The sequence below is a fragment of the Streptomyces sp. bgisy027 genome, from assembly GCF_057710365.1.
In genome coordinates this window covers 1-50,788 of the sequence record NZ_JBYIVZ010000069.1, presented here as the reverse complement: position 1 = coordinate 50,788, position 50,788 = coordinate 1, and the positions used below count along the sequence as shown (strand labels likewise).

The following is a 50,788-nucleotide window of genomic DNA, read 5'->3' as shown; positions in this document are numbered from 1 at the left end:
ACGAGTCGGAGTCGGCTCACAGGCCCGTGACGGGCTGCCCGGTGAGTGCTTGAGCGATCTGCCAGAGCTGGCCACCCCGTGATGCCTTCACAAGTACAACATCGCCGGGGCGAAGGATGGAGTCGAGGTAGGCGGCGGCAGTGGCCCTGTCACCAACCAACGCGATGTCCGGCACTCCGGCCGCGCCTGCCGCAAGGGCGAGTTGCTTGGCCATGTCCCCGCCGACCGCCACGACCAGGTCGACGCCGTTCTCGGCTGCCATGCGCCCGACCTCGCGGTGGGCCTCGACGGCAGCGTCGCCCAGTTCCAGCATTTCTCCGAGTACGGCGATCCGCCGGCCGCCTGCGGCCTCGGTCGTGTCGCCGACTGCCTCGGTCATCAAGACTCTCCGTTGGGGATGAGGGGCGCGAAGGTGATCGCGCGGCCGGTGTAGGAAGCAAATACGCGGCTGAGGGGGACTTGGTCGTGTGTCTGGCCCCAGGCCGACGGGTCCCGGAAGTGGATCGTCGGGTCGGGGCCGTCGTCGTAGCCGCGCAGGATGACGAGGTGGCCGCCGGTGCGGCCGTCGTCGGGGAACTGCTCTGTCACGGACACGATGAGCGGGGCGTCATTTAGCCGCCTTGTCAGGTCTTCTGCCGGGACGGGCTCTGCGGTCGAGGGGACTCCGAGGTCGGTCGCCAGGCTCGCGATCCCTGCGTGAAGTGCTCCACGCGGGGTCAGCACCTCCTGCTTGACCGCGAGTTTCAGGAGTTCCGTGACCGTGGGCGCTTCGCGGCCGTAGGCGAGCAGGATCATTCTCAGTGAGGCCAGGCCGCACGCCCGGTTGGACCATTCGATCCTGTCCCCGAGTGCCCATCCGCCGTACAGGTCCCATTCGGCGGGGTCGATGAGCTGACGGCGCAGGGGGACTTCGTGGACGCGCGGCACAGCGGCGGGCTCCTACGGCGAGACGGCAGCCTCCCGAGCCCGTGTGGTGCCGACGAACGCGGGAGTGGGCAGGGGGACATCGTATGGCGGACGGGCCAGGGCCTCGTGGAGCATCGCCAACACGACGTCCGTGTGCGTGAGTCCGACCATCGCGGCTCCCACCGCGAAGTTGCTGTCACGGGACATGCCCGGCGTGCTGTTGACCTCCAGCACGAACGGATCGCCGTCCGCAGTGAGGATGAAGTCGATGCGCGCTGAACCACGCAGCCCGAGCCCGTCCCACACCGTCCGGACGTACCCAGTGACCTGGTCCAGCACCTCGGGCTCCAACTCGGCAGCGCGCACGATGACGGCGCCCCTGGCGTCCACGTCGAGCTTCGTCTCGGCGTCGTAGAAGTCGGCTTCGGCCGCCTCGGTGGCCAGTGGCGGGCAGACGACGACCGACCCACCCGGCAGTTCCAGGAGACCCACCGTCAACGGAGTGCCCGCCACGTACTCCTCGACGAGCACGTCCGAGCCCTCGTCGCCGGCGGCATCTGTGAGAGCGGCGGGCAGGTCTGCCGGATTCCGTACGAGGCTCATGCCCACGCTGGATCCGCCGAAGGGCGGTTTGACCATCAGGGGGTGGCCGTTCCAGGTCACTGGGCCGCCGGACCAGACGTGCCAGCCGGGCGTGGGGACGCCGAGGGTCAGCATCACCCGCTTGCAGAGGATCTTGTCGGCGGCCACCGCGGATGCCCCGACTCCGCTGCCGCAGTAGGGCACGCGCAGGTAGTCGAGCAGCCCCTGCAACCGGCCGTCCTCGCCGTAAGGGCCGTGCAGATTGGAGAGGGCTACGTCGTACCCAGCCAGGTCGATGATGAAGTCGGGCTCGCACGGGTCCAGCACCTTCCACCGGACCCCAATCTCCTCCAGGGCCGCGCCCAGGGCAGTGACGGATCGCTGCTCGACCGGGCACTTCGAGTGGTAGAGCCTGTCCTCAGCGGACACGGGCCCGTAGATGAGGGCGACCCGGAGGTCCTGGTGACTCTGCCCCCACTCGCGAAGTTCCTTGGCGGCCCTTCGCAGCGCACCGTCCGAGTTGGGTATGAGGAAGAGTGTCATGCGAGTATCCCTTCGAAGGCATGGGTGACCGGGCCGCCGACCCAGTGGGTTCGGGTCGGCCGGGCGTCGTGCGGCCGGACGGTGAGCGGTTGGCCGGCGAGGTTGTGAACGGTGACAGCGCGGGCAGCGACCAGGCCGCGCATGGTGGCGACAACCACGGCTGCTACAGCCCCGCTTCCGCACGAGAGGGTTTCGTCCTCGACCCCGCGCTCGTAGGTACGAATCTTCAGTGCCTGATGGCCAGCGGACTGAACGAAGTTGACGTTTGTCCCCAACGGGGCGAGGTCGGCGTGGTGACGCACGAGGCGCCCGACCATCACCGTGTCGACGGCGTCTACGTCGTCCACGATGGCGACGACGTGCTCCGTGCCGGTGTGGGCACTGTCGAACCAGGTCGGTCTGCCGTTGATGACGGCTTGTAAGCGGCGTGGGTGGACCGCGCCGACCTCGGCCGTGACCCACACGGAGTCGTCGGAGACGACGGCCTCGTGTTCCACGCCGGCCATGTGGAGGCGCATCTGCTGGAGGCCGTGATCGCGGTGAGCGACCCAGGCGGAGCACCGCAGAGCGTTGCCGCACATGGTCGCGGTCGAGCCGTCCGCGTTGAAGCAGGCGACGTCGAGGACGGCGGGGCTGTGGCTGATCAGTCGGCTGATGACCAGGCCATCCGCACCCACGCCGGTACGCCGGGCACACAGGCGTTCCGCCTCCTTGGGCCACTCCTTGGCGTCGTCCGGTCCGAAATCGGAAAGCAGGACGAAGTCGTTTCCCGCGCCGTGGATCTTGCGGAAGCGCATGGCGAAGCTCCTCGCGTGTGAAGTGAGATGAGGGTGCGGTGCCCGAGCGGGGCGGGGTCAGAGGCGGTCGATGGGGCGGTAGGTGGTGCGGGCTTCTCGCATGACCCAGGGCTCTCGTCCAGCGAAGATCAGTACGCGGTGGGCTGCGGTGCCGGCGGACCTCATGTCCCGGACGCGCTGGTACTCGCCGTCGAGGTAGACGAAGTCACCGATGCGGACATCGCCCGGCGGTCGGGTGTGCCCGATCGTTCCGATCGGCGGAGGGGGCAGGGGCGGCGCTTCCTTGGTCCTGCGCTCGTACATCAGCCCCTCCAGATGCCGAGTAGGAGGGAGCCACCGAGTGCGATGAGGCTTGCCACGTAGGCGAGTTGTTGGTTGCGGGGACTCATTGGATTCCGATCAGGTGGTGCTCCACGCGGGCGCGGACCGACGGGATGCCTATGTCGGTCAGGGGCACCCAGGCCGCCACACCGCTCTCGATCATCGACGGGAACACGGCGCCCGAGTGGGCCCGGAAGAGGTAGCGGACGCCGACCCGGAGACGGGGCCCGTAGCGGTGATGGCCCGGTCTGGTCACGTCGACCAGGAAGGGGCCCTCGGCGCCGGGCTGTGTCCAGACGTCTCGGATGCCGACTTCCTCGGCCAGTAGGCGCAGGGCCGCCTCACTGAGGGAGTCGTCCCTCTCCTCCGGCTCCGCCTCGGCGAGGGCGTACTCTCCCTCGTGCCGCAGGCACAGGACGCGATCATGCTCGTCGACGACGACCGCGCCGGTGGTCACGAGGGGGCAGCGCTGGTCGTGGGTGCAGGCTCGCCGCTGTGAGTGGTCGCGGGCCGCGTCGTAGACCGGCATCAGCGCCATCCGGTCGGCGGGGTGCTCGTAGATGTAGTGGGAGAGCTCCCGCACGATCTGGTCGTCCTTGACGCTCACGGGGCACCCAGCCCGTTGCGCTGGGAGTAGATCCACAGCAGGCGCCGCGTCAGCAGGGCGAGATTGCGGAGGTAGAGGTAGGTCCCGAAGGTGGGTGTCTCGGGGGTGGGCCGGCTGGTGAGGTCGACCAGTTTGGTTCCCTCGCACAGGAGTTTGCGCACCTCGCCGTCGTCGTCGGCGCCCAGGTCCACGTGGAGCAGGCGGTTCAGGTGTCCGGCGATGACCGGTACCTGCTGGTCCATCGCCACGCGGGTCGTGGTGTCCATCCGCAGGCCGAGGACGGTGTTCGTCTGCGAGGAGATTGCCTCTACGTCGATGGGGGCGTCGTCACCCTCGATGTCCTCGGCCGTCTCGAACGTCTTGCCCGTACTTGCCACTGTCATCACTGGCCCCTCCGGAGCGCGTTGTCAGCCGTGGCTATAACGCTAGGAAAGGGAGAGGATGGGGTTCCACGAGTGTGCCGGAACTTGCCGGGCATTCACCCTAGAGATTCGATGGCAGTGGTGATGATTTCCCGCGCTGCAGCGCCGTAGACGGCAAGTTCTGCCAGTTCGCCGAACGTTTTGGCATACATGGCAAGTTCGTGTTTCTGGACGACGGTGAGATGAGCCGAAACCAGTTCGACGTTCACCATCTCGTCGTCGTACAAGAAGAATCCCTCGACCGGCCACAGACCCGATCGGTCGGCGTCCTGGGGGATGATGCCGATGCTCACCGACGGCAGCGCCATGACGCTGAGCAGATAGCCGAGCTGGCCGGCCATCACGTCGGTGCCGCCGATGCGGTATCGCAGCACGCTCTCCTCCAGCAGGATCGCGAACCTGTGGTTCCCGTAGACGACCTGCTGCTTCTCCACGCGCACCTTCACGGCCGCCGGCACATCGTCGATGAGCCCTCGGCGGTCACGAATGGAGGTCAGAAGCGCGGTGATGTACGAGGCCGTCTGCACAGGGCCAGGGATGAGCCAGGGCGAGTAAATCCGGAAGCGCTCGGTGCGCTCCCAGAGAGGAACCACGGATTCCTGCGCCCACTTGAGGCCATGGCGTTCCATCTTGCGCCACTCGACATACATGCCCTCAATTCCGCGGGCAGTCGAGATGAGGTCCTCCGCTTGGCCTTCCGCACCGCACGCGGAACACCACGCGCGAAGGTCGCGCTCCGAGGGCGCGCGTGTGCCGCTCTCGAAGCGCGAAGCCTTCGACTCATGCCAGCCCAGGCTCTGGGCCAATGCTCGCTTGGTGAGTCCGGCCGCTTTCCGGATGTCGGCGAGGCGTTGCCCGAGCGCCTTGCGGGCTTCCTGGACGCTCGACGAGGGCGATGTCATCTCAGTGCGGCCGTGCTGTTCGCGCTGTCAGGCCGGCTCGAACGCGGCGTGGGGCGTCGCGCGCTGCCACACGGCCTCGAAGGCCGACTCGCACAGCTTCGCCACCTCGGGGTCTTCTGTGAGCTCGACCTCCATGTTCTCGCCCTCGCCGTCGAAGTGGTTCACGAGGACGAGGTGGGAGTCGAACAGCCAGAAGTCGTTGCCCGGAAGCGCGATGTCGGTCGCGGAGCGCCGCGGGAGCCACCGCACACTCTCGCCGGCCGCGATGTTCAGCCCGTCCGTCACGTCGTACTCGAAACGGATGTACTCGCTGACCGGCATCGAGACGACGCGGGCGCGTCGCACCTCGACACCTCGCGAGGTCGCCTCCGTGACGATCGCGTGCCAGTCGGCCCAGCGCTCGGCGGGGTCAAGGACCACGCCGGCCTTCCAGTCGATGAAGGCCGGGTCCGACTTCATGTAGGCGTCGCGCATCTCCAGATGGACAGCCGTCCTCTGGCAGTCCCGGAACAGCTCCTCAAACGTCGGGGTCCTCGTCATCCCTCTTCACCTCCAGGAAGAACTGCACCATGCGCCGAGGGATCTCCACCACCGACTCATGGCCGGGGATGTCCATCTGCCCGAGACGCTCAGCGTCCTCCACCTTCCACCCCTGCACGAGGTAGCTCTCCTTCTCCTCGTCGAGGTAGATGGTGGGCGAGCCGCCACTCGGACTCTCCGGGTCCTTGCCGAGCTTGCGCAGGGCCATGATGTCCTCCTCGGATGCCGGTAAGGATCTCTGTGCCAGAGCTTGCCCGCGACTGGGGCTCCGAGCCAGGAACTTGCCCAAACTTGCCAGGAGTTAACAGGGCGCCCCTGGGCGGGCGCAGTTCTCCCGTACATGAGCAAGGTCCGAACGTGCTCCGGAAGCGGCCTACGGAGGCGGAGTCCTCAGCGCCTCGTGCCGCGAGGCGGCCGGGCTCACACGCACACCGACAAACGACAGGCCCCCGGGGCGGACACCATCCGGGGGCGTTCAACTCAATGTCGGATCAGGCTCAGACGTGCTCGACAACCGGCGGCTGCGCCGAGGACCCCTCAGCGTCCGGCCCTGCCCCCCGCAGCGCGACCTCCTTCACGAACACCGCCGCCACCAGCGCGACCGCCGCGACAACGGCCCCGAGCAGGAACGCCGAGTGCGTGCCGGCCGACACGGCGTGCTGGTACGCCTCCCGCGCCGCTTCCGGCAGCTTGGCCAGGCTCGCCGCGTCCAGCTGTGCGGACTGCTCGGTCACCTTCGACCCGATCGCCCCGGCCCGCTCGGCCATGACCTCCTGGACCCGGTTGTTGAACAGGGCGCCCATGATGGCGACACCGAACGAGGAACCAAGCGTGCGGAACAGGGTGCTGGACGAGGACGCCACGCCCATGTCCTCCATGTCGACGCTGTTCTGCGCGACCAGCATGGTCACCTGCATCAGACATCCCATGCCCAGACCGACGATGGCCATGAACACACCGGAGGTGACGCGCGAGGTCCCGGTGTCCATCGTGGACAGCAGGTAGAGCCCGACCACCATCAGGACACCACCGACGAGCGGGAAGACCTTGTACCTGCCGGTGTTCGTCGTGATACGCCCTGCCAGCATCGAGGTCACCAGCATCGCGAGGAGCATCGGCAGGAGCAGCAGCCCGGAGTTGGTCGCGGAGGCGCCCTGCACGGACTGCTGGTACAGCGGCAGGTACAGCGTCGCACCGAACATCACGAAGCCGGTGATGAAACCGATGACCGCCATCAGCGTGAAGTTGCGGCTGCGGAAGATGTGCAGCGGCAGCACCGGCTCGGCGGCCCTGGTCTGCCAGAACACGAACCCGATCAGCGAGGCCACGCCGACGCCGATGAGCTCCATGATCCGCGCGGAAGTCCAGGCGTACTGAGTGCCGCCCCACGTGGTGACCAGCACGATCGCGGTGATGCCGACGGTCAGCAGCACGACACCGAGGTAGTCGATCCCGGCCTTGGCCCGCTTCTTGGGCAGTTGCAGCACCACGGCGATCAGACCCAGCGCGACGACACCGAGCGGCAGGTTGATGTAGAACGTCCAGCGCCAGCCCCAGTTGTCGGTGATGGTGCCGCCGACCAGCGGTCCGCCAATCATCGCCAGCGCCATGACGCCGGCCATCATGCCTTGGTACCTTCCCCGCTCACGCGGCGGAATCAGGTCACCGATGATCGCCATGACACCGACCATCAGACCACCGGCGCCGAGACCCTGAACGGCCCGGAACCCGATGAGCTGCCCCATGTCCTGGGCCATGCCGCTGAGCGCGGAGCCCACCAAGAAGATCACGATCGAGGTCATGAAGACGCCCTTGCGGCCGTACATGTCGCCGAGCTTGCCCCAGACCGGGGTGGCCGCCGCCGTGGCCAGGGTGTACGCCGTCACCACCCAGGACAGATGCTCGGTGCCACCCAGCTCGCCGACGATCGTCGGCATCGCGGTGCCGATGATCATGTTGTCGAGCATCGCGAGCATCATCGCGATCATGAGCGCAAAGAGCACGAGCCGAGTACTCCGGGGCTGCTTCCCTGCCCGCGCGTCGACGGTGTCGACAGTCAGCGTGTCCGCCATGATTCCCTCTTCTCCAGGACTGCGGCCCTGACCAGCCACTTTCCTGCCGTATCGCCTTCAACCGACCACTTACTTGCCGCCCGGCAAGTTGGTTACACTGGAAAGGTAGACCCGGAACTAGCCGGGCGTCAAGTAAGTTATCTAGTCGGTCGGCAAGTAAGTTCGTACGGGACGCGAGGAGCGCGACAATGGGCGGCACCATGGACGACACCAAGCGGCAGCAGCGTGGCAATACACGCCAGCGCATCCAGGACGTGGCTCTCGAACTCTTTGCCGAGCAGGGCTACGAGAAGACCTCATTGCGCGAGATCGCCGAGCGGCTCGAGGTCACCAAGGCGGCGCTCTACTACCACTTCAAGACGAAGGAAGAGATCCTCGTCAGCCTCTTCGAGGACCTGACTCAGCCGATCGAGGAACTGATCGAGTGGGGCAAGTCGCAGCCGCGCACCCTGGACACGAAGCAGGAGATCGTCCGCCGCTACAGCGAGGCGCTGGCCGAGGCACTGCCGCTCTTCCGCTTCGTGCAGGAGAACCAGGCGACACTGAAGGAACTGCGCACCGGCGAGAGGTTCCGCGAGCGCCTGCTGGGCCTCCGCGAGATCCTGGTCGACCCGCACGCCGCGCTGGTCGACCAGGTCCGCTGCGTCAGCGCGGTCTTCACCATGCACGCCGGCATGATCGCCCTCAACGACCTCCCGGGCACCGACGAGGAGAAGCGCGAGGCTGTCCTGGAGGTCGCGACCACTCTGATCACCGAGGCACACCAGGCCACGCACACTGCGGCTACGCAGGGGCGGTGATCTGAGGGCATCGGTCACGCCGCGCCGTCCGCAAGGCCGAGTTCAGTGGGCTGCGCCACCGCGGCACTGCCTGGCGCACGGCGGGGTCACGATTCTTCTTACAGGTCAGGGAAAAGGACGCGGGTGCGACGACGGTCAGGTGTCACGAAGACACCGTCGGCGGTGACCAGTTCGGTGGCAGGGTCCTCCTGGGCGGTGACCGACCCGGTCACGAAGATCTTGCGGCCATCAGTGCCCGTGACTCGACCGAGGATGCTCAACGGTGTCTCCAGCGGGACGGGCCGGTGGTAGCGCATCTGAAGGGAGACGGTCAGGCCGGGCATTCCCGCGGCCACGCAGGCGCGCCCCATGATCTCGTCCAGGAGCATGGCGCTCATGCCGCCGTGACCGTACCCGGGCGGGCCTTCGTGAGCGATGCCCAGCACGCAGCGGCCGATCAGGCCGTCCGGGGTGGGCGTTATGTGCATGGGTGGGGCCAGCGGACTGCCGGCCCCGGTGACAGGGCTGTACATCCGTGGCCCCGCCGGGAAGTCGTCCACCTCGGGGATCTCGGCGCGTGCGCGCCGTCGTCCGGTCAGCTGACCGGTGAGGTGACGGACGCCGTCCGCCACACGGTGGAGGGTGTCCGGGGAGGCAGCGGTTCGAACCGTGGCTTCCACCAGGGCGCGCAGTTCGTGTCCGAGGCTGGTGATGGCCGCTTTCTGGTGTTCCAGGTCGGCGGCTGTCCCTTGTGCGGGCGGTTCGGTGCGAGAGGTGTGCATCGGGTTTCTGAGGTCGGTGGGACGGCGGGGCGAGGTCCGGACGAGGTCAGCTGTCGGCCCTGACGAAGACGGGCTTGAGGTGCTTCTCCGGCAGCGCGGTCGGCAGGTCCTCCCAGTCGATGACATGGGAGACGACCTTCTCGGGGGCGACCTTGCCCGAGGCCGCGAGTTCGAGGGCGTCGGGGATGTGGGCGCGGACGTTGTCGCGGGCGATGCGCAGGGTGACGCCGGTGAGGTACATGTCGAGCAGGGGAAGTTCTCCGGGGCGGAAGTGATTGCCTGCCGATTCGCAGATCCCTTCCGGAGTCAGGCACTTGACGGCCAGGGCAAGCTGGTCGACGCGGCCGGTGGCTTCCACGGCGATGTCGTAGCTCTGCGGGATCGGCTCCAGCGCTTCGGCCGTGGCAGCGCCGTATCCCCTGGCCAGCACACGGTGTTCGGGCTCCGGATCGACGTAGAGCACCTCGGAGGCGCCGAGCGCGCGGGCGATATCGCAGACGTACAGGCCGATGCTGCCGCGGGCGACGACCAGCACCCGCGCTCCGGGGCGGGCCTTGAGGTGGGGGGCGACCAGGCGCCAGGCCAGGGACCAGTTGTCGCTGGCGGAGGCCATGGCGACCGGGTCGAGGCCGGCCGGCAGGGGTACGAGCATCGCGTCGGCGTAGGGCACGCGGACCCGGTCGGAGAAGAGTCCGCCCCAACTGCCGCCGATGGGAGCGCCGTACATCGCCATGTAGGGCACGGCGGAGCAGTGCGCGGTCAGCCCGGACCGGCAGCGCTCGCAGCTGCCGCAGTTGATGGACCAGGGCACGACGACGAGGTCGCCGGGGGTTACCGCGGTGACGGCGTCACCGGTCTCGACGACCCGGGCGACGCACTCGTGGCCGAGGGCGAAGGGCGGGTCGATGAAGCCGTGGCCGGCGAGGATGGAGGAGTCGACGTCACAGGGGGTGGCGGCGACCGGAGCGACGATCGCCTCCCCGTCCGACTGGAGTTTGAGGTCGGGTGCCTCGCGCCACTCGACGGTGCGCTTGGCGACGTAGGTCAGTTCACGCATCGGTGCGCTGCCCCTTCGCCAGAGCCACCAGGTCGGCGTACCGGATGACCGACCCGCCGGCGCCCCAGGTGCCGTCGGGCTGCTCGTGCACCAGCACCCACACCCGTAGGGCGTCGTCCGGGGACAGTGCCGCGGCGGCCAGGACGGTCTTCGTCGCCTCCTCGACCAGACCGGCCTTGCGGGGCTCGGAGAGCGCACCCTGCGGGACGGTGACCTCCACCAGGAAGCGCGGTGCGTCGTCCTCGGCGGTGGTCTGGGCACCCTGCTCCAGTTCGACCAGGTAGCTCCAGGCCTGGGCGCGGAAGAAGGCGGTGTCGGGGGCGCCCTCCCAGCGCAGCAGCACCGCGGCGAGGTCCCGCTGGACGCTGCTGCGGCCTTGTTCGGTCAAGGCGCCGGCGGGGGCCGTGAGCCGGATCATCGGCATGGACATCCCTCTCTCTGCGTTTCGTGCGACGGCACGCGTCTATGACAGTCGTTATGGACGGCGCCCACGCTAGACTATGACGATCGTTATAGCCAATGGGGTCAGAAGGGATCATGTACGTGACCAAGGCCAGCCCGTCAGCACGCGAACGGATCGTGGCCGGTGCGGCCGACATGATCAGTCGACGCGGCCTGAACGCGACGAGCATCCGCGAGATGGCCAAGCACGCCAGGGCGCCCCTCGGGTCGACGTACCACTACTTCCCCGAGGGCAAGCAGCAACTGGCCACCGAGGCCGTCCGTTTCACGGGCGAGTGGACCGCGCGCCGCCTGCGCGAGGAACTGACGGCGGGTCCGGTCGCCGGACTGCGGGCCTTCCTCGCCCTGTGGCGCAAGATCGTCGTCGACAGCGACTTCCGGGCCGGCTGTCCCGTACTCGCCGTCTCCATCGAGGAACCTTCCAGCGACGAGACGCCGGCCGCCCTCGCGGCCGCTGCCGACGTCTTCGCCGCATGGGAGGGCCTGCTCGCCGACTCGTTGCGCGAGCACGGCGCCGAGCCCGATCAGGCGGCTCAGCTCGCGACGCTCGTCGTCGCGGCCGTCGAGGGAACCGTAGCCATGTGCCGCGCCAAGCGCAGCACCCAGCCCCTCGACCACACATCGGAACAGTTGCAGGCGCTCATCCTCGCCACGATCAAGGACTGAGCCGGCCAGGCTCGGTGTCCCGGACCTCAAACGCCCAGTGCGGCACGGATCGCCGCAACTCCCTCCTCGGTGAAAACCTGCTCCACGGCAGCGGCGGTATCGACTGCACACCGCCGCCGTCGATCTGCGACGGGCGGTCACCCCCTCCCCCGGCCTCTCCAAGGGCACCGAACTACGGTTCGCGCCCTTCCCTCTCGGCTCGGTCGTGAAAGTGGCCGACGGTGTCAGGTGGTGGGCCCGACGGCGTCGCCGCCCTTCCCTTCCCAGCCGCCGCGGCACCGCCGGTCCGGCTGCGAGACGCCGAGGTCGGGACATGGGTGGCAGGATCGCCGCCCGGCGGCATCACCTGGCTCTGCGCCGGTGGGCGCGGCGGAGGCAAGGGAGACGGCGAGGGGAGGGGGCCGGGGGCGGTGACAGGGGGAGCGGTCACCGGATCGCAGTCTGACAACGTTGGCACGGTGGCCGCCACCCGGCCCCGGACGCGCGTCACCGACGCCACACCGACCGTGTCGGCGAGTTGGGCGGCCTGCCGGCCCGTCAGCCGGGTGGTGAAGCCGTCGGGTTGGGCAGCGCGGGGGTCACCGAGCCGTACCTCGTAGACGCCGTCGACGAATTGCCGTCGCCCCGCCGCGCCTGGCGCGGCGACGGTCGACGACCTGGCCTGTATGACGGTGAGGGTGAGAACCAGAGCCCCGACAAGGACGGGGGCCAGCAGCACGCCGACGTCACGACGGCTTCTGCGTCCCGAGGTCGTGGCGGGCCGTTGGCGATCGCCCGGGGCTGCGGCCGTACGGGATATGACCACTTTCATGGCAAGGACATCTTCCGTGGAGGAAGGCAGGAGTGGGCGGACACCCGTCACCCGGCCGCATCCACGCGAGCCGGTACGACCGGCCGGACAGGACGGCTGTCCGCTACAAGAAACCTAGCGGACAACTGTCCGCTTATCAAGGGCGGGCCTCGCCTCCAGCGGCACTCCCCCGCGGCCTGAGCGCGTCACAGACGAGGTCGAGCAGGCGATCGGACCGATCCCGGGCCGCGTCGGTCGCGATGGCGAAGAACACACCGACCAGCATCGTGGTGACGTCGTCGGGGTCGACGTCCGACCGGAGCACGCCCGCCGCCGCGCCCCGCTCCAGGAACTCGGCGATCGCGGCGGTGACACGCTCCCGCGAGGGGGGAGCGATGCGCCCGGCGGCGAATCCGACCCGCAGCGTCTCCATCATCCCGCGCTTGGTGGCGACGAAGGCGGCGTAGCGCCCCATCCAGGCCCGCAGCGCGACATCGGCGGGGTGCTGCTCCAGCAGCAGGGGGACACTCGCGGCGACCCCCTCCAGCTCGGTGGCGTAGACGGCGTCGACGAGGCTCTCGCGGGTGGGGAAGTGGCGATACAGGGTCCCGATCCCCACGCCGGCCTGGCGGGCGATGGCCTCCAGCGCGACAGGACCGTCACCGGCCGCGAAGGCGGCCTGGGCGGTGGCGATCAGCTTCTCTCGGTTGCGCTGCGCGTCGCGGCGGGCCGGTCTGCCGCCGGTCTCGGGCGAGCCGGTCGGCCTGCGAGCCGGGGACGCTTCGGACGGACTCAAAACGGAGGCTCCTCCGGTAGTGCTACGGTGGACGTAACGGAGGCTCCTCCGCTTTCTCCATTCTCCCACGAGAGCAGGCAGTCATGACGTCCGCAGGCATCCCCTCCTCCGAAGCCGCTCCCACCGGGGCCGCACGTCCCGGTGGCACTGGTTCGCTGGCCGGCCGCACCGTCTCGCGCGTCGGGTACGGCGCGATGCAGCTGGCGCGCCTTCAGGGCGACCGCAGCGCCGCCGTCGCCCTGGTGCGCCGGGCGATCGACCTCGGCGTGGACCACGTGGACACCGCCCAGTTCTACGGAAACGGCTTCGTCAACGAGGTGCTGCGCGAGGCGCTTCGGCCCCAGGACGACGTCCTGATCGTGAGCAAGGTCGGGGCCACCGCCGACCCCGACGGCCAGATCCCGGTGCGTCTGGCGCAGCGGCCCGAGGAACTGCGGGCCGAGATCGAGGCCGAGCTCGCCACGCTCCGGCTGGAGCAGATCCCGGTGGTGAACCTCCGCCGCGTCGACGGTGGGCACACGGGGGTCCCCGTACCGGAGGAGCAGATGGTCGCCCTCGACGACCAGCTCGCGGAGATGATCGCGATGCGCGAGGAGGGCAAGATCGGTGCGATCGGGCTGAGCAGCGTGACCCTGGACGTGCTGCGCCGCGGCCTGCCCGCGGGCATCGTCTGTGTGCAGAACCCCTACAGCCTGGTGTCGCGCGAGGACGAGGACATGGCCCGGTTCTGTGCGGACGAGCAGATCGCCTGGGTGCCCTACTTCCCCCTCGGCGGCGCGTTCCCGGGCCGGCCGAAGGTGACCGACGAACCGGCCGTGCTCGCCGCGGCCGAGAAGCTGGGGTGCAGCCCGGCGCAGGTCGGCCTGGCCTGGCTGCTGCACCACGCACCCAACGTGCTGCTCATCCCGGGCACCACCGACGCCGGTCATCTCGAAGCGAATCTGGCGGCAGGCGTGATCGCCCTGGACGAGGAGACTCTCGCCGTCCTCGACGCGATCCCGACCCGCCCGGTCGCCGCTCCGAGCCACTGAGGGACACCGGTTCCGGCGCGTCGCTGCCGGGCGATCCGCCGCCGTCTCTCCGGTCGGGCAGCACGGGGGACGGCACTCAGGCCGAGCCGTCGAGCAGGCGCTTGGGGTGCATGCCGTCGACCATCCCGAGGAAGGGCGGATGGATGCTGTAGCCGAGCATCCGGCGGATGTCCTCGGACACCACTCGGGCCGTCTCCCGGGCGGTGGACAGGCTGAACGCCTCCTGCGGCCTCAGCCATGGTTCGCAGTACTGGGCCGTGACGGCCAGCCGGGCGCGGTCGGAGGCGTTGGCGCCGCCACCGTGCCACAGAGTGCCGACGAAGAAGACGCACGAGCCCGGAGGCATGACGGCCTTCACGCGGGCGTCGTCGTCCGCCGGCCGACGCTCGCCCCAGCGCTGGCTCCCCGGCAGGACCACGGTGGCGCCGTTGTCCTCGGTGAAGGCGTCGACGGCCCACACGGTGGCCGCGCTCAGCGGCGCCCGGGGACGCGGCACGGGGTACATGCCGTCGTCGGGATGCAGCAGCTGAGGGTCCTCGCCGGGAAAAATGTTGATGACCTGGAGCTGGGACAACAGGTAGTTGGGCATCAGCAGCCGGTCCAGCAGGGCCAGCACGCGCGGGTGGTCGACCATGCGGTCACAGGCCCGGGTCCTGTCGAGCACACTGTAGAGGCGCTGGGTCAGCCGCCCCTCGAAGGTGTTGCGACCGGTCCGGTCGAGCAGGGGCGTCACGGCCGCGCGGACGTCCTCGCACTCGGCTTCGGTCAGCAGGTTGTCCAAGATGACGTATCCGTCGCGTTGCAGGGCGGCGAAGTCGGCGTCGACAACGGCTGCGGGGACTACGGCTCCCCTGCTTTCCGTGGCCTTGTGGCGTCGGGCGAGGTCGGTGTGGAGGCCGTCGAGCGAGTCGATGGTGTCCACCGGGCTGTGGCCGGGGTCCGGCAGGTCGGGCGAGTGGGACATGGCGTGGTACTCCTCGATTCCTCGACGGGTATGGCGGTGAAGGCGGCGATGGCTGTGAAGTCGGCGATGGCTGTGAAGTCGGGTCGACGACGTCAGGGGACCGCCCCGCACGTCTGATCGCTGTCATGGGGCGAGTTCGGCCAGGCGTCCGAGCTCCTTCTCTGTGAGCCGGAACGACTGCGCGCCGGCGCTCTCCTCGGCCTGCTGCGCTTTGGAGGCTCCCGGGATCGCCACCACGGTGTCGCCGTAGAAGGTGATCAGCCAGTTCAACGCCACCTGAGCGCGGGAGACGCCGTACGCATCGGCGATCCTGCCCAGCTCGCGCAGCAGCGGTCGGCTGCGTTCCAGGTCCCGGCCGCTGCCGAACATCGCCTTGCGCAACAGGGGTGCCCGGCGCAGGGCGGCGGGATCGTCGTGGAAGCGTCCGGTGAGGATGCCGGCGTGCAACGGTGAGTAGGCGATCAGCGTGATCCCCAGTTCGCGGGCGGTGTTCAGTACGCCGTTGCGTTCGATGTCGCGGTTCAGCAGGCTGATCTGCACCTGGTTGGCCGCCAGTTCGACGCCCTCGGCACGCAGGGCCGCGGCGGCGCGGGACATCTGGCGGGCGCTGAAGTTGCTCACGCCGATCGACCGGATCTTGCCGGCCCGCAGCAGCTTCGCCATCTCGCGCATCTCGCTCGCGACGGGCGAAAGACTCCAGGGCTGATGGATCTGGTAGAGGTCGACGGGGTAGCCGTGCAACGCGTCGATGCGGTCGTCGATGGTGCGCGGGATGTTCGAGGCCCGGCGGCCGAAGGGCAGCCACTTGGTGGCGACCACTGCCTCGCCGGGCCGCACACCGGCCGCACGCAGCCCGGTGGTCAGTGCCCGCTCGGACGCCCCGCGGCCGTAACCCTCAGCCGTGTCGAACCAGTTGACCCCACCTGACCACGCGGCCCGGACCACGGCTTCCGGCTCCCGCGTCGAGTACACACGCGCGGTCATGCCGCTCACGGTCATCTGCGCGCAGCCCAGGCCGATGGGGGTGATCTCGATGTCGGTCCTGCCGAGCCTGCGCTTCTCGACCATTCCGCCTCCCAGGGTTCAGCCGCAGCACCGAAAGAACCGGACAGCTGTCCACTCCCGGGGAACGATACCCGGACAGTTGTCCGGTCGGCAAGCGCGCCCCTCGGGTGCGACCCGCCACCCCCAACTCAACCCCTCGGGCTTGACCGACCACCCCCGCCTCAACCCCTCAGACATGACTGGCCGCTGCCGCCCCAACCCCTCACTCTTGCCAACCGGACAACAGTCCGGTACGTTCTCCCCGACTACCGGACGACTGTCCGCTTAGTTCATCCGTGGAGGACAGGTCAGCACACGGCGCGCCGATCGAGCGCCGCCCCCGGCGACATCCCGCCGGTCTCCCTGCCCACGACAGCCTTCCGAGACAACGGAGTTCCACCATGAATCTGCCCCGCCGAACCGTCCTGACCGGTGTGGCCGCCGCCACGGCCGCGGCCACCTTCTCCGCATCGCCGGCGACCGCGGCACCCTCAAGAAGCCGTCAGAGCGGCCCGGCGCACCTGACGAACACCCGCATCCTGCTGCGCAACGGCCATGTGATCGACACCGAGCCCGAGCCGGTCGCCCACGCCCGTACCGATGTCCTGATCGAGAGAGGGCGGATCACCGCCGTCGGCCGCAACCTCTCCGCCAACGGTGCCACCGTCATCGACGCCACCGACCGGATCGTGCTCCCGGGCTTCGTCGACACCCACCGCCACGTGTGGCTGTCGGCGCTGCGCACCTCGACCGTGGGCATGGACCTCAACGCGTACCTCGGCGTCCTGGGCCAGTACGGCCCGCGGCTGCGCCCGCAGGACATGTACAACGCGACTCTCGCCGGTCTGCTGGAGAGCCTCAACTCCGGAATCACCACCCAGCTGGACTACAACCACGGCCTGTACTCGCCCGACCATGCCGACGCGGCCCTCGACGCCATGCAGGCGGCGGGACTTCGCGCGGTGTTCGCCTACGGCGCCCCGATCGGCCCGGCCGCCGACCTCGCGGACGTCCGCAGGGTCCGCACCAAGCGCCTGTCGGACGACAAGGCGCTGGTCACCATGGCGTACGGCCCCCTCGGCCCGTCTTTCACCCCGATCGAGACGGTGATCGAGGAGTGGCGTATGACGGACGACCTCGGCCTGCCCCTGACCTTCCACGTCAGCGCAGGCCCCGTCACGCAGACACCGATCTCCGCCCTGAAGGAGCGCGGACTGCTGCGCCCGAACACGCTCTACGTGCACGGGAACTCGCTCTCCGACAGCGAGATCAAGCTGATCGGCGACTCGGGCGGCAAGGCCGCCGCCGCGCCCGGCTCCGAGGCCGGGATGCGCGTCGGCGCGCCCGTGTCGAGCCGTTACCGGCGCCTCGGTGTCACCGCCGGTCTCGGCGTGGACGCGGTGTCCACCGTCCCCGGCGACATGTTCTCCCTGATGCGGGCGGCCCTGCTGGCCAGCCAGGTCACCGACGACTCCCCGCTGACCGTCAAGGACGTCCTGCGGATGGCCACGATCGACGGCGCCGCCGCGCTGGGGCTCGACGACCGGATCGGTTCGCTGCGCCCCGGCAAGCAGGCCGACATCGCTCTGCTCCGCCTGGAGGACCTCGACATGCTCACCGCCGAACGCGACCCGATCGCGGCCGTGGTCCAGTCGGCGAACCCCCAGAACGTAGACACGGTCCTCGTCGCGGGACGGGTGATGAAGTCCGCGGGACGGCTGCTCCACGCCGACCTCGGCCGCACAGCCCGGGCGCTGCGCTCCACGGCGGCGGCGATCAGCGGCAGCTGACCTGACCGGAACGCCCGGCACCCAGGCCCTGGCCGCGGGGACCTGACGATCGGCGCCGGCACACTGGTGCTCGTCAGAACCACAGCCGGGGCCTGGGTGATTGAGGCCCAAGTACTGAAACCCGTCGCCGGTCGCCGGTCGCCGGTCGCCGGTCGCCGGTCGCCGGTCGCCGGTCGCCGGTCGCCGGGGAGTATGACGTGGTCCTGCCTACGACCCCGGGCCCGCCGGCGCCCAGCCGTCCCCTTCTCCTACCGTCGGTCCGGGCAGTCCCTGCCGCGTGCACGGGCCGGCACATCGGGCGGGCGCGTCAGGCCGGCTTTTCCGACACCCCGGCGGAGTCGAATGTGGCCATCTCCCGCAGGGCACGGACCGCCGCTTGGACGAGCGGCAGCGCCAACAGAGCGCCGGTCCCTTCGCCGAGCCTCAGCCCCAGGTCGACCAGGGGATGCAAGCGGAGATGCCGCAGGGCGATGGCGTGACCTGGCTCGACCGAGCGGTGTCCGGCCACGCAGGCGTCCAGGGCGGCGGGGGACAGCGCCGCCGCGACCAGGGCCGCCGAAGAGGCGATCACGCCGTCCAGGATCACCGGGACCCGGTGCGCGGCGGCGGCCAGGACGAACCCGGCGAGCGCGGCGTGTTCCAGGCCGCCGACCGCCGACACCACCCCGATGGGGTCCCGGGGGTCCGGCTGGTGCAGGTGGAGGGCCTCGCGCACCACCTGCGCCTTGTGCAGCCGGGTCGGCTCGTCGATGCCCGCTCCGTGACCGGTGACCTCGTCCGGGTCGGCACCGGTGAAGGCGGCGGTCAGCGCCGCGGACGCCGTGGTGTTGGCGATGCCCATGTCACCGGTGAGCAGGCAACGGCTGCCGCGCTCCACGAGTTCACCCGCGACGCCGATGCCGATCTCCATCGCCCGCACGGCTTCCCGCCTGCTCATCGCCGGGCCCAGGGTCATGTCCGCGGTCCCGCCCCGGACCCGGCGGCGCAGCAGCCCGTCCCGCACCCCCTCCCCGGCGGGCATTGGAGTCGCGACACCCACGTCCACCACGACCACCCCGGCGCCGGTCTGCGCGGCGAAGGCGTTCACGGCACCGCCGGAGGCCAGGAAGTTGTCGACCATCTGCGCCGTCACCTCCTGCGGCCAGGCGCTGACGCCCCGGGCGTGAACACCGTGGTCCGCCGCGAAGACGGCCACAGCGGCGGGTTCCGGCATCGGAGGTGGGCACACGCCGGCGAGGCCCGCCAGCTGAACGGACACGTCCTCCAGGAATCCCAGCGACCCGGGCGGCTTGGACAGGCGGTTCTGCCGGTCCCGGGCCGCCGCGAGGGCGCCGGGGTCCGCGGGGGTGATGGCGGCGAGTGTGCGGTCGAGGAGCAGGCCTTCGGCGACGGCGCCGTGGGGCAGGTGGGAGGAGTCGGCCAAAGAGGAGGAGACCGGCTCGAAGCCGGGTGCGGGCTTCACGATGGAATGCCTTCCGCTGTCGGCGGTTTTCCACGCCACCGGAGACGGACCGTGCCCGGGCGGAAGGCGCCTGGCTGCGGGACGGGCGGAATATCCTGGCTCCCGGATCTCGGTACGCGGCCGTACGGCCTGTTGTCCGACGCCTGCTCCCGGCCTTCCCAGCGGCCGGCTCACGCCGGTTGCCAGTGGCCGTACGAGTGGGAGGCGGCTCCCCGGTCACAGTGGCGGGCCCGCCCCGGAGTTGGGCTGCTGCACCCGCACCGGAGTTCCTCCGCATCCGTCCCGCGCATCGTGCCACACGCCCGCGGCCGGCGAGTAGCCGGGAACCGGTCGACGGCCAGACCCTAGATCTCCGCCGTGTCCCAGACCCCGGCAAAGTCGAGCCCCGCCCCCGACCCGGCACCGATCGTCTGCTCGGCCCAGATGGTCTTGCCGGTGCGGTGGTACCGGCTGCCCCAGCGTCGGGCGAGTTGGGCCACCAGGAACAGGCCTCGCCCTCCCTCGTCACCGGCGCGCGCCCGGATCAGCCGTGGCTGGGTGTTGCTGGCGTCGGTGACCTCGCACACCAGGGTTCTGTCGTCGTGGAAGAGGCGCAGCCCCACGGTGCCGCCCGCGTAGCGCATCGCGTTGGTGACCAGTTCACTGACGATCAGTTCGGTGGTGAAGGCGAGGTCGTCCAGTCCCCAGTCGGCGAGTCGCCGGGCGACGGACTTCCGTGCGTCGGCCACCCGGGACGTGTCGTCGGGGAACTGCCAGGCCGCGGTGTCGGCGGCCGGAATCACGTGGGTACGGGCCAGAAGAAGCGCCATGTCGTCGCGGGGCGGTCCTTCGGACACCGCGGACACCACGTCGTGGGCGATGTCCTCCAGTGCCCGTGCGGCGCCACAGAGGGTCGATAGCGAGCCGAGGAGGTCCCTGGTGCCCTCGTCGAGGTCCTTCGAGGTTCGTTCCACGAGGCCGTCGGTGTAGAGGGCGAGGATGCTGCCGGGCTCGACGTGGACCGTGGTGACCTCGAAGGGCATGCCGCCCACGCCGAGCGGCGGACCGGGGTGGACCTCGATCGTTCGGACCGTCCCGTCGGGCGCGATCACCGCGGGCGGCGGATGCCCGGCGTCGGCGAGCGCACAGGTGCCGGCGATCGGGTCGTAGAGCGCGTACAAGCAGGTTGCGCCGATCGTGTCCCGGTCCTCCGGAGCGGCTTCGTCGGCGAGTTGCTGGACGAGGTCGTCCAGGTGGATGAGGAGTTCCCCGGGTTCCAGTTCCAGCTCGGCAAGGGTTCGGATCGCGGTCCGCAGGCGCCCCATCGTGGCCGCCGCGTGCAGGCCGTGGCCTACGACGTCGCCCACGACGAAGGCGACCCGCAGCGACGACAGGGGGATGACGTCGAACCAGTCGCCGCTGATGTCCGCCCCGCCCCCGGCGGGCACGTAGCGGCCGGCCGACTCGGCCGCCGTGGACTGCGTGGTCGCGCGGGGCAACAGGCGCTGTTGCAACTCGACCGCGGCCCGATGTTCCCTCGTGTACCGGCGCGCGTTGTCCACGCTGAGCGCCGCGCGCGAGGCGATGTCGAACAGGAGATCGGCGTCCTCCTGCTGGAACCCCTCTGCCCGTTCGGTCCGCCAGGCCGAGACGAAGCCCAGCAGCAGACCGCGGGCGAACAGCGGCGAGATGACCAGCGAATGCCCTTTCTCGGGCAGCAGGGCGCGGATCACCTCCGGGTCCGCGAGCTGGTCCTCCAACTCCTGCCGTGAGGTCTTCAGGATGGTGTCGCCGTGCAGTGCCGCCCGCCGCGCCTGCGGCACGTCCGGGAGCGGCGGCATGACGTCGCCCACCTGGATGAGGTCGGCGGGCCACGGACCGGTGGCGCAGGCCGCTGCCACCCGCCGCATCCGCCACCGGCCGCTGGGCATGACACCTTTGGCGGGCTCCTCGCCTTCGAGGACGACCTCGACGATGTCCACCGAGACCAGGTCCGCGAAGGCCGGCACCAGTACGTCCGCGATGTCCTGAGCCGTGCGGGCCACGTCCAGTGAAGCCCCGATCCGGACCGACGCCGCGTGGCTCACCTCCGCACGCCGCCTGGCTCGCCGCTGCTCGGTGTCGTCGGTGACGAACGCCGCGACGCCACTCGGACGACCGTCGGGACCCTCCAACCGGACGGCGGACGCCGACAGGCTGCGCTCCTGACCGGACGCACTTGGCGCACGCATCCACAGCTCGCCCCCGACCAGGGGAACTCCGGTCTCGAGTACGCGTCGCAGGTGGGTCTCGGCCTCCTCCGCGTCCTCCGCGCGCACCACGTCACTCAGGCGGCACCCCGCGCGCAGGGGCGGCAACCCTGCCGACTCCACCAGGTTGTTGGCGCGTACGACGTTCAGCCGTGTGTCGAAGAGGACGACCCCCAGCCGGTCCTGACCGAACAGAGAGGTCAGGAAGCCCGCTCCCTGCTCCGCAGCGCTCCCGCCCGGCGCGGGGCACGACAGGAGGACGACCTCCGCCGAATCGTCAGGCCCCGCCACGCGTGCCGTGCGCACCACGAGTTCGATGGGCGCTCCGGAGCTGCGCCGAAAGACCCGCCGCCCGACGTCGACGACGGATCCGGCCGATGCGTCGGCGTTCCACGGCGCCGGATCGGCCAGCAGGTGCGTCAGCGGACGACCACAGACCTCTGGCACCGCGTGCCCCAACAGACGAGTGGCCGCGTCAGACCAGCGTCTGACGATCCCCGCGTCATCGAGCACGACGACGGCGACCTCGCCGACCGCGGCGACCTCGACACCGTCGCCCAGGATCGCCATGGACACCTCACCCGAAGCAGGGCCGATACGACATATCCCCTGTGGCCATAGTGCCACTTTGCGCCACCCGCCACAGCACTCCGGGCACCCCGCGGGTTGATTCACGAATAGGAACGTTTCGCTGGTGATCCGTGCAGTGCACTCAGGCGTTCACCGAGACTGGCTGCCGCACGTTCGCCGTTCTCGACGGAATTGGCCGTCCCGGAGAGCGCGAGGTATTCGCCCGCGAGCTGGATCACATCGTCCGAGGCCAGGGTGCGGCGGATGTTCGCCACCGTGTCGTAGAACCCTCGGTATCGCGAATTTGTCGCGAAACTCCACCGGACGATGTGAGCGAACTCCAATTCGGCGGAGAGTCCGGGTATGACCTGCTCCATCTCCCGGATCATTTCGGGAAGCAAATCACCGTCGGTACGTTCCAGTACTTCCTTGCTGTGTTCACTGACCCAGTGGCCGGAGATCACGGCCTTGCCGGGCGGAACCGAGTCGGGCATCGAGTGGGAGTCGACCACGGTGATGGCCAGGCCGAGGCCGGCTGCCCGAGGAACGGGAATGAGGGTCGGCACGTCCGCGGGCAGGCGCCGCAGAGCGAAGATTCCCTTGAGCACGCTCTTGTGGCGGACCGACTGGATCAGTTCGCGCTGCCGGTCGGACAGGTCGCGGTAGACCGGCAACAGGTCCTGTCCGTTCATGGCGAGAACGGCGCCCCGCGTGGTGAGCGTGTGCTCGCCCTCGCCGTCCTGCCATACGGTGCGGACGCCGCCGTCGACATGCCGGACTTCCGTGGCGCCGGCTCCGGTACGCACGTCGACGAAGGACGCCAGCCGTTTGGGCAGGAAGTCGATGCCGCTCGGATATCGCAGCGGCCCCCCGCCGAGCTTGCTCAGGGAGAGAAAGAGATCCACGACCGACATGTCGGCTGTCTCCCCCAGATAGAGCGCGCGGAGGAAGGGGTCCAGTACGTAGTCGAGAATCTCCTGGTTGAGCCTGCGCAACGCGTACGAGGCAACGGTCTCGTTGTCGAGTCGTGCCGCCGCCTGATAGCTCTTGTCGCCTTCCAGTCGGCGGCGCCAACGCAGCACGTCCACGGCGAGGCGAGGCATCAGCATTTTGCTGCGGAACGAAAGCAGGTCCGTGCCCAGCAGGTCGAGGACTCCACCGAGACCACCTCGGCGAACGAGAGGTCGCATGCGACCGTCACGCGGCATACCGACGGTCACGGCCAGTGGCTTGAACGGTTTCCCGAGGCCGGAGTCCTCGCTCAGCTGGATGATGTTGGTGAAGGACGCCGGCAGGATCGTCGCCCCGCGGTTGAGCACGAATCCGTCGCGCTCGACGCTGGACATCCTCCCGCCGACCGACTGCGCCGCTTCGAGAACGATCACGCTCCAGCCCTGCTGACGAAGCCGGAATGCTGCCGCGAGACCCGCGATTCCACCGCCGACGACCACGACGTCGGAGTCGTACTCGGCGGACGCGTTGGGCGTCACCTCGCTGGGAGACCGCTGAGAGATGTTCATCGTGTCGCCTTTCCTCGGACAGCGTCGCCCTGCGCGGACAGCACGCGGTCGGGGCGGATGGGCAGGTGACGGTGGCGTACGCCGGTCGCGTGCCAGACGGCGTTGGCGATCGCCGCGGCCGGTCCCACGTTCCCGAGTTCGCCGATCCCCTTGAGCCCGACCGGGTCGTCCGGGTCCGGGTCGTCCACCCATGCCGCCTCGATCGACGGCACGTCGGCGTGCGCGGCGATGTGATAGTTCGCGAAGTCCGCTCCGACGACAGAGCCCGTGGCCTCGTCGAGGACCGCCTCTTCGTGCAGGGCCATGGAGACGCCCCAGATCATGCCGCCGACGAGCTGGGACCGGGCCGTCAGCGGGTTCACGATCTGGCCGGCGGCGAACACACCGAGCATGCGCCGCACCCGTACCTCGCCGGTGGTGGTGTCCACCGCGACCTCGGCGAAGTGGGCTCCGTAGGTGTGCCGTTCCTTCGGCGCGTTCTGCATGAGTCCGACGACGGCCGCGGTGGTGTCCGACCGGGCCGTGATTCCCTCGGGCGGGATGGTCGAGCCAGGAGTGAGCATGGCCCGTAGCTCATCGATCGCGGTCCTGATCGCCCAGCCCCAAGACCGCGTCCCCGTGGAACCGAGGGCGATGACCGCCTGCGGGAGGGCGCTGTCCCCGAGGTGCATCCGGACGCGGTCCGGCACCACGCCGAGGGCGTCGGCGGCGACCATCGTGAGCGCGGTCCGCGCGCCGGTGCCGATGTCCGACGCGCCGATCCGGACGGTGAAGGTCCCGTCCGCTTCCGCGGTCACGGCGGCCGTGGACGGCACGGACATCACGAGGTGGGTCGCCGCCGCGGTGCCCGTGCCTATGAGCCAGCGCCCGTCGCGGCGTATGCCGGGACGCGGGTCGCGGTCGCTCCACCCGAACCGGCGTGCCCCTTCACGGAAGCAGGCCACGACGTTGCGGCTGCTGAAGGGCAGCCCCGACACGGGCCCTCGGTCGGGCTCGTTGCGGACGCGCAGCTCGATCGGATCGATCCCGCACTTCTCCGCGAGTTCGTCGAGCGCGGACTCCAGCGCGAACGCCCCGGGGGTCTCGCCCGGTGAGCGCATGAAGGTCGGGGTCGGCACATCGAGCCGCACGATCTCGTTGGACGTGTGGTGAGCCGCCGCGTCGTACATCACCCGAGCCACGGTGGTACTGGCCTCGACGAAGTCGTAGGTCGTCGATGTCATGGACACTGACCGGTGGCTCAGTGCGCGCAGCCGCCCGTCGGAGTCCGCGCCGAGCCGGACGCGCTGGGCGGTGGCACTGCGGTAGCCCGTGAGCGGGAACATCTGACGGCGCGTGAGAACCACGCGGACCGGGCGGCGCAGAACGGTCGCGGCCATCACGGCCGCCACCTGGTGCACACCGATCTGCCCCTTGGAGCCGAAGCCACCGCCGACGTGCTCGGCGCGTACGCGCACGACGGCCGGGTCGAGCGAGAACAGCTGCGCGAGGAGTTGCGCGATGTAGCCGCTGCCCTGGTTGGCGTCGACGACTTCGAGCATGCCGTCGTGCCAGCGGGCCACGGCCGCGTGCGGCTCCATCGGGTTGTGGTGTTCCTGGGGGGTGGTGTACTCCGCGTCCACGACGAAGTCCGATGCCGCGAGTTCGGCTTCCAGGTCCCCCTTCTCCACCACCCCCGGCCCGTTCAGGCTGTCCAACGGCACCGCATCCGGGCGCCCGCCGGCGAGTCGGACGTCATGAGGCTCGGTCTCGTAGTGCACCACCAGCGCCTCGGCGGCTTCCCTGGCCTGTTCGGAGGTCTCGGCAACGACCAGCGCCACCGGCCAGCCCGCGCAGGGGACACGGTCCTGCTGGAACAGGGCGATGAGGGGATCCGGAGGGGTGCCCAGGAGCGGGATGACGAAATCGGCCTCGATCGGCAGGGCGTTGCCGTGATGCAGGATCTCCAGCACACCCGGCATGTCCAGGACCGGAGCGCTCTCCACCGAACGGATGCGGCCGCGAGCAACGGTGGACAGCACCAGCCAGCCGTGGGCGAGGTCTGGCAAGAGGACCTCGGCCGCGTAGCGGGCCTCTCCGGTGACCTTTTCCCGGCCCTCGACGCGGACCCGCGACGTACCTACAGAGCGGGTGGCTTCTCTGCCGGCGGTGACCGTCATCGGGTTGCCTCCTGGGCCAAGGTGGTGAGCTCGGACACCACGAGGTTGCGCATCAGCGTCACCTTGTACGCGTTGTCGGCCAGCGGCCTCGCCGCGGCGAGTTCGGCGTCGGCCGCCGCGGCGAAGGACTCGGCGTCCGCCGGGGCGCCCGTCAGCAGCCGCTCGGCGGCGCGGGCACGCCACGGCCGTGACGCCACCGCTCCGAAGGCCAGGCGCACGTCGTGGACGATGCCGTCCTGGACGTCCAGCGCGGCTGCGATCGAGCCGATCGCGAAGGCTTACGAGGCGCGTTCGCGCACCTTGTGGTAGCGGGAGCGCGCGGCGACCGGGACCGGCGGCAGGACGACGCCGGTGATCAGCGCCCCCGGTGGCAGGGCCGTCTCCCGGTGCGGGCTGTCGCCGACCGGGAGATAGAAGTCGGCGAGCGGCGAAGCGCCCGGTCCTTCGGCCGTCTCGTACTCGACGATCGCGTCGAAAGCAGTCAACGCGACGGCCATGTCCGAGGGATGCGTGGCGACACAGTGGTCCGAGGCGCCCAGGATCGCGTGGTTGTGATGTTCCCCGGCGACGGCGGGGCACCCGCTGCCCGGAACCCGCTTGTTGCACGGCTTGGCCAGGTCCGCGAAGTAGGGACACCTCGTGCGCTGGAGCAGGTTCCCACCGACCGTCGCCATGTTGCGCAGTTGCCCGGAGGCGCCCGCCAACAGCGCTTGGGCCAGTGCCGGGTAGCGTCGGCGGACCTCCTCATGAGCGGCCAGGTCACTGTTGGCCACGGTCGCACCGAGGCGTAGCCCGCCTTCGCGGGTCGGCTCGATCCGGTCGAGGGGCAGCCGGCGGATGTCGACGAGCCGGGAGGGCCGTTCGACACCGCACTTCATGAGGTCGACGAGGTTGGTGCCGCCGCCCAGGAAGCGAGCCTGCGGGTCGGCGGCGAGCAGCGCGACGGCGCCCGGGACATCTCCCGAGCGCTGGTACCGGAATTCCTTCATCGTCTCGTCTCCCCGTCCCGGGCGGCCACGGCAGATGCCTTGATCGGGGCCTCGGCCGCGCGTGCAACAGCCTCGACGATCGACACGTACGCGCCGCAGCGGCACAGGTTGCCGCTCATCCGCTCCCGTATCTCCTCCGCCGTCAGCGTCGGCTGTCCGGCCTCCGGCCGCACGTCACTAGTCACCGCGCTCGGCCAGCCGGCCGCGTGCTCGGCGAGCACCGCGACCGCCGAGCAGATCTGCCCGGGAGTGCAGTAGCCGCACTGGTAGCCGTCCAGATCGAGGAACGCCTGCTGCACCGGATGCAGTTGGTTGTCTTCGGCGAGGCCCTCGATCGTGGTGATCTCACGGTCCTCGGCCGCCATGGCGAGTTGCAGGCAGGAGACGGCTCGTCGCCCGTCGAGCAGGACGGTGCACGCCCCGCACTGGCCCTGGTCGCACCCCTTCTTGGTCCCGGTCAGGTCCAGCCGCTCCCGCAGCGCGTCGAGCAGGGTCGTGCGATGGTCGACGGGCACGGTGTGCTTCTCACCGTTGACGTTCAACGTGATCACGCTGGTTGTCGATGTCATGCGCTGCTCTCTCTCGCTACGGGACAGAAGCCGGTGGACACGACCGGTCCAAAGATGACGAAGCCTCGGTAAGCGCGGTGCGGAACGCGGTCGCCAGCACGGCCCGGTCCCCGGACAGGCTGAACAGCCGGGCGTGGTCCGCGAGCGCGGTGATGCCACCGGATCCCCAGCCGGGGACAGCGAGGTACTCCACGCCGGCCGCCCGCACGGCGGCGAGGAACCGCTGGTGCATGTTCTCGATGTCGGGATGGGTCACGTCGCCGTCGAATCCCGCGTCCTGGGCGAGGTCGAACGCGCCGAACAGCAGGCCGTCCAGGCCTGATTCGCGGGCGATGGCCTCGACGTTGTCCATGCCCTCGGTGTCCTCGACGACCCCGAACGCGAAGACGTCCGCGTCGGCCGCTCGGCGGTCGGCCGGCCAGTCGGGGCTGTGGTGCCCGAACGCGCGGGTGGAGGCGCACGCTCCCCGCGTACCGGCCGGTCCGAACCGGATGGCCCGGGTGATCGCGGTCGCCTCCGCGACGGTACGGACATGGGGCGCGATGATGCCGGCGGCGCCGGTGTCCAGGACTCGCTGGATGAAGCTCGCCGAGTGGTCCGGTACGCGGACGAGCGCGTCGGTGCCGCAGGCGTCGGAGGCGCGGACGATCTCGCCGATGTCCCGGAGGTCCATCGTGCCGTGCTCGGCGTCGAGCCAGACGAAGTCGGCGCCCGCGTACCCGGCGATCTCCGCGATGTCCGGGCTCGGCAACTGGAGCCTGATGCCGAAGGCCCGGCCGCCAGACTCCAGCTTGTTCCTGATTCGACGAGGTGGCTTGCGCATACCCGACTCCTCCGAACTCCTCGAACTCCTCCGACTGAGCGCCGCGTTCAGTCGATCTGGGAGTGCGTGCCGATGCGGTGCCACGCCCGGTTTACGTAGACGAGTCCGTCGCTGGAGGCCAGCGCGTCGAACGACTCCGACCGCACGCTGGATTCGATGGCCTCGGCCACGATCACCGTCGAACCGCCGGCTTCCATGCGGTTGTGGACGCGGGCGCGGATCCACACCGGCGCCTCGGTGAAGACGGGTTCGCCGGTCGCGAGCCGTTGCCAGCGGCTCGTGTCGGCGAACCGGTCGATGCCGCTCGTGGCGCCCAGCTGTGCCAGTTCGAGGGTGCTGGCGTTGAGGAGGTGGATGACGACGGTGTCCGCGTTCCGGATGGTGGGTGTGCTGGAGGACAGGGCCGACAGGGAGAACATGACGAGCGGCGGCTCGGCGCTGACCGGTGACACCGACGTCGCGGTCAGTGCCACGGGGCCCGTGCCGGCGTCGGCCGTGATGAGCGACACCCCTCCCGGGTACAGGCGGAACGCCATCTTGAAGACGTCCGCGGGAAGTACGGGAATCGGTTCGGCCACTGCCACTCCGTGGGCGCTCAGGTCATCGCTGCGGGGGGAGTAAGCGTTCATGTCGCTACCTTCGATTTCGCTGTTCGTGAGGGGTGTGCCGGGCGAGGCCGCTCAGCCCTGCGCCGTGGCGGCCATGTAGTCGATGGCGGCCCGCCGCCAGTTGAGGGTCACGTGGTGGGAGGCCATCTCGACGTCCCGCTTCGCGAGGGAGACCGGGTGCGCCGGGTTGCCGCCCTTGGCGCCGACCAGGGAGGCGATGCGCTGGACGTTGCGGAGCGCGATGCGGGTGACGAGCGCGTTGTCGCGCGTCTCACGCGTCAACTCGGGGAGCGTCGTGGGCTGGTGGGCGGCGGCCCGCCGCGAAGCCTCGGCGCTGCGCTGGTCGACCAGCATCCTCGCCATCTCCAGCTCTCCGGCGGCCTCCGCGAACTCGGTCGCGACGTACTCCTGGTCGGCGAGCTTGGTGACCCCTCCCACCGCGCTGGCGACCCGGGTGGCCGACGCGGCGGTCTCGGCGAAGTGGTCGGCCGCACCGAGCGCGGCGCCGACGGCGACCGCCGCGAACGGGAACCGGCAGGCGGCGGGGAAGGACGACCACAGCGAGTCGAAGGTGGGGTGCAGCGCCCGCCGCTCCTCCAACAGCGGGCCGATCTGGCGCATCGGCATGATCCGGCGGTCGGGGACGAACACGTCCTCGACCGCCATCGACCGGCTGCCGGTGCCCCGCATGCCGGTCGGGAACCAGTCGTCGATCGTGACGGCTTCCTTCTGGTCCACGAGGAACATGTGGCCTTCGCCGTTCTCACCGGCGGGCGCGTTGAACATCAACCACTTCGAGAAGTCCGAACCGCTGCAGAACCCCCACTGGCCGCTCAGCCGGTATCCGCCCGACACCCGCTCCACCTTGGCCTTGGGGTTCAGGTTGATGTTTCCGGTGAGCGTCGCGTACGGATCCGGTCCCCAGACCTCGTCCTGTACTTCCTCCGGGAAGGCGAGGAGGGCGATGTTGCCGGCGCTCAGGACCGAGAAGACCCAGGCGGTGGAGGCACAGCCGCGGGCCAGGGTCAGGGTCACCATCGCGTGCTCGTGATCGGTGAGCTCCAGGCCCTCGTATTTCTTGGGCTTGAGGATGTGGAGGAAGCCGGCCTCCTCCAGCCGCCGGTGGGTGTCGTCCTCGATCCGTCGCGACTCGTCGGTCCTGGCGGCCCGTTCGCGGAGCAGGGGCACCAGGTCCTCGGCCGCCCGCAGCACGTCGTCCGCGGTCAGGGAGGAGTCGGGCCCGGGACGGTTACCTGCTGCGGCACTGTTGTTCGCGGGGGTCTGGTTCTGCATTGCGGTGGCCTTCTCTCTGTGAAGGGGTGTCGATGTGCTGAGTGGGGTGGTGCGCGATGACACGCCGGTGTGGCCCGCCAGGCGTGGTGGGGCGTCAGGTGCGGCGGTACGGCAGGCGGTTGTGGCGGCTGGTCAGGCTTGATGGGCCGTCATGAGTTCGCTGCCTCGCTCGCCGATCACGACCGCCGCCGCATGAGTCGGCGCTCGCGTGATGTGGGGCATCACGGAGGCGTCGATGACACGCAGTCCGTCGACGCCGTGCACCCGCAGTTCGGGGTCGACGACCGAGACGTTGTCCGTCCCCGCCCGGCAGGTGCCGACCGGGTGGTTGATGGACACCATCGTTCGGCGTACGAAGTCGAGCACCGCGTCGAAGTCGGCCGCCGGTGAGATGTTGCGAGGCTGTTCGCCGGCGTAGACGCGGAACGCGGGCGCGGTGGCGATCTCCATGACCTGGCGGATCCCCTCCACCAGAGTCCGCCGGTCGGACGGATCGGTCAGATACCGGGGATCGATCAGAGGGCTTGCCGTCGGCTCGTCGGACCGCAGGCGTATCCGCCCCCGGCTGGCCGGGCTCAGCAGGCTGACCATGCAGGTGAGGGAGCGCTCGCCGCCGCCGGAGAAGTCGACCGCCGCGGGCAGCACTTGGATGTCCGGCGCGCTGGAGGCCTGCCCGCAGCGCAGGTAGGCCGCCACCTCCGTCAGGACCGCCAGCGGTCCGCGTCTCCGCTCGGCGTAGGCGGTGATGTTCTCCTCGGTCTGGGCGTCGTTCCAGGTACGGCCCCGCACGACCGGCCAGGTGACCGGCACCGTCGGATGGTCGTGGAGGTTGGCGCCGACCCCTTGGCTGTCCACGGCCACCTCGATGCCGAGGTCGGTCAGGTGCTGTGCCGGTCCGATGCCGGACAGCATGAGGATCTGCGGGGAGCGCAGGGCCCCCGCGCACAGCACCACCGACTCGGTCGACACGGTCGTGCGCCGACCGGAGCGGTCCAGGTACTGCACACCGACGACACGTTGCCGGTTCAGCAGGACGCGCTGGACCGCCGCTCCGACCTGGACGGTGAGATCGTCACGGTCCATGGCCGGTACGAGGTAGCCGCGTGTGCTGCTTCGCTCGCCGTTGCGGATGTTGCTGTAGGTGAGGCCCGCCCCGTGGAGGGTGCCGCTGTTGAAGTCCCGGTTGAGGTCGAGCCCGAACTCCACGCACGCCGTGACGAAGGCCAGGGACAGCGGATTGATGTCGCGGGGCGTGGTCACCGCGATGGGGCCGCCCTGAGCATGCAGTTCGGACTCACCGAGTTCGCTGTCCTCGCTACGGCGGAAGCTGGGCAGGAGGTCGTCCCACCCCCAGCCCTTCATTCCGCGTTCCGCCCAGCCGTCGTAGTCCTCGCGGGCACCGCGGCACCAGGACAGAAAGTTGATCGCTCCGCCGCCGCCCAGGACGCGGCCTGCTGAGATCGGAACCTTCCGTCCTTGGAGTTCCTGTTGGGGAACGGTCTCGTCGCACCAGTCGAACTCACCGCGCTGTAGCTGGAACACGCCCAGGGGTGGAATCAGGTCGCTCGCGGGAGTCGTGTCGAGGGGGCCGGCCTCAAGGAGAAGGACGCGAGATCCGTCGCGCTCGCTGAGACGCGCCGCCACCACACTGCCGGCGGCGCCGCCGCCCACGACTACGTGATCAAAGTGTCTGTGCTGCCTCATAGCTTCTCCTACGGGGCCGAGCGTCGAAGGTGAGGAATGGAGTCGGCCCGCCGCTCCGGGGGGGGCGAGTGCGAGCGGGCCGACTCCGGCCATGGCGGCCACCGATGGTGAGCCGAGCTGGGAGGGGTTTCGTCAGCTCGGAGGGATCGGTGGCCGCGTCCGCAGCCTGCCGCCTGCGCGCAGCAGTTGGCTCTCGCCGGGGTGCCCGAGCACGGTTTCGAGCTCGCGCGCCGCCCGCATGACGGCGTCGAGATCGAGGCCCGTCGAGATACCGCTGTCTTCGAGGAGGTAGACCAGTTCTTCCGTCGCGATGTTTCCGGTCGCCCCCGGTGCGAAGGGGCAGCCGCCGAAACCGCCGGCCGACGCGTCGATCATGGTCACGCCCGCCTGGACCGCTGCCCAGGCACTGGCCAGGCCCGTCCCTCGGGTGTTGTGCATGTGGACCGCCAGCGGTGTGCCGGGGACGGCATCGCGTACCGCGTCGATCGTGCGGGTGACCCGCCCGGGAACGACCGTCCCGACCGTGTCCCCAAGGCCGATGACATCGGCGCCGGCGGCCACCGCCTCGGCGGCCAGTTTGACGGTGCGGTCGATGCTGGTCGTGCCGTCGAACGGGCAGTCCCATGCCGTGGCGAGGATGACCTCGCAGCGGCCTTCGGCCTCGTGGACGAGTTCCGTGATCCGGCCGACCAGGTCCAGTGACTCGGCGGTGGAGCGGCGTACATTGGCCTGGCTATGCCCGTCCGCCACCGAGACGACGTACTCGATCGTGCGGAACCCGGCCCTGATCGCCCGTTCCGCACCACCGACGGAGGCCACCAGCGCCGACCATTCGATCCCGGGCCACTGGGTCACGAGTTCGGCGACGTACTCCGCGTCGGCCATGCTCGGGACCGCGCGGGGCGAGACGAACGCGGTGGCCTCGATGCGCTTGGCCCCGGTGGCGACGAGGGACTCCAGCACCCGCGCCTTCTCGCTGCGGTCGAGGGGCCGCTCGAGCTGTAGCCCGTCGCGGGGCGCGACCTCGCGGATCGAGACAACCGGCTCAGACATGTCCGGCTCCTAGTCGCGCGGGGTCCAGTTGTGGAGGAGCTCCGGCCACACCGGGAACCCGAACGGGCCGCCCATGGGCGTGACCTTGTCCTCGGGAACCTCCTCCCACGTCGTGACCTCGAGGTTGTTGCCGTCGAGGTCACGGAAGTAGACAGAGCACGCAGACATGCCTCGGTGGCTGCGCGGGCCGTCGAACGGGACGCCCTGGGCCTTGAGGTGGTCGGCGAACTTGAGCAGGCCCGCTGCGGTCGTGCCGAACGCAAAGTGCGGCTGGGGTTCCAGCGTGGTGGTGTCGGGGTAGGACTTGTCGTCCTTCGGCTTGGCGATCTCCAGCAGCGTCGTTCCGACGTGGTAGAAGATGTGCTGCGGGCGCCCGAGCTTGATGTCCTCGGCGTCCCAGCCTGCCCGGTAGACCTCGGTCCCGCCGAGGACCTGCTCAACGAACTTCCCCGACTTCAGCGGGTCATGGACCGCCATTCCGACGTGGTCTACGCCCGTGATGCCGACCGAGTTCTTCGGGATGTCGAACCGGATTCCGTGGTCGAGGAATGCCTTGCTGATCTCTGTGGTCACGGCTCACGCTCCATTGCGTTTCGTTGATTCACTGGTGTGTTTCTTCGGTTTTCCTCAGTCGAGCAGATGGTTGTGCTCACCGAGTTTCGGTGCGCCGCGTTCCACTGCTCCCGGCGTGGCGGAGAGTTTGGGAACGATGCCCGGCATAGGCACCTGCTCGCCGCCAAGAGACGGGTCGGCGATGCGCAGAATCATTTCTCGGGACCGAAAATGTTCGTCGCTGTGGATATCGGCGGCGTTGTAGATACGGCTTGCCGGAACCCCTGCCTCGTCGAGAAGCGAAAGCGCCTTTTCCGAATCGAGTGACTTCGCCCATTCGGCGACTTCCTCGTCGAGCTCCCCTTGCCGAAGAGCCCGCTCGTCGTGGGTGGCGTAGGACCCGGGCCGGAGCCACTCCTCGTGACCGGCCGCGCGGGCGAACCGCTCGAAGACCGTGTCCTGATTGGCCCCGACGGCCAGCCACACACCGTCGGATGTCTGATAGACGTTCGACGGCGCGATACCCGGCAGGATGGCCCCCTGCGGTTCCCGGACCACGCCCATCAGCTCGTAGTCCGCCGCGATCGACTCCATCAGGCTCCACATGGCTTCGTAGAGCGCGACGTCGATCATCTGCCCCGTGCCCGTCCGGTCCCGCACCCGCAGGGCGAGCTGCGCCCCGACGAATCCGTAGATGCCGGCCATCGTGTCGGCGATCGAGATGCCCACCCGCACGGGGGGCCGGCCTGGTTCGGCGGTCAGGTACCGGAAGCCGCTCATCGCCTCACCGATCAGGCCGAAGCCCGGCCGGTGCGCATAGGGGCCGGTCTGCCCGAACCCCGAGATGCGGATGAGGATCAGGGCGGGGTTCAGCTCATGGAGCACGTCCCAGCCCAGCCCCCACTTCTCCAGGGTGCCCGGCCGGAAGTTCTCGATGACGACGTCCGCGTCACTGAGGACTCGCTTCAGCCTCTCCTGCCCCTCTGGCGTGGACAGATCGATGACGACGGAGCTCTTGCCCCTTCCGACATAGGACCAGTGCAGTCCCACTCCGTTGTAGAGCCGGCCCCAGCGCCGCATCGGATCGCCACCCGGAGGCTCGACCTTGATCACGTCCGCGCCGTGGTCGGCGAACATCCGACCGCAGACGGGACCTGCAATCAGGTGCCCGAGCTCGACCACCTTCAGCCCGGACAACGAACGACCGTCAGACACGTGGCCTCCCACATGGACAGATAAAAAGCAGTGGTGCGTAGTTAGAGTACGAACGACTAACTCTCGGCGCAAGGGCGGGGACGTCGCAGGGGCCGATGAACGCCACCTGGGCACGCCTCACGAGCACCCTCAACCGGACAGCTGTCCGCAACCCAGGAGACTACCCTCCCATCGGGACGACGGGAAGTGGTGCGCCGCCGAAAACCAGGATGAAGGCCCCAGACAGGGTGTGCCGAGCACCTCCGGGCGAGCGGGAGAGGCCAGAGGCAAGCGCTCCGCACCACCCGAAAGCGGACAATAATCCACCCACCACGACCAGGCAATTAGCCGAAGACAGCCATCAGGCCGAGTCTCGGCGTCCGAACCGGGCGACGACCGCCGACGTGACGAGCCCACCACTCCCCCGACCGCAGCGATATGCACCCTTCAGAGCTGGCGTGTCGCGGCGGGCAACACAGCGGAGCATGACCCTCCGGACCGCTCCCCGCGTCCACCGAATCCACGCGACCACGTGACGTGAGGCCCTCGACCTGGACCCTGTTGAACCCTATAGTCGTTAGCCAGTTCACTTCTATGTGTACTGACCACGGTGATACCTACGACGGGAGACCCAGTGAAGCTCGCGCTGTTCGACGGCGGCCGGATCGGCGTCGTCAAAGACTCCGAGATGGTGGATGTGACATCCGCGGTGCCGGACTTTTCCTCCGGCTACGCCCAGAACCACTGGCTGCGCCTGTGCGCGGATTTCGAAGAACTCCGGGAAAGCCTGGAACAGGCGGCGGCTACCGGTCCGCGTCTGCCGATCGAGCAAGTCACTCTCGACGCCCCCGTGTTGAACCCGTCGAAAATCGTGTGCGCTGCCGCGAACTACGACGAACACCTCGCGGAAATGGACCCCATCCTCACCGACGCACAACGCGCGTCCGCGGCCTGGTTCCTCGCCTTCGACGTCTTCCTCAAGGCGCCCAGCAGCATCATCGGGCCGGGCGACGACATCGAGTTGCCCGATCTGCCCAACGCCATTCACCACGAGTGCGAACTCGTCCTGGTGATCGGCAAGACCGCGCGGAACGTCGACGCCGCCGACGCGCTGGACCACGTCCTCGGCTACACCATCCTGATCGACGTGACCGTCCGCGGCGACGGCGACCGTACCCGGCGCAAGTCCTACGACACCTTCTGTCCCGTCGGCCCCTGGCTCGTCACCGCGGACGAGATCGGTGACCCCCAGCAGCTCGACATCACCCTGAACGTCAACGGCGTCAGCCGGCAGTCCGTGAACACCAGCACCATGAAGGTCCCGATCGACCAGATGATCGCCTACGCCTCCAGTGTCATGACCCTGCACCCGGGTGACCTCCTCACGACCGGTTCCCCGCCCGGCGTCGGTGCCATCAACCCGGGTGACCGGCTGCACGCGCACATCGAGAAGATCGGTGCGATGCAGCTGGGCGTCGTGGGCCCGAAGGGCTGAGCCCGACCGTGACCCTGGGGGGACGCCCCGCGTACCGTCGAGGGCCGACAACGGGCGGAAGCCTGCGCGGTGGGCGGCTGGTACGGCGCTCGTACGCAGCTCCGGAGCAGGGGCGCCGTCGATGAGGCGGCGACCTGCTCCGGCCTGCGCACGGCGAAGGCTCTGCGGTCGGCCCCGCGGTTGACGCCGCATTCGCACACCGGCGCGGCCATGGCCGGGGCACCCCGGCACGCGGCATTTCCAGCGCGGTGCCTCCCGGCCACGCGCGGTCCGACAGCCTGCCCACTTCGGGCGCCGGAGCGGGCGGAGGCGACTGACGGCGCCCGCCGGTCCCGACTCGTGCCGAGCTGTCAGAAACCCCAATCCACTGAACGCCCATGGCCGACCGCGGCTCGACCGAAAGCAAGTGCCGTCACTCGCGATCTGTCGGACGCCCGCGACGATCTCCTCGCCACGGGGCGCCGACCCACCGGCCGGCCATCCGCGGGCGCACTCGTCCAGGTCCCAGGTCGTCACGGCGACAACCGGGATGTGACGCCGGCTCTCCCCGCGGGACGGGGAGAGCCGGGCAGAGTTCAAACGGCCGACCGTCTCTCGACGGTGGCTGCGGCGGCGTCGACCGCCTTCAGGCGGGGCTCCCTTCCGGATCGACGGCCTTCGACTTGGCGGCGGCGGCGTGTGCCGGTTCAGCGATCAGGGCCGACGCGACGAACCCCACCCCCCACATGCAGGCGATCACCACATAGCTCACCGCCCGCGAGCCGTCCGTGGTGTCCCTGAGCGCTCCGATCAGAAGTGCCCCCACGAACTGACCGATCGCTCCGAAGCCGTTCCCCACCGCCAACGCCCCCGCGGCCGCCGTCCGGGGAAGTACCGCGCCGGGGATCGACGCCAGCACTCCCCCGGTGCTGATGACCGCACCGCCCGCCACCGCCAGCACCGTCAGTTGGGCCCAGAGGGTGTCGGGCAGCCGTGTGCCGATGAGCAGCGCCGCCGTCGCCACGCCGAACCCCATGAGCATCGGAGTCCTCCGGTTGTCGTGCCTGTCGCTCCACCGGGCGGTCAGCACCACCGCGACCGCCCCCAGCAGAGAGGGCAGAGCCGCCATCGCCCCGACCTCGAACGGGGTCGCGCCCGGCGCGAGGTCCTCGATGATGGTGGGCAGCCACAGGACCAATCCCACCGATCCGCCGGTGGCGGCGAAATACAGGGCCGCGAGCACCCAGACGAGCCGCTGCCGCAGCAGCGTGGACAGGCGCATGCGGTCCCCGCCACCTGCCTTGGCCGCCTCCTCCGCGGCGACGCGTTCGGTGACGGTCGCGCCCTCCGACGCCTTCAGCCAGCGGGCCTGCCCCGGGGTGTCCGCCGCGACGAAGAACCAGACGAACGCCCATACCAGCGGGGGCACGCCCTCGATCAGGAAGACCGTGCGCCAACTGAAGTGCTCCAGCAGCAATCCGGTGAGCGGGGCACTCACCACGGCCGAGATCGGGACCACGAGGAGGAACCAGGCCGCTGACCGGGCCCGCTCCGCGGAAACGAAGTACCTGGCGAGCAGGAGGATGACGAGAGGCACCAGCGGCCCCTCGGCAAGTCCGAGCAGGAACCGCAGGGTGACCAGCTGGGCCACGTTCTGCACGAGGCCGGTTCCCGTCGCGGCCAGGCCCCAGACGAGCATGCACCAGAAGACGACCTTGCGCGGCCCCCAGCGGCGGGCCGCCCACACGGCCGGCAACTGCAAGAGCATGTATCCGATGAAGGCCGCCCCCTGGGCGAGCCCCGTGGCGGTGCCGGACATCGGAATGTCGTCGTCCAGACGCGGGAACAGCAGAGCGGTGTTGGTCCTGTCGAGATAGTGCAGTCCGTACGTCACGAAGACGATCGGGATCAGGATCGTCCAGCGCGTCCGTGGCAGGGGGACGGGGGCGCGGTCTGAAAGCGACATGACTTACTCCTGGGGAGGAGACCGGGTCTCGATGCGAACGGCCGAGGCCTGCCGACTGGGGGTGTCCGCGGCAGACCTCGGCGACGGCCGTCAGGCGTCCGGGGTGGTGGCACGCCCTTGGACCTGGCTCGGCCGCGTCGGATGGCGAGCGCACCGGAGCGCGGGAGAGCCCGGTGTCCGAGTCGTACGCCTGCCCGATGCGGTGGCGGACGTGCGGAGTCCGCCGGGCAGGGTCACGCGACCGGCGCCGGGCTCTCCCGTAGTCGGGAGGGACTGACCACCCTCATGAGACGTCCCTCCCGTTCCTGCCTGCCTTTACCGGGGCTGCTCCCGGTAAAGGCCGATCTTCTCCATGAGGGGACGGTCGCTGAAGTTGAACAGCACCGCGTCCAAGGTCGAGGAGGAGTTGGCGTGCCGGTGCCAGGCCCACGTGGGTACCACGAAGGTGTCACCCTCCGACCACGCGAACTCCTTGCCGTCGATGACGGTCACACCCTGGCCCTCGATCACGTGGTAGACGGTCGAGGAGGTGTGCCGGTGCTCCTCGGCCCGCAGCCCGGGGCGCAGCAGGTTGACTCCGCACGACATGGTCGGTCCGATGGAGCCGCCGGTCGTGGGGTTGCGGAACTCCAGGGAGACCCCGTCGAAGGGATCGCCGTCCGCTTCCCGCAGCGCGTCCAGCGCGCGGCGGGTGTCGGCCCACTTGTAGTTGAACAGCGGGGAGTCCATTCCCTCCCACTTGGTCCACGTCGGCAGGAGCTGGCCGACGCCGTATCGCCGGATCGAGTCGCCGGAGCTGACGACCGGCTGGGCGCCTTCCGGCAGTTCCTCGTAGAAGATGCCTTCGAGCGACCTCACGAGCGGCAGGTCCAGCCCGTCCAGCCAGATCACGGGCTCGTCCCCGTCGTTGCGGTGGTCGTGCCAGCGCCAGCCGGACGTGAGCACCACATCGCCCGGTTCGAGTTCGCACATCTCGCCGTCGACGGTGGTCGACGCGCCGCGGCCCTCCACGATCAGCCGGAGCGCGTTGATCGTGTGCCGGTGCGCGTCGGCGACCTCACCCGGCAGCACCATCTGCATCGACGCGGTGAGGGTGTGCGTGGTGCCGATCCGCGGCTCCATGCCGGGGTTGATCAGGTTGAGGACCCGCCGGTCCGCGCCGTCCGCGCCGACCGGGAGCAGTTCCGCCGCCTTCAGCATGGCCGGGCGGATGTCCGCCCACCGCCACAGATAGGGCTCCATCGCCGACGACGGCTCGGCCGGCATGAACCCCGGCTGGGTGATGAAGACGGGGCTCGCATGGAAGGCGTGCACTTCGTCGACGAACTCGGCGCGCTCCTGGGCCTGGTGGGTCGCGGGTGTGGCTTCGGTGATACTCATTGGCTCTCACTCTCTCTATTCGGCGGCGATCACATGTAGCCCCGGGAGCGGTAGAACCGCTCGGCGCCGAGATGCAACGGGAGTTCCGCGTTCTGCCAGGTCTTCGACAGGTCGATCGGCTCGGTCACGCCCTTGTGAGCGCCCTGGGACTCGAACAGCGACTCCAGCTGCGCCAGTTGCTGCTCCAGCCCTTGCATCGCCAGGAAGACGAGTTCGTCGTCGACGTCGGCGCGGCAGTACAGCAGCCATCCCGCGAAGTCGATGGTCGGGACGTCGTTCTCGACGCCCGGCAGCCGTCCCGCGGGGAGCACGGTATGGCGCGCGCCGTACTTCGCCTCCAGGGACGAGAGGACCTCGTCCTCGATCGGGAGGAAGGTCATCGGCACGGCTTCGGTCAGCTCCAGCCAGGACTTGGACATGATGCCCTCGTCGAAGACCGCGTCGAGCTTTCCTTCCGCGAGCAGGGCCGCACGGCCCGTCAGACCGCCGTCGGTGACCTCCAGGAAGTTCAACTGCCGTTCTCCGGAGGAGACCGTGCCGCCCCACCCCTCGATGTCCTCGACGCCCACCCCGTACTCGGCCAGCAGCAGGTCCATCACCCAGCCCAGCGGGTGGCCCAGGTGCGTCGGCCCGGTCGAGATGCGCAGCGGAATCTTCTCTTCGAACACCTGCCGGAGCGAGGTGATCCCCAGATCCGCGCGGACCGTGAGGGCGAGCTGATCGAAGTGCGGGAACACGCACAGGGCACGCAGGTCGAGCGGCCGGTCGGTGAGCCCGAAGGCGGTGACGCCGTCGGCCGCCGCCTTGGCCAGCCAGGGCGGTGACGTCATGCCGAAGTCGTAGGTGCCGTCGTCCACCAGCTGCATCCCGCGGATGCACGACTTGCCGGTGTCGATGGTGTGGATCGAGACGGACGCCCCTTCGGGAAGCGGGCTGTTGTAGCCGGTGAGGCCGAGCCCGATCATGCTCCCGACCCTCAGCCAGTTGGCGCCGGAGGTGAGCAGCCGTACCTCGATAGGAGAACTCATCAATGATCATCCCCTTACGTCGTTAGTCAGTACACTACTATGAGCGTCATCGCGTGGCTACCGTTCACCACGCGCGTTTCGGACAGCGAGAGGGTGTGCGCCCCATGCCGATGCCGGAGTCCGCTCCCGCACCTGAGGACCGTCGCGTCGCGGCCGGCCATGATCTGGAGCAAGTGGCCGCCCACTGCGCCCGGCGAGGTTTCAACCCCGAAGTGGTCGCCGATCGAGAAGCCGCACTTCAGCGGATTCGCGAGCTGATCCCGGTCGGTTCGGACGTCACCAACGGCAGCTCGGTGACGCTCCGCGAGATCGGGCTGATGGCCGAGCTGGAGTCCTCGCGGCGTTGGCGCTGGCGTCGAGCCGAGATCTACGCCACGAAGGAGCCGGAGAAGCGGGTAGAGCTACGGCGTTGGGCGACTACCGCCGATTACATGGTGGGCAGTGTGAACGCGCTGGCCGCCACCGGGGAGGCCGTCTGTCTCGACGCGGGCGGCACCAGGGTCGGCGGCTATGCCTACGGTGCGGGGCAGGTCATCTGGGTGGTGGGACGCAACAAGATCACCTCGACCCTGGCCGAGGCCATCGAGCGGGTACGCACCCACGTCTTTCCGCTGGAGGACCAGCGCATGCGCAGAGACATGGGCCAGCCGGCCTTCGCCGGAAAGCTCCTGGTGGTCGAGCACGAGCCGCTGCCGGACCGGATCCGGTTGATTCTCGTGGACGAGGACCTCGGCTTCTGACGGCACTCGAAGAGCGCTGTGGGTGCGACTGGACCGGTGCACCCACAGCGTTCTTCCGTCTGTCGGTCACCTGTCACTGGCCGGCGTTGAGCGTGTCGGCCAGGCCCGAGGAGGAACTTTCCCCCGCCCCGGACTCCAGAGCTGCCAGGATCTCGGCCTGCCTGCTTCGGTACGCGTCCACGCTCGCGAGCTTGATGTCCTCATAACCGCGGACCATGTCCGGCAGCTCGGCCAGCTCGCGGACGAGCGGGTGACCGGGGGCGACCCGCACCGCGCGGGTGATCGCCTCGCGGTACTCGGCGATGAGCGCGCGTTCCGTGCGGCGGACGGGGTGGTGACCGAAGAGGTCCAGGCGCGTGCCGCGGGCCGTGCGCAGTGCGCGCAGCACCCGGAAGGCCGGGCGGAACCACGGACCGAGCTTGATCTTGCGGTCGATGCCGATCGCGCGCAGCACGGGCGGGTGGAGGTGGTAGGTCGCCCGGGAGCCGACGCCGAACTGTGCGTCGATCTCCGCCTGGAGCCGCGGGTCCAGGCTGAGCCGCGCAACCTCGTACTCGTCCTTGTAGGCCATGAGCTTGTACAGGTTCCGGGCCACCGCCTCGGCGGCGTCGGGTGCCTCGCGCCGTACGTGTTCGACGAAGCGGGCGTACTCCGCGGCGTAGGCCTCGCTCTGGTACTCGACCAGATCGGGGATCCGTATGTCGAGCAGCCGGGCGAGTTCGCTGCCGGGTTCGGCGGCCACAAGGGAGCGGATCTCCGGAGGGCTGGTGCGTTCGGCGGCCGGCGGCGTGGCGGACAGTTCCTGCTCCAGGCCGTCGGGATCGGCGACGACCTGGCGGCCGCGCCGGAAGGCCTGGAGGTTGGCGGCGACGGCCGCGCCATTGAGCTCGATTGCCCGCTCGATGCTCTCGGCGGTGATGCCGATGGCCCCGGCCTGGTAGGCGGCGCCCAGCTGAAGGATGTTGGCGAACTGGTCGTCGTCGAAGAGCGCTTCAGCCAGGCCGCGGGCGTCAAGGTAGTACTGGTTCTTGGTCGCCGCGTCGATGACCGACCTCAGGGACGCCGAGCTCGGGAACGAGACGCCCGGGTCGACGATCATGCTTCCCGTGGGCACCTCGGTGGTGGAGACCACGGCGGTCGTCCGGGCCGGGTGGGCGACGCGCAGCTGTTCCGGGTCGGCGCCGACGAGGGAGTCGCAGACGAGGTAGAGGTCGCATTCGCCGGCCGCGATTTTCGCCGCCTGGTCGACGCCGACCGAGGTGACCTTGATGTCGGAGACGACGGCGCCGCCCTTCTGCGCCAGCCCGGTCTGGTCGAGGGTCCGTACCTGTCGGCCGTCCAGGAACGCGGCGGTGGCCAGGATCTGCGCGGTGGTGACCACGCCGGTGCCGCCGACGCCGGTGATCCGGACGGTGAAGTCGCTGGTGACCATGGGGTCCGGGAAGGCGTTCGCCGCGAGTTCGGTGAGGGCCCGGTGCGCGCGGCGGCCGGTGGGGGTCACCGTCATGAACGACGGGCAGTCGCCGGCGAGGCAGGAGTAGTCGACGTTGCACGACGACTGGTGGATCGCGGTCTTGCGGCCGAACTCGGTCTCGACCGGCTGCACGGACAGGCAGTTGGACTTGGCGCCGCAGTCGCCGCAGCCTTCGCAGACGCGTTCGTTGATGAAGACCTTGGTAGCGGGCGCAGACGCCTTGCCGCGGCGCCACTTGCGCCGCTTCTCGGTCGCGCACTCCTGCTCGTGGATGAGCACGGTGACGCCCGGCACCTTCGCCAGCTCCTCCTGCGTGCGCAGCAGCTCGTCCCGGTGGCGGACATCGACGCCCTTGACGGCCTTGATACGGCGGGGCGCGTCGCTGGTGATCACCACCTTGGCCGCGCCTTCGAGCAGCAGTAGTTCGGCGACCTTGTGCACGGGCAGACCGCCGACTGCCTCCTGTCCTCCGGTCATGGCGACTGCGGAGTTGTACAGGAGTTTGTAGGTGATGTTCACCCCGGCGGCGACGGCCGCGCGCACGGCCAGGCTCCCGGAGTGGGTGAAGGTGCCGTCACCGATGTTCTGGACGAAGTGCTCGGCGTCGACGAAGGGCGCCATCCCGATCCACTGGGTGCCCTCACCGCCCATCTGGGTCAGCCCGATCACGTCGCCGACGACTTCGGGCTCCATGAACAGGGCCATGGTGTGGCAGCCGATACCGGCGCCGACGACGGTCCCCTCGGGGACTCTGGTCGAGGAGTTGTGGGGGCAGCCGGAACAGAAGTAGGGGGTGCGGCTCAGCAGCGGGAGATCGATGCGGCTCCGGGCCGACGGGGCCGGGGCGAGCTCGGCGTAGCGGGTCAGCCGGCTCCGCAGGCCCCGGGCGATCTTGTCGGGGTCCAGCTCGCCGGGCTCCTCGAAGAACTCCTTGCCCCGCACCTCGGGGGCGCCCGTGCGGCCGTAGAGGACCTCCTTGACCGCGGACTCGATGAAGGCCCGCTTCTCCTCGACGACGACGATCTCGTCCAGGCCGGTGGCAAACTCCCGGACGATCCCGGGTTCGAGCGGGTAGACCGCGCCGAGCTTCAGCAGCCGGATGCCGAACCGGCCCAGTTCCGCCTCGCCGAGCCCGAGGATGCTCAGGGCCTGCCGGACGTCCAAATAGGTCTTGCCCGCCGCCACGATGCCCACACGGGCGCCGCTACGGCTGCCGAGCAAGGCGTTGAGCCCGCTGGCTCTGATGTACTCCGTCGCGAGCGGCAGCCGCGTCCGGAACAGGCTCTCCTCCAGGGCGGCCAGTTCTTTGCCGAGCAGGCGGGCACTGGGCCGGTGACGGTAGGCGGTGTCGGGCAGTTCCGGCGGTGTCCATACGCTGCTGACCAGGGCCGTACCGGAGGCGTCGGCGACGTTGGTGACCAGCTTCATCGAGGACCACAGTCCGCTCGCCCTCGACAGCTCCACCGCGTGCAGGCCGAAGTCGACGATGTCCTGGACGTCGGCGGGGTAGAGCACGGGGACGGCGAGGTCGGCAAGGGCACGTTCCGACGCGCACGGGACCGTGGAGGACTTGGCGTTGGGATCGTCACCGACGAGGGCCACGGCGCCTCCTCGCGGATCGGTGCCGACCAGGTTGGCGTGGCGCAGGGCGTCGGTCGCCCGGTCCAGGCCCGGGGCCTTGCCGTACCAGACGCCGGTCACACCGTCGGTGCGCGAGCCGAGCCGCGCGGTCAGCTGGCTGCCCATCACGGAGGTCAGGCCGAGTTCCTCGTTGAGACCGGGCTGGTGGACGATCCGGTACTCGCCGAGCAGCCGGCCGCGCCGCGCGAGTTCCAGGTCGAAGCCGCCCAGCGGGGATCCCTCATAGCCGGAGACGAAGGCGGAGGTCTCGTTACCCCTGCGGCGATCATGCCGAGCCCGGTTGAACAGGACCCGCACAAGGGCCTGGGTGCCGGTGAGGTAGACCTCGCCGTCCTCGTGCAGGTAACGGTCTTCAAGAGTGAACGACACCACTGCGGAACTCCCTCACGGGCGGTGGCGAGCATGCTCGGCGCGCGGCGCCCTCTGCTCGGCGGGGGTGTGGCCGAGGCGCGGCGGAAACGCGGCTGCCTCGTCGGCGAGATGCCTGTGCAGGCCTGACCAGGCCGGGGAATGGGCGCGGGCGCGGCCAGGTGGGCCGCGACAGCGCCGCGGACGACCCACGAGCCGTCCCCGCGCTTCCGGCGGAGCGCTCAGCCGGTGGCGCCTTCGCGGGGCGCGGGCTCGGTGGTGAAGTACGAGCTGAGGCGCGTGTGGTTGGAGCGGTAGTTGCCGATGAAGGCGGCGATGCGCCAGCCGTCCGGGGTCCGGCGGCAGGTGCCCTGCCCCAGAACTCCCGAGACTTCGAAGCCGCCGTCCGGCCAGGCGTTCGTCTGGGTGCCCGACATCATCACGTGTGCGGTGTCCCCGTCGAGGTTCACCACGACGTTGGTCCACTGGTGCTGGCCGGTGATACCGGCTGCCTCACGCCAGTTGGTGTTCTTGCTGAGTCCGGTGTTCTGGCCTTGGTCCCAGTTGACGAAGACCGGGGCGCCGTCGATGTGGGTCGCCAGACTGCAGTCGGACGTGATCATCGAAGGCACCGCGTCCCAGTCCCAGCGGTCGATGTGCGCGTGGAACCGGAGGACGAGGTCGGTCACTTCGGCGCGGTCGAGGAAATCGGAGAACCGCTGCCCCGCGTCTGCGGGCAGTTGACCGAAGAAATCGGAGGTGGTCACCGGCGTGCTCCTTCGGGGTCGTCGCGCTGCGGCCTCGCGGCCTCACGGGCTACGCGAAAGGCAGTCTCACGCTGATGCGTAGTTAGTCTACGAACGACTATTGCGTCGGCGCAAGGGTTTCCCAGCCCGGACCTGATCCGCCTCAGGACCCGGCGCGCGGCGTCTTGCGACGAGCCGTCGTCGACGATCCGGCCGTGTCGCCACCGCGTCGAGGTCCGGCCGGCCGCAACGGCTCCCGGGACGGTTCGACCGCGAAGGCCGAGTGGTTGAGGCGCTGCAGCAGGGCCGCGGCACGCCCCGGCGTACGGAAGCGCTGCACCTCCGGATCGGTGGTGAGCACCTCGCGCGCCTCCCGCTCGACCCCGAGCTTGGCCAGCACCAGCTGCATGCTGAGCTCGTACCGGACGAGTTCGGTCGCGACCAGCACGATCGCCGGATCGTCGGCGAACACCCCCCAGGCCTCGTCCTCGACCAGGCCACCGATGACGACCTGCTCGTTGTCCATGCCGACGATCAGCAGCCGGCAGCCCAGGCTGGTGAGCGCCTCCTCGTCGTTCGTCGTGCGGTGCAGCACGGTGTAGCCGACCGGCTCCTCCGGTTCGGCCAGGCTGGAGTACACGGTCTCGATGCGGACGCCGTTGTCGGCGGCCCGGCGCAGCAGTGGCACGAGTTCCTCGTACTCGGCCGGCCACGCGAACAGGAGCAGGCTCTGCTGCGCTGCGCCGATCAGGTCCTCGCACCGCTCGATCAGCTGCTTGCGGCCGCTGAGCGGATGGGTCAGGTGCGTGGTCTGCTGCGTGGTCACATGCCGCAGCGAACGTTCGAGGCCGTCGAGGGAGGCTTCGGTCTCCCGGCGGATCCTGCTCAGCAGCATGGTCGGCGGCATGGGCACGTAGGCGGTCGCGCCGCCCTCCCCCTTGACCTCGTACGCCGCGTTCCTCGCCTTGAGTTTGCCGAGGATCTCGTACACCGTGCTGCGCGGGACTCCGGAGCGCTTGGCCACCTCGTAGCCGTTCAGCGCCTCACCCGCGGAGATGAGCGCGATGTACGCCTTGGCCTCATACCCGGACATGCCTACGAACTGGAGTTGTGCGATGAGATCGTCCACACCGCGCATGCTAGTCGTTGGCTCCTGCACGTCCAGGTGCCATCCGTCAGTAGCCGGGGAACACCGCGCGGAGCATGTCCAGGTCAGCGGCGCCGGCCGACACCACACCGGCGGGGGAATTCCGGGGTGACAGTCGGCCGGCGACCAGCCGCACCCATGCCTCGGCGGGCAGGGTGAGTGTGCCGTCGGGATGTTCGGGTACGTCGAAGTCCGCACTGACCGGCGACTGAAGCCGCAGCGCGAACCTGGACGAGGGTTCGGTCGTGATGACCTCGATCACCGCCCGCAGCCCCTTCAGCCCTGCCGCCTCGCTGACCCAGGGCAGCAGGTCGGACTTGGCGTGCAGCAGGACCGCCGCGGCGTCCGGGGCCAGCGTGGCGTGCTCGTCGAAGGCGACGCGCACATCCCATGAGTGCAGGGCGAACTCGCTCAGCCGCAGGCGCGCCGTCCCCGCCACCACGTCGAAGGGCTCGGTCAGGAAGCCCAGGTCCACGCGGAGGCGCGCACGGGTGCGGGCGTCCAGGGATTCGTAGAGCCCCACAAGGGATTCGTTCGCCCGCAGGAAGGAGCGTGCGCGCGTCCGCCGGGACATGGCGTTCCACCTGTCCCACACCGCGAAGTTGGAGCCGTTGACGAGGCTCGCACCGCCGTCGAGGGCGGTATGGATGACGGCACTGGCGATCTCGGCGCCGCTGCCCAGGTGACCGAGGACCTGCGAGACGTCCCAGTCGGACACGCCCGAGGGCCGGGCCAGATCGTCTTCACCGAGTCCGTCGACCAGTGCGGCAAGGCCGTCGTGCCCGGTGCGCAGAGCTTTGATGACCGCGTCGACGTCACTCACTGGCCTGCTCCGTTCACTCGATCGCCCTCAATTTAACAGAACAACGTTTCCTTAACAAGAGGTCTGGTGTTCTGTTAACTTCGGTCGTGGGAGGATGCACGCATGTCCGAGTTTCAGCGCGCCAGGCGGCCCGAGCACAAGGAACAGCGCCGCCAGGCCATCCTCTCGGCCGCGCGCCGACTGGCCACCGACTCCGGGGTCCACCACGTCACCCTCAGCGGTGTCGCCGCGGCCGTGGGCCTGGCCAAGTCCAACATGAGCCGCTACTTCGGTACGCGGGAGGAGATGTACCTGGAGCTCGCCTCCGAGTGCTGGCGCGACTGGTGCCGGGCCGCCGTCGAGCGGCTCTCGAATGGTGACGACGTCGTGGTGACGTTGACCGAGACCCTGCGGGCGCGGCCCATGTTCTGCGACCTGCTCGGTCACACGTGGACGAGCCTCGAACACAACGTCTCCGTCCCGGCGGCCCGCGATCACAAGCACACCATGATCGTCGTCATCGAGGAGCTCGGTGCCGCGGTCGCCGCGGCCGACCAGCGCCTGACCGAAAGCGAGGGCCGCGATCTCGTCACGGCGGCGGCCGGACTGGCCGGCGCTGTCTACGCGGCCGCCCATCCGCCTCCGACCCTCGCCGAGGCGTACGAGCAGAACCCTGAACTCGCCGCGGCGCAGCTGCCGTTCCTGCCGACCATGCAGCGTCTGCTCGGCGCGGTCGCCGCGGGACTGCCCGCGGTGCGGCCGCAGACCGTCGACAGGACCACCGGCTGATTCGGGAATCTCGATGATCCCTCCCGAGTAGGTGGAAAGTCCTCGGCAGGCCGAGGCACCGTCACGGCGCAGGTGCCCCGCTCCGTTCATGGGGCGGGGCACCTGCGGTGTGCGGGGACAGGGGTCAGGAAGCGATCGGCTCGGGCTGCCGGCTCTCCTCGGGCGTCTCTGCGGGTCCTTCGACGGACAGGTGTGGCAGGCGCTTGTCGAGCCAGGCGGGAATCCACCAGTTGGCCTTGCCGAGCAGGTACATCGTGGCCGGGACCAGGACGGTCCGCAGGACGAACGCGTCGATCGCGACGGCGGCGGCCAGGCCGATGCCGAACTCGGCGACGATCCGCTCGCCTCCGAAGGAGAAGGCGATGAACACGCAGAACATGATGGTGGCGGCGGCGGTGATGACCCGTCCCGTCTCGGCCTGGCCGACCGCGACGGCCCGCCGGTTGTCGCGGGTGTGGATCCATTCCTCGTGCATGCGGCTGACGAGGAACACCTGGTAGTCCATCGACAGGCCGAACAGGACCGAGAGCATGATGACCGGCAGGAACGCCTCGACGGGTCCGGCCGCGCCCCAGCCGAGGCGCTCCGAGCCCCAGCCGTACTGGAAGAACGCGACGATCACGCCGAAGGAGGCGGCGGTGGCGAGGATGTTCATGACGGCGGCGACGAGCGGCACCATCAGGCTGCGAAACGCAAGGAGCAGCAACACGCAGCCGAGCGCGACGATGACCGTGAGGAACAGCGGGAGTTTGCCTGTCAGGACATCGGCGAAGTCGTCGAAGATGGCCGTCTGGCCGCCCACGTAGACCTGGAGGGTGGTGTCCTTCTCGGCGGGCGGGATCACGTCGTCGCGGAGGTGCTGGATGAGTTCCGCGGTCTGCTCGGACTGCGGCGAAGTCGTCGGAACGACCTGGACGATGCCGACCTTGGCGTCGGGCTCGGCCGGCAGCACGGTCACGGCGGCGACGCCCTCGGTGTCGGAGAGCTGCGTGGCCAGGCTCTGCAGGGCCTGCTGATCGGCCGCGCCGGGTGTCTCCGCGACGAGCTGGAGCGGGCCGTTGAACCCGGGGCCGAAGCCGTCGGCCAGCATGTCGTACGCCTTGCGGGCAGTGGTGTCGGCGGGGTGGTTGCCGGCGTCGGAGGAGCCCAGCCGCAGCGACAGCACCGGCAGGGAGAGCACGGCGATCACCGCCAGGGAGAGCACCGAGAGGACCACCCGGCGCCGTTCGGCGATCACGGCCCAGCGGGCCCAGACGCCCGGCTTGTTCTCGGGGGCGGCGGTCTGCGCGCGGCGTTCGCGGCGGCTCAGCACGCGCATGCCGATGAAGCCGAGCAGCGCGGGCAGCAGGGTCACCGCGGCGAGGACGGTGAAGACGACGGCGGTCGCCGAGGCCACCGCCATGCCGTTGAGGAAACTCACGCCGAGCACGAACAGCCCGAACAGGGCGACTACGACGGTGCCGCCCGCGAACAGCACCGCGCGGCCGGAGGTGTCGATGGCCTTGATGACCGACGCCTCCATGTCCATGCCGGACTTCAGGTTCGAGCGGTGCCGGGTGACGATGAACAGCGCGTAGTCGATGCCGACACCGAGACCGATGAGCGCGCCGAGGATGGGGCCGACGTCGCCGATGTCCATGACATGGGTGAGCAGCGTGACGGTCATGAGGCCGACGCCCACTCCGGCGACCGCGGTGGCGATCGGCAGCAGCATCGCGAACAGCGAGCCGAACGCCACGAACAGCACGATCGCGGCGGCGGCGATGCCGACGAGTTCGGCGGTGGGTGCCTCGGATTCCGCCGCCTGGCTGATCGGGTCGCCGCCGAGCTCCAGCTTCAGGCCGTCGCCGCGGGCCTCCTCGGCGGTTGCGATGAACTTCTCAAGGTTGCCCTTGTCCAGGTCCATGGCCTGCTCGGTGAAGTTGACGGAGGCGTACGCGACGTGCCCGTCCTCGCTGATCTGCCGCGCGCCCTGCTCGCTGTACGGGCTGGTGATCGCGGCCACGTCCGGGAGCTCGGCGAGCTTGTCGAGCGTGTCGGTCATCCGGTCTTCGACGGCGGCGTCCCGGACGTCGCCGTCCGACTCCCACACGACGGTCGCGGTGGCGCCGGACTGGGCCGGCATCGTCTCCCGCAGCAGTTCGAGCGCCTTGGACGACTCGGTGCCGGGGAGGGAGAAGCTGTCGCTGGCCTTGGTACCGGCGGCGGTTGAGGCTATGCCCACACCGGCGAGCACGGCCACCCAGAGCAGCACGACGACTAGCCGGTGCCGATAGCACCAGCGGGCAAGGGCGGACAAGGGGACTCCTCAGGGGCGATACGTACTTGGTGTCTTCCAATCTGATGCGCCCGAGCCGCCGGATCGTGCGTCTGCCGGACGGTTTCCGCCGTACCGCGATCGCAGTACCGCCCTACACCGGAGGTGGTGAACCGGGCCGCACGAGGCCCGTCTCGTAGGCGAGCATGACGAGTTGGGCCCGGTCGTGCGCCTTGAGCTTGACCTGTGTCCGGTTCACATGGGTTTTGGCGGTGTACGGGCTGATCCCCAGCCGTTCGGCGATCTCCTCGTTGCCGAGCCCGGCCGCCACCAGGACGAGGATCTCCCGTTCCCGCTCGGTCAGCACCGCCAGCCGCTCGGCGGCGGCATCCACGTCCTGGGGGGGGGGGGGGGGGAAA

General features: G+C 69.6%; 45 protein-coding genes, 1 pseudogene and 1 riboswitch. Of the genes and pseudogenes, 7 read left to right on the top strand and 39 right to left on the bottom strand.

Translation table 11 applies throughout. The features are described from left to right. Positions 1 to 16 precede the first annotated feature (16 nt). From AC3ETA_RS42655 to AC3ETA_RS42605, 11 genes are all read right to left on the bottom strand, one after another. Complete coding sequence (locus AC3ETA_RS42655) at positions 17 to 379, bottom strand: glutamate ligase domain-containing protein (protein ID WP_432198295.1); 363 nt, start codon at positions 377 to 379, stop codon at positions 17 to 19. After that, positions 379 to 927, bottom strand: a complete 549-nt coding sequence (locus AC3ETA_RS42650; protein WP_432198294.1) for a C39 family peptidase — start codon at positions 925 to 927, stop codon at positions 379 to 381. The genes AC3ETA_RS42655 and AC3ETA_RS42650 overlap by 1 nt, the downstream gene beginning before the upstream one ends. A gap of 12 nt (positions 928 to 939) precedes the next feature. Beyond that, positions 940 to 2,031: a D-alanine--D-alanine ligase family protein gene (locus AC3ETA_RS42645; protein ID WP_432198293.1), complete on the bottom strand. Its 1,092-nt coding sequence runs from the start codon at positions 2,029 to 2,031 to the stop codon at positions 940 to 942. Continuing rightward, positions 2,028 to 2,828: a diaminopimelate epimerase gene (dapF, locus tag AC3ETA_RS42640; RefSeq protein ID WP_432198292.1), complete on the bottom strand. Its 801-nt coding sequence runs from the start codon at positions 2,826 to 2,828 to the stop codon at positions 2,028 to 2,030. Before dapF ends, AC3ETA_RS42645 begins: the two co-directional genes overlap by 4 nt. A gap of 57 nt (positions 2,829 to 2,885) precedes the next feature. Beyond that, positions 2,886 to 3,131, bottom strand: coding sequence for a hypothetical protein (locus AC3ETA_RS42635; protein WP_432198291.1), 246 nt, complete (start codon positions 3,129 to 3,131; stop codon positions 2,886 to 2,888). Between the two features lie 82 nt (positions 3,132 to 3,213). Further along, positions 3,214 to 3,756 (bottom strand): NUDIX domain-containing protein, encoded by a 543-nt coding sequence (locus tag AC3ETA_RS42630; protein WP_432198290.1) that lies wholly within the window; start codon positions 3,754 to 3,756, stop codon positions 3,214 to 3,216. Further along, complete coding sequence (locus AC3ETA_RS42625; protein WP_432198289.1) at positions 3,753 to 4,139, bottom strand: hypothetical protein; 387 nt, start codon at positions 4,137 to 4,139, stop codon at positions 3,753 to 3,755. Before AC3ETA_RS42625 ends, AC3ETA_RS42630 begins: the two co-directional genes overlap by 4 nt. Positions 4,140 to 4,234: 95 nt before the next feature. Then, the gene (locus AC3ETA_RS42620; RefSeq protein WP_432198288.1) at positions 4,235 to 5,080 is read right to left on the bottom strand and encodes a helix-turn-helix domain-containing protein; all 846 of its coding nucleotides are present in this window, start codon (positions 5,078 to 5,080) and stop codon (positions 4,235 to 4,237) included. A gap of 27 nt (positions 5,081 to 5,107) precedes the next feature. Then, positions 5,108 to 5,620 (bottom strand): DUF6879 family protein, encoded by a 513-nt coding sequence (locus AC3ETA_RS42615; RefSeq protein ID WP_432198287.1) that lies wholly within the window; start codon positions 5,618 to 5,620, stop codon positions 5,108 to 5,110. Then, complete coding sequence (locus tag AC3ETA_RS42610; protein ID WP_432198286.1) at positions 5,598 to 5,828, bottom strand: hypothetical protein; 231 nt, start codon at positions 5,826 to 5,828, stop codon at positions 5,598 to 5,600. Before AC3ETA_RS42610 ends, AC3ETA_RS42615 begins: the two co-directional genes overlap by 23 nt. A 289-nt stretch (positions 5,829 to 6,117) precedes the next feature. Further along, positions 6,118 to 7,692, bottom strand: coding sequence for an MDR family MFS transporter (locus AC3ETA_RS42605; RefSeq protein WP_432198285.1), 1,575 nt, complete (start codon positions 7,690 to 7,692; stop codon positions 6,118 to 6,120). 188 nt (positions 7,693 to 7,880) lie between these two features. On the opposite strand from AC3ETA_RS42605, the gene AC3ETA_RS42600 reads away from it, so the two are divergent. Further along, positions 7,881 to 8,492 carry a TetR/AcrR family transcriptional regulator gene (locus AC3ETA_RS42600; RefSeq protein ID WP_432198284.1) on the top strand — a complete coding sequence of 204 codons (612 nt, stop codon included), beginning with the start codon at positions 7,881 to 7,883 and terminating at the stop codon, positions 8,490 to 8,492. A 98-nt stretch (positions 8,493 to 8,590) separates the two neighbouring features. Here the strand turns inward: AC3ETA_RS42600 and AC3ETA_RS42595 are convergent, their stop codons facing one another. The 3 genes from AC3ETA_RS42595 to AC3ETA_RS42585 are packed head-to-tail and all read right to left on the bottom strand — an operon-like array spanning position 8,591 to position 10,734. Then, a complete protein-coding gene (locus tag AC3ETA_RS42595; RefSeq protein ID WP_432198283.1) occupies positions 8,591 to 9,253 on the bottom strand; it encodes a PaaI family thioesterase in 663 nt (220 codons plus the stop codon). A gap of 46 nt (positions 9,254 to 9,299) precedes the next feature. Continuing rightward, on the bottom strand, positions 9,300 to 10,310 hold the full coding sequence (locus AC3ETA_RS42590; protein ID WP_432198282.1) for a zinc-dependent alcohol dehydrogenase: 1,011 nt from the start codon (positions 10,308 to 10,310) through the stop codon (positions 9,300 to 9,302). Further along, positions 10,303 to 10,734 (bottom strand): tautomerase family protein, encoded by a 432-nt coding sequence (locus tag AC3ETA_RS42585; protein ID WP_432198281.1) that lies wholly within the window; start codon positions 10,732 to 10,734, stop codon positions 10,303 to 10,305. The genes AC3ETA_RS42590 and AC3ETA_RS42585 overlap by 8 nt, the downstream gene beginning before the upstream one ends. A 113-nt stretch (positions 10,735 to 10,847) precedes the next feature. On the opposite strand from AC3ETA_RS42585, the gene AC3ETA_RS42580 reads away from it, so the two are divergent. After that, positions 10,848 to 11,438: a TetR/AcrR family transcriptional regulator gene (locus AC3ETA_RS42580; RefSeq protein WP_432198280.1), complete on the top strand. Its 591-nt coding sequence runs from the start codon at positions 10,848 to 10,850 to the stop codon at positions 11,436 to 11,438. A 947-nt stretch (positions 11,439 to 12,385) separates the two neighbouring features. Here the strand turns inward: AC3ETA_RS42580 and AC3ETA_RS42575 are convergent. Then, positions 12,386 to 13,024: a TetR/AcrR family transcriptional regulator gene (locus tag AC3ETA_RS42575; RefSeq protein WP_432198279.1), complete on the bottom strand. Its 639-nt coding sequence runs from the start codon at positions 13,022 to 13,024 to the stop codon at positions 12,386 to 12,388. A gap of 83 nt (positions 13,025 to 13,107) precedes the next feature. Between AC3ETA_RS42575 and AC3ETA_RS42570 the strand changes: the two genes are divergently transcribed. Beyond that, on the top strand, positions 13,108 to 14,055 hold the full coding sequence (locus tag AC3ETA_RS42570) for an aldo/keto reductase (protein WP_432198278.1): 948 nt from the start codon (positions 13,108 to 13,110) through the stop codon (positions 14,053 to 14,055). A 76-nt stretch (positions 14,056 to 14,131) separates the two neighbouring features. Here AC3ETA_RS42570 and AC3ETA_RS42565 read toward each other — a convergent pair whose 3' ends face one another. After that, positions 14,132 to 15,019: a phytanoyl-CoA dioxygenase family protein gene (locus AC3ETA_RS42565; RefSeq protein ID WP_432198277.1), complete on the bottom strand. Its 888-nt coding sequence runs from the start codon at positions 15,017 to 15,019 to the stop codon at positions 14,132 to 14,134. Positions 15,020 to 15,142: 123 nt separating this feature from the next. After that, the gene (locus tag AC3ETA_RS42560; protein ID WP_432198276.1) at positions 15,143 to 16,087 is read right to left on the bottom strand and encodes an aldo/keto reductase; all 945 of its coding nucleotides are present in this window, start codon (positions 16,085 to 16,087) and stop codon (positions 15,143 to 15,145) included. A gap of 377 nt (positions 16,088 to 16,464) precedes the next feature. Here AC3ETA_RS42560 and AC3ETA_RS42555 point away from each other — a divergent pair, with 377 nt between their 5' ends. Next, entirely contained in the window at positions 16,465 to 17,853 is a 1,389-nt protein-coding gene (locus AC3ETA_RS42555) for an amidohydrolase family protein (protein WP_432198275.1), read from the top strand. A gap of 307 nt (positions 17,854 to 18,160) precedes the next feature. On the opposite strand, the gene cobT is transcribed toward AC3ETA_RS42555, so the two are convergent. From cobT to AC3ETA_RS42490, 13 genes and pseudogenes are all read right to left on the bottom strand, one after another. Further along, on the bottom strand, positions 18,161 to 19,315 hold the full coding sequence (gene cobT / locus AC3ETA_RS42550) for a nicotinate-nucleotide--dimethylbenzimidazole phosphoribosyltransferase (RefSeq protein WP_432198274.1): 1,155 nt from the start codon (positions 19,313 to 19,315) through the stop codon (positions 18,161 to 18,163). 89 nt (positions 19,316 to 19,404) lie between these two features. Then, a riboswitch (cobalamin riboswitch) is annotated at positions 19,405 to 19,586 on the bottom strand. 73 nt (positions 19,587 to 19,659) lie between these two features. Further along, on the bottom strand, positions 19,660 to 22,113 hold the full coding sequence (locus AC3ETA_RS42545) for a SpoIIE family protein phosphatase (RefSeq protein WP_432198273.1): 2,454 nt from the start codon (positions 22,111 to 22,113) through the stop codon (positions 19,660 to 19,662). A 101-nt stretch (positions 22,114 to 22,214) separates the two neighbouring features. Beyond that, entirely contained in the window at positions 22,215 to 23,603 is a 1,389-nt protein-coding gene (locus AC3ETA_RS42540; protein WP_432198272.1) for a protoporphyrinogen/coproporphyrinogen oxidase, read from the bottom strand. A 26-nt stretch (positions 23,604 to 23,629) separates the two neighbouring features. Next, positions 23,630 to 25,792, bottom strand: coding sequence for a xanthine dehydrogenase family protein molybdopterin-binding subunit (locus tag AC3ETA_RS42535; RefSeq protein WP_432198271.1), 2,163 nt, complete (start codon positions 25,790 to 25,792; stop codon positions 23,630 to 23,632). Further along, positions 25,789 to 26,781, bottom strand: a pseudogene (locus AC3ETA_RS42530) (FAD binding domain-containing protein). The gene AC3ETA_RS42535 and the pseudogene AC3ETA_RS42530 overlap by 4 nt, the downstream one beginning before the upstream one ends. Then, entirely contained in the window at positions 26,778 to 27,350 is a 573-nt protein-coding gene (locus tag AC3ETA_RS42525) for a (2Fe-2S)-binding protein (RefSeq protein WP_432198270.1), read from the bottom strand. The pseudogene AC3ETA_RS42530 and the gene AC3ETA_RS42525 overlap by 4 nt, the downstream one beginning before the upstream one ends. 16 nt (positions 27,351 to 27,366) lie before the next feature. After that, positions 27,367 to 28,173: an HpcH/HpaI aldolase family protein gene (locus AC3ETA_RS42520; RefSeq protein WP_432198269.1), complete on the bottom strand. Its 807-nt coding sequence runs from the start codon at positions 28,171 to 28,173 to the stop codon at positions 27,367 to 27,369. Positions 28,174 to 28,220: 47 nt separating this feature from the next. Then, positions 28,221 to 28,802 carry a flavin reductase family protein gene (locus AC3ETA_RS42515; RefSeq protein WP_432198268.1) on the bottom strand — a complete coding sequence of 194 codons (582 nt, stop codon included), beginning with the start codon at positions 28,800 to 28,802 and terminating at the stop codon, positions 28,221 to 28,223. Between the two features lie 51 nt (positions 28,803 to 28,853). Then, the gene (locus AC3ETA_RS42510; RefSeq protein ID WP_432198267.1) at positions 28,854 to 30,074 is read right to left on the bottom strand and encodes an acyl-CoA dehydrogenase family protein; all 1,221 of its coding nucleotides are present in this window, start codon (positions 30,072 to 30,074) and stop codon (positions 28,854 to 28,856) included. Positions 30,075 to 30,206: 132 nt separating this feature from the next. Then, positions 30,207 to 31,778, bottom strand: a complete 1,572-nt coding sequence (locus tag AC3ETA_RS42505) for a GMC family oxidoreductase (RefSeq protein ID WP_432198266.1) — start codon at positions 31,776 to 31,778, stop codon at positions 30,207 to 30,209. Positions 31,779 to 31,910: 132 nt separating this feature from the next. Beyond that, a complete protein-coding gene (locus AC3ETA_RS42500) occupies positions 31,911 to 32,831 on the bottom strand; it encodes a hydroxymethylglutaryl-CoA lyase (RefSeq protein WP_432198265.1) in 921 nt (306 codons plus the stop codon). Between the two features lie 9 nt (positions 32,832 to 32,840). After that, positions 32,841 to 33,404, bottom strand: a complete 564-nt coding sequence (locus AC3ETA_RS42495) for a VOC family protein (RefSeq protein WP_432198264.1) — start codon at positions 33,402 to 33,404, stop codon at positions 32,841 to 32,843. A 54-nt stretch (positions 33,405 to 33,458) separates the two neighbouring features. Further along, positions 33,459 to 34,580, bottom strand: coding sequence for a CaiB/BaiF CoA transferase family protein (locus AC3ETA_RS42490; RefSeq protein ID WP_432198263.1), 1,122 nt, complete (start codon positions 34,578 to 34,580; stop codon positions 33,459 to 33,461). Positions 34,581 to 35,211: 631 nt separating this feature from the next. On the opposite strand from AC3ETA_RS42490, the gene AC3ETA_RS42485 reads away from it, so the two are divergent. Next, complete coding sequence (locus AC3ETA_RS42485; protein WP_432198262.1) at positions 35,212 to 36,072, top strand: fumarylacetoacetate hydrolase family protein; 861 nt, start codon at positions 35,212 to 35,214, stop codon at positions 36,070 to 36,072. Between the two features lie 625 nt (positions 36,073 to 36,697). Here the strand turns inward: AC3ETA_RS42485 and AC3ETA_RS42480 are convergent. The 3 genes from AC3ETA_RS42480 to AC3ETA_RS42470 all read right to left on the bottom strand — a co-directional run bounded on the left by AC3ETA_RS42480 (position 36,698) and on the right by AC3ETA_RS42470 (position 40,425). Further along, positions 36,698 to 38,017, bottom strand: coding sequence for an MFS transporter (locus tag AC3ETA_RS42480; protein WP_432198261.1), 1,320 nt, complete (start codon positions 38,015 to 38,017; stop codon positions 36,698 to 36,700). 315 nt (positions 38,018 to 38,332) lie between these two features. Continuing rightward, the gene (locus AC3ETA_RS42475; protein WP_432198260.1) at positions 38,333 to 39,397 is read right to left on the bottom strand and encodes a cupin domain-containing protein; all 1,065 of its coding nucleotides are present in this window, start codon (positions 39,395 to 39,397) and stop codon (positions 38,333 to 38,335) included. A gap of 29 nt (positions 39,398 to 39,426) precedes the next feature. After that, positions 39,427 to 40,425, bottom strand: coding sequence for a TAXI family TRAP transporter solute-binding subunit (locus tag AC3ETA_RS42470; RefSeq protein ID WP_432198259.1), 999 nt, complete (start codon positions 40,423 to 40,425; stop codon positions 39,427 to 39,429). 104 nt (positions 40,426 to 40,529) lie between these two features. On the opposite strand from AC3ETA_RS42470, the gene AC3ETA_RS42465 reads away from it, so the two are divergent. After that, positions 40,530 to 41,165 (top strand): LUD domain-containing protein, encoded by a 636-nt coding sequence (locus tag AC3ETA_RS42465; RefSeq protein ID WP_432198258.1) that lies wholly within the window; start codon positions 40,530 to 40,532, stop codon positions 41,163 to 41,165. A 73-nt stretch (positions 41,166 to 41,238) separates the two neighbouring features. On the opposite strand, the gene AC3ETA_RS42460 is transcribed toward AC3ETA_RS42465, so the two are convergent. The 4 genes from AC3ETA_RS42460 to AC3ETA_RS42445 form a co-directional block, all read right to left on the bottom strand. Beyond that, positions 41,239 to 44,649 (bottom strand): indolepyruvate ferredoxin oxidoreductase family protein, encoded by a 3,411-nt coding sequence (locus tag AC3ETA_RS42460; protein ID WP_432198257.1) that lies wholly within the window; start codon positions 44,647 to 44,649, stop codon positions 41,239 to 41,241. Between the two features lie 221 nt (positions 44,650 to 44,870). Then, positions 44,871 to 45,395, bottom strand: coding sequence for a nuclear transport factor 2 family protein (locus AC3ETA_RS42455; RefSeq protein ID WP_432198256.1), 525 nt, complete (start codon positions 45,393 to 45,395; stop codon positions 44,871 to 44,873). Positions 45,396 to 45,537: 142 nt separating this feature from the next. Continuing rightward, positions 45,538 to 46,512 (bottom strand): TrmB family transcriptional regulator, encoded by a 975-nt coding sequence (locus AC3ETA_RS42450; protein WP_432198255.1) that lies wholly within the window; start codon positions 46,510 to 46,512, stop codon positions 45,538 to 45,540. 37 nt (positions 46,513 to 46,549) lie between these two features. Further along, a complete protein-coding gene (locus AC3ETA_RS42445) occupies positions 46,550 to 47,344 on the bottom strand; it encodes a maleylpyruvate isomerase family mycothiol-dependent enzyme (protein ID WP_432198254.1) in 795 nt (264 codons plus the stop codon). A 102-nt stretch (positions 47,345 to 47,446) separates the two neighbouring features. On the opposite strand from AC3ETA_RS42445, the gene AC3ETA_RS42440 reads away from it, so the two are divergent. Beyond that, the gene (locus AC3ETA_RS42440; RefSeq protein ID WP_432198253.1) at positions 47,447 to 48,112 is read left to right on the top strand and encodes a TetR/AcrR family transcriptional regulator; all 666 of its coding nucleotides are present in this window, start codon (positions 47,447 to 47,449) and stop codon (positions 48,110 to 48,112) included. 124 nt (positions 48,113 to 48,236) lie between these two features. Here the strand turns inward: AC3ETA_RS42440 and AC3ETA_RS42435 are convergent, their stop codons facing one another. Together AC3ETA_RS42435 and AC3ETA_RS42430 are read right to left on the bottom strand one after the other, a co-directional pair. Further along, positions 48,237 to 50,411, bottom strand: coding sequence for an MMPL family transporter (locus AC3ETA_RS42435; RefSeq protein ID WP_432198252.1), 2,175 nt, complete (start codon positions 50,409 to 50,411; stop codon positions 48,237 to 48,239). A gap of 112 nt (positions 50,412 to 50,523) precedes the next feature. Next, a partial coding sequence (locus AC3ETA_RS42430; RefSeq protein WP_432198251.1) for a response regulator transcription factor occupies positions 50,524 to 50,788 on the bottom strand: 265 nt, incomplete at its 5' end.

Coding starts and splice junctions, on each gene's coding strand:
- AC3ETA_RS42655 (WP_432198295.1), bottom strand. CDS start 379: ATGACCGAGGCAGTCGGCGACACGACCGAGGCCGCAGGCGGCCGGCGG.
- AC3ETA_RS42645 (WP_432198293.1), bottom strand. CDS start 2,031: ATGACACTCTTCCTCATACCCAACTCGGACGGTGCGCTGCGAAGGGCC.
- dapF (WP_432198292.1), bottom strand. CDS start 2,828: ATGCGCTTCCGCAAGATCCACGGCGCGGGAAACGACTTCGTCCTGCTT.
- AC3ETA_RS42635 (WP_432198291.1), bottom strand. CDS start 3,131: ATGTACGAGCGCAGGACCAAGGAAGCGCCGCCCCTGCCCCCTCCGCCG.
- AC3ETA_RS42625 (WP_432198289.1), bottom strand. CDS start 4,139: ATGACAGTGGCAAGTACGGGCAAGACGTTCGAGACGGCCGAGGACATC.
- AC3ETA_RS42620 (WP_432198288.1), bottom strand. CDS start 5,080: ATGACATCGCCCTCGTCGAGCGTCCAGGAAGCCCGCAAGGCGCTCGGG.
- AC3ETA_RS42615 (WP_432198287.1), bottom strand. CDS start 5,620: ATGACGAGGACCCCGACGTTTGAGGAGCTGTTCCGGGACTGCCAGAGG.
- AC3ETA_RS42610 (WP_432198286.1), bottom strand. CDS start 5,828: ATGGCCCTGCGCAAGCTCGGCAAGGACCCGGAGAGTCCGAGTGGCGGC.
- AC3ETA_RS42605 (WP_432198285.1), bottom strand. CDS start 7,692: ATGGCGGACACGCTGACTGTCGACACCGTCGACGCGCGGGCAGGGAAG.
- AC3ETA_RS42600 (WP_432198284.1), top strand. CDS start 7,881: ATGGGCGGCACCATGGACGACACCAAGCGGCAGCAGCGTGGCAATACA.
- AC3ETA_RS42595 (WP_432198283.1), bottom strand. CDS start 9,253: ATGCACACCTCTCGCACCGAACCGCCCGCACAAGGGACAGCCGCCGAC.
- AC3ETA_RS42590 (WP_432198282.1), bottom strand. CDS start 10,310: ATGCGTGAACTGACCTACGTCGCCAAGCGCACCGTCGAGTGGCGCGAG.
- AC3ETA_RS42585 (WP_432198281.1), bottom strand. CDS start 10,734: ATGCCGATGATCCGGCTCACGGCCCCCGCCGGCGCCTTGACCGAACAA.
- AC3ETA_RS42580 (WP_432198280.1), top strand. CDS start 10,848: ATGTACGTGACCAAGGCCAGCCCGTCAGCACGCGAACGGATCGTGGCC.
- AC3ETA_RS42570 (WP_432198278.1), top strand. CDS start 13,108: ATGACGTCCGCAGGCATCCCCTCCTCCGAAGCCGCTCCCACCGGGGCC.
- AC3ETA_RS42565 (WP_432198277.1), bottom strand. CDS start 15,019: ATGTCCCACTCGCCCGACCTGCCGGACCCCGGCCACAGCCCGGTGGAC.
- AC3ETA_RS42560 (WP_432198276.1), bottom strand. CDS start 16,087: ATGGTCGAGAAGCGCAGGCTCGGCAGGACCGACATCGAGATCACCCCC.
- AC3ETA_RS42555 (WP_432198275.1), top strand. CDS start 16,465: ATGAATCTGCCCCGCCGAACCGTCCTGACCGGTGTGGCCGCCGCCACG.
- AC3ETA_RS42545 (WP_432198273.1), bottom strand. CDS start 22,113: ATGGCGATCCTGGGCGACGGTGTCGAGGTCGCCGCGGTCGGCGAGGTC.
- AC3ETA_RS42535 (WP_432198271.1), bottom strand. CDS start 25,792: ATGACGGTCACCGCCGGCAGAGAAGCCACCCGCTCTGTAGGTACGTCG.
- AC3ETA_RS42525 (WP_432198270.1), bottom strand. CDS start 27,350: ATGACATCGACAACCAGCGTGATCACGTTGAACGTCAACGGTGAGAAG.
- AC3ETA_RS42520 (WP_432198269.1), bottom strand. CDS start 28,173: ATGCGCAAGCCACCTCGTCGAATCAGGAACAAGCTGGAGTCTGGCGGC.
- AC3ETA_RS42515 (WP_432198268.1), bottom strand. CDS start 28,802: ATGAACGCTTACTCCCCCCGCAGCGATGACCTGAGCGCCCACGGAGTG.
- AC3ETA_RS42510 (WP_432198267.1), bottom strand. CDS start 30,074: ATGCAGAACCAGACCCCCGCGAACAACAGTGCCGCAGCAGGTAACCGT.
- AC3ETA_RS42505 (WP_432198266.1), bottom strand. CDS start 31,778: ATGAGGCAGCACAGACACTTTGATCACGTAGTCGTGGGCGGCGGCGCC.
- AC3ETA_RS42500 (WP_432198265.1), bottom strand. CDS start 32,831: ATGTCTGAGCCGGTTGTCTCGATCCGCGAGGTCGCGCCCCGCGACGGG.
- AC3ETA_RS42480 (WP_432198261.1), bottom strand. CDS start 38,017: ATGTCGCTTTCAGACCGCGCCCCCGTCCCCCTGCCACGGACGCGCTGG.
- AC3ETA_RS42475 (WP_432198260.1), bottom strand. CDS start 39,397: ATGAGTATCACCGAAGCCACACCCGCGACCCACCAGGCCCAGGAGCGC.
- AC3ETA_RS42470 (WP_432198259.1), bottom strand. CDS start 40,425: ATGAGTTCTCCTATCGAGGTACGGCTGCTCACCTCCGGCGCCAACTGG.
- AC3ETA_RS42465 (WP_432198258.1), top strand. CDS start 40,530: ATGCCGATGCCGGAGTCCGCTCCCGCACCTGAGGACCGTCGCGTCGCG.
- AC3ETA_RS42450 (WP_432198255.1), bottom strand. CDS start 46,512: ATGCGCGGTGTGGACGATCTCATCGCACAACTCCAGTTCGTAGGCATG.
- AC3ETA_RS42440 (WP_432198253.1), top strand. CDS start 47,447: ATGTCCGAGTTTCAGCGCGCCAGGCGGCCCGAGCACAAGGAACAGCGC.